Annotated in this window: 37 protein-coding genes (1 of these 37 running past the window's edge); 23 read left to right on the forward strand and 14 right to left on the reverse strand. The window is 39.3% G+C overall.

The features are described from left to right. Together B3P23_RS04000 and B3P23_RS04005 are read left to right on the forward strand one after the other, a co-directional pair. Positions 1 to 249: hypothetical protein (locus B3P23_RS04000; RefSeq protein WP_293924640.1), on the forward strand; the 249-nt coding region annotated here is incomplete at its 5' end. 148 nt (positions 250 to 397) lie between these two features. Further along, positions 398 to 805, forward strand: a complete 408-nt coding sequence (locus tag B3P23_RS04005; RefSeq protein ID WP_293924641.1) for a hypothetical protein — start codon at positions 398 to 400, stop codon at positions 803 to 805. Positions 806 to 1,139: 334 nt separating this feature from the next. On the opposite strand, the gene B3P23_RS04010 is transcribed toward B3P23_RS04005, so the two are convergent. Genes B3P23_RS04010 through B3P23_RS04020 form a run of 3 tightly spaced genes read right to left on the reverse strand, consistent with a single transcriptional unit; the run spans position 1,140 to position 7,834 of the window. Further along, the gene (locus B3P23_RS04010; protein ID WP_293924642.1) at positions 1,140 to 3,200 is read right to left on the reverse strand and encodes a family 16 glycosylhydrolase; all 2,061 of its coding nucleotides are present in this window, start codon (positions 3,198 to 3,200) and stop codon (positions 1,140 to 1,142) included. Positions 3,201 to 3,203: 3 nt separating this feature from the next. Continuing rightward, positions 3,204 to 4,754, reverse strand: coding sequence for a RagB/SusD family nutrient uptake outer membrane protein (locus B3P23_RS04015; RefSeq protein WP_045756040.1), 1,551 nt, complete (start codon positions 4,752 to 4,754; stop codon positions 3,204 to 3,206). Between the two features lie 26 nt (positions 4,755 to 4,780). Beyond that, complete coding sequence (locus B3P23_RS04020; RefSeq protein WP_293924646.1) at positions 4,781 to 7,834, reverse strand: SusC/RagA family TonB-linked outer membrane protein; 3,054 nt, start codon at positions 7,832 to 7,834, stop codon at positions 4,781 to 4,783. Positions 7,835 to 8,006: 172 nt separating this feature from the next. Here B3P23_RS04020 and B3P23_RS04025 point away from each other — a divergent pair, with 172 nt between their 5' ends. Further along, on the forward strand, positions 8,007 to 10,901 hold the full coding sequence (locus tag B3P23_RS04025; protein WP_293924648.1) for a triple tyrosine motif-containing protein: 2,895 nt from the start codon (positions 8,007 to 8,009) through the stop codon (positions 10,899 to 10,901). A 165-nt stretch (positions 10,902 to 11,066) separates the two neighbouring features. Here the strand turns inward: B3P23_RS04025 and B3P23_RS04030 are convergent, their stop codons facing one another. Further along, positions 11,067 to 11,543, reverse strand: coding sequence for a hypothetical protein (locus B3P23_RS04030; RefSeq protein ID WP_045753028.1), 477 nt, complete (start codon positions 11,541 to 11,543; stop codon positions 11,067 to 11,069). Between the two features lie 164 nt (positions 11,544 to 11,707). On the opposite strand from B3P23_RS04030, the gene B3P23_RS04035 reads away from it, so the two are divergent. The 19 genes from B3P23_RS04035 to B3P23_RS04125 all read left to right on the forward strand — a co-directional run bounded on the left by B3P23_RS04035 (position 11,708) and on the right by B3P23_RS04125 (position 40,366). Next, positions 11,708 to 13,684, forward strand: coding sequence for a tetratricopeptide repeat-containing sensor histidine kinase (locus tag B3P23_RS04035; protein ID WP_293924650.1), 1,977 nt, complete (start codon positions 11,708 to 11,710; stop codon positions 13,682 to 13,684). Then, entirely contained in the window at positions 13,677 to 14,309 is a 633-nt protein-coding gene (locus B3P23_RS04040; protein WP_293924651.1) for a response regulator, read from the forward strand. The genes B3P23_RS04035 and B3P23_RS04040 overlap by 8 nt, the downstream gene beginning before the upstream one ends. Positions 14,310 to 14,497: 188 nt before the next feature. After that, the gene (locus B3P23_RS04045; RefSeq protein WP_293924653.1) at positions 14,498 to 15,448 is read left to right on the forward strand and encodes a hypothetical protein; all 951 of its coding nucleotides are present in this window, start codon (positions 14,498 to 14,500) and stop codon (positions 15,446 to 15,448) included. Positions 15,449 to 15,845: 397 nt separating this feature from the next. After that, entirely contained in the window at positions 15,846 to 16,511 is a 666-nt protein-coding gene (gene fsa, locus B3P23_RS04050) for a fructose-6-phosphate aldolase (protein WP_045753032.1), read from the forward strand. A gap of 5 nt (positions 16,512 to 16,516) precedes the next feature. Beyond that, positions 16,517 to 17,374, forward strand: a complete 858-nt coding sequence (locus tag B3P23_RS04055) for a transketolase (protein WP_293924655.1) — start codon at positions 16,517 to 16,519, stop codon at positions 17,372 to 17,374. Positions 17,375 to 17,475: 101 nt separating this feature from the next. Beyond that, complete coding sequence (locus B3P23_RS04060) at positions 17,476 to 18,453, forward strand: transketolase family protein (protein ID WP_045753033.1); 978 nt, start codon at positions 17,476 to 17,478, stop codon at positions 18,451 to 18,453. 264 nt (positions 18,454 to 18,717) lie between these two features. Next, the gene (locus B3P23_RS04065; protein WP_248754080.1) at positions 18,718 to 19,563 is read left to right on the forward strand and encodes an alpha/beta hydrolase; all 846 of its coding nucleotides are present in this window, start codon (positions 18,718 to 18,720) and stop codon (positions 19,561 to 19,563) included. A gap of 135 nt (positions 19,564 to 19,698) precedes the next feature. Further along, positions 19,699 to 22,155, forward strand: a complete 2,457-nt coding sequence (locus tag B3P23_RS04070) for a glycoside hydrolase family 95 protein (RefSeq protein ID WP_293924659.1) — start codon at positions 19,699 to 19,701, stop codon at positions 22,153 to 22,155. Between the two features lie 90 nt (positions 22,156 to 22,245). Continuing rightward, a complete protein-coding gene (locus B3P23_RS04075; protein WP_045753035.1) occupies positions 22,246 to 23,727 on the forward strand; it encodes a xylulokinase in 1,482 nt (493 codons plus the stop codon). 6 nt (positions 23,728 to 23,733) lie between these two features. After that, a complete protein-coding gene (gene xylA / locus B3P23_RS04080; protein ID WP_248754078.1) occupies positions 23,734 to 25,062 on the forward strand; it encodes a xylose isomerase in 1,329 nt (442 codons plus the stop codon). Between the two features lie 276 nt (positions 25,063 to 25,338). Then, positions 25,339 to 27,192, forward strand: coding sequence for a sialate O-acetylesterase (locus tag B3P23_RS04085; RefSeq protein ID WP_293924662.1), 1,854 nt, complete (start codon positions 25,339 to 25,341; stop codon positions 27,190 to 27,192). Positions 27,193 to 27,238: 46 nt separating this feature from the next. Next, positions 27,239 to 29,344, forward strand: a complete 2,106-nt coding sequence (locus B3P23_RS04090; protein WP_293924664.1) for a hypothetical protein — start codon at positions 27,239 to 27,241, stop codon at positions 29,342 to 29,344. Positions 29,345 to 29,379: 35 nt separating this feature from the next. Then, positions 29,380 to 30,963 (forward strand): glycoside hydrolase 43 family protein, encoded by a 1,584-nt coding sequence (locus B3P23_RS04095; RefSeq protein WP_293924665.1) that lies wholly within the window; start codon positions 29,380 to 29,382, stop codon positions 30,961 to 30,963. Between the two features lie 67 nt (positions 30,964 to 31,030). After that, positions 31,031 to 32,440 (forward strand): glycoside hydrolase family 43 protein, encoded by a 1,410-nt coding sequence (locus B3P23_RS04100; RefSeq protein ID WP_293924666.1) that lies wholly within the window; start codon positions 31,031 to 31,033, stop codon positions 32,438 to 32,440. Between the two features lie 371 nt (positions 32,441 to 32,811). After that, positions 32,812 to 34,218: an MFS transporter gene (locus tag B3P23_RS04105; RefSeq protein ID WP_248754073.1), complete on the forward strand. Its 1,407-nt coding sequence runs from the start codon at positions 32,812 to 32,814 to the stop codon at positions 34,216 to 34,218. A gap of 10 nt (positions 34,219 to 34,228) precedes the next feature. Next, positions 34,229 to 35,383 (forward strand): endo-1,4-beta-xylanase, encoded by a 1,155-nt coding sequence (locus B3P23_RS04110; RefSeq protein WP_248754072.1) that lies wholly within the window; start codon positions 34,229 to 34,231, stop codon positions 35,381 to 35,383. Between the two features lie 11 nt (positions 35,384 to 35,394). After that, positions 35,395 to 36,360, forward strand: coding sequence for a glycoside hydrolase family 43 protein (locus tag B3P23_RS04115; protein ID WP_045752658.1), 966 nt, complete (start codon positions 35,395 to 35,397; stop codon positions 36,358 to 36,360). 96 nt (positions 36,361 to 36,456) lie between these two features. Continuing rightward, complete coding sequence (locus B3P23_RS04120) at positions 36,457 to 38,496, forward strand: alpha-glucuronidase (RefSeq protein WP_293924671.1); 2,040 nt, start codon at positions 36,457 to 36,459, stop codon at positions 38,494 to 38,496. Between the two features lie 121 nt (positions 38,497 to 38,617). Continuing rightward, positions 38,618 to 40,366 (forward strand): glycoside hydrolase family 43 protein, encoded by a 1,749-nt coding sequence (locus B3P23_RS04125; RefSeq protein ID WP_293924673.1) that lies wholly within the window; start codon positions 38,618 to 38,620, stop codon positions 40,364 to 40,366. A gap of 171 nt (positions 40,367 to 40,537) precedes the next feature. On the opposite strand, the gene B3P23_RS04130 is transcribed toward B3P23_RS04125, so the two are convergent. From B3P23_RS04130 to B3P23_RS04175, 10 genes are all read right to left on the reverse strand, one after another. After that, a complete protein-coding gene (locus tag B3P23_RS04130; RefSeq protein ID WP_293924675.1) occupies positions 40,538 to 41,374 on the reverse strand; it encodes a sialate O-acetylesterase in 837 nt (278 codons plus the stop codon). Between the two features lie 83 nt (positions 41,375 to 41,457). Continuing rightward, the gene (locus B3P23_RS04135; protein WP_260949838.1) at positions 41,458 to 41,826 is read right to left on the reverse strand and encodes a hypothetical protein; all 369 of its coding nucleotides are present in this window, start codon (positions 41,824 to 41,826) and stop codon (positions 41,458 to 41,460) included. A 23-nt stretch (positions 41,827 to 41,849) separates the two neighbouring features. Then, positions 41,850 to 42,209, reverse strand: coding sequence for a hypothetical protein (locus B3P23_RS04140; RefSeq protein ID WP_293924677.1), 360 nt, complete (start codon positions 42,207 to 42,209; stop codon positions 41,850 to 41,852). Between the two features lie 71 nt (positions 42,210 to 42,280). Beyond that, positions 42,281 to 43,582, reverse strand: a complete 1,302-nt coding sequence (locus tag B3P23_RS04145; protein WP_293924679.1) for a peptidylprolyl isomerase — start codon at positions 43,580 to 43,582, stop codon at positions 42,281 to 42,283. Between the two features lie 113 nt (positions 43,583 to 43,695). Then, on the reverse strand, positions 43,696 to 45,405 hold the full coding sequence (locus B3P23_RS04150; protein ID WP_293924680.1) for an endo-1,4-beta-xylanase: 1,710 nt from the start codon (positions 45,403 to 45,405) through the stop codon (positions 43,696 to 43,698). A gap of 29 nt (positions 45,406 to 45,434) precedes the next feature. Next, entirely contained in the window at positions 45,435 to 46,469 is a 1,035-nt protein-coding gene (locus tag B3P23_RS04155; RefSeq protein ID WP_293924681.1) for a DUF5627 domain-containing protein, read from the reverse strand. A 17-nt stretch (positions 46,470 to 46,486) separates the two neighbouring features. Further along, positions 46,487 to 48,256, reverse strand: coding sequence for a RagB/SusD family nutrient uptake outer membrane protein (locus B3P23_RS04160; protein ID WP_293924683.1), 1,770 nt, complete (start codon positions 48,254 to 48,256; stop codon positions 46,487 to 46,489). Positions 48,257 to 48,279: 23 nt separating this feature from the next. Further along, the gene (locus tag B3P23_RS04165; protein WP_293924684.1) at positions 48,280 to 51,147 is read right to left on the reverse strand and encodes a SusC/RagA family TonB-linked outer membrane protein; all 2,868 of its coding nucleotides are present in this window, start codon (positions 51,145 to 51,147) and stop codon (positions 48,280 to 48,282) included. Positions 51,148 to 51,182: 35 nt separating this feature from the next. Then, the gene (locus B3P23_RS04170) at positions 51,183 to 53,096 is read right to left on the reverse strand and encodes a RagB/SusD family nutrient uptake outer membrane protein (protein ID WP_293924685.1); all 1,914 of its coding nucleotides are present in this window, start codon (positions 53,094 to 53,096) and stop codon (positions 51,183 to 51,185) included. Positions 53,097 to 53,108: 12 nt separating this feature from the next. Continuing rightward, the gene (locus B3P23_RS04175) at positions 53,109 to 56,276 is read right to left on the reverse strand and encodes a SusC/RagA family TonB-linked outer membrane protein (protein WP_293924687.1); all 3,168 of its coding nucleotides are present in this window, start codon (positions 56,274 to 56,276) and stop codon (positions 53,109 to 53,111) included. A gap of 426 nt (positions 56,277 to 56,702) precedes the next feature. Here B3P23_RS04175 and B3P23_RS04180 point away from each other — a divergent pair, with 426 nt between their 5' ends. Continuing rightward, positions 56,703 to 57,671, forward strand: partial view of a hybrid sensor histidine kinase/response regulator transcription factor gene (locus B3P23_RS04180; protein ID WP_293924688.1) — the 5' end (the start) only. It continues 3,096 nt past the right edge of the window; the window shows 969 of its 4,065 coding nt (coding positions 1-969); its start codon is at positions 56,703 to 56,705; its stop codon lies off the right edge, out of view.

Here is a 57,671-nt window from a genome sequence, read left to right on the forward strand (position 1 = left end):
AAACCTTTTTCAGGAAGGGACACCAGCTTCATATCAGATTCGGACAGTGTTTTACCAAAAGCCGTCTGTACACCGCTTCTGCACCGCCTATTTCCCGTCCCTGATCCGGGAAATGGACGGTGCAGGGACTTTGCAACTGCGGTGCAGGGACAAGAAAGTTTAAAACAAGGTACGAACAAGGTTAAAACAACGTACGAATCAGATCCAAATAGCCTGGACATCCCTGCTTTTGTTTTTGAAGGAAAATAAGGCTTTCAAGTGGCCAAGAGTGTACCGTTAGTGTACGGGCTATTCACGGGGAGTGTACCAATCCTGTACCAAGAATGTACGGAGAAGCTACTAAGAAGGTACCAAAGAGCTACTAAAAAGGTACCGTATAGCGACTCAGGTCAGTAGCTTGGCTGAAGATCAGGAGGCCTCGCCTAGACCAGCGCGCGAACACGGTGGTTCATGTATCTCCCAAGCATGCGTAGTGCATATGCTAAGTAATGGTCAAGCATGGATAGTGCGTAAAACGGTACCTGTTGATACACTATCCATGCACTATCAACGCTCTATCTATGCTTCATCTATACTTGATCAATGCCTGAAGATTGCTTCATCTCAAATAAGCGCTTTTAAGCGATCTAATTTAATTTTTCGGGTATCTGAGTGGCTTTGGGTCAATAACCTATCTGATCGCCTAAAATGCTGCTTAAATAAAAAGCTTGGAGCTATTCAGGATATCTTGAAGAGGTGTCGCAAGGATTTTTTGTTAAAATCTAAATTTTCAGTGTCGATGATCTTCGTGTTGATGTTTGAATGAAGGGGTTGAGGTTAGATATCCATTTTAAAAATCTGTTTGTGGCTTATGTCCAGCGGTGAAATTGACCGATTGGATTAAAAAAGTAGGAGCTTTCGTGTCCGCTGGTTATATTATTGTGTATGCAACTATATTGAATTTGAAAACAATTTTATGGAGTTGATACGGTATGTTTAAATAAGAAAAAAGGAGGTGGCATCTCCATGCTAGAAAATTGAATACAAGAGAACCAAAGTGCATGCTATAAAAAAAATCTTTCCAGCTCCATACTGGAAAGATTTTTTTGTTAAAATTAGATGTTTTACTTCTTCAATTCCAGATGGATAATGGCAATGATTTAAGGTAGCAATTCATATACCCGGACATAGTCAATTTCAAAAACTGCGGGAAATGCTCTTTCATCAATCCCGTTTTTGCCACCCCAATTTCCGCCGATGGCTAAATTGAGCAACCAGTGGAATTTTTGATCAAAAGGCCATTCCGCAAAGGATTTGTGTTCGTTTTCAACAGAAAAAATTTCTTGATCATCGATAAATCCTTTGATGTATTCTGGGGTCCAATCTACGCGGTATAAATGGAACACATCGGAAACACCAGCTACCTTTTTTGTGGCCGTTTTTTGAGTATTGATATTGTGGTTATACGCTCGGGTATGCGTCGATATATGCAATACATCTTGATCATAACCCACGTGTTCGAGTATGTCTATTTCACCTGAATTGGGCCAATTTCCATACGTTGATTCTGTAGGCAACATCCAGATCGCTGGCCAAGTACCGCGTCCTTTGGGCAATTTTGCTCGGGCTTCAAATCGGCCATATAAGAAATCACCCTTACCTTTACTGACCAAACGGGCAGAAGTGTAGGGTTTTCCACCTTTACTTTCTTTTAAAGCTTTGATTTTTAAAACTCCTTTGCCTACAATCGAGTTTTTGGAAGAAGACGCGACATAATACTGATCCTCATTATTGCCCCAGCCGTTATATTTTGAACCTACATCGTACGACCATTTTGTCGTGTCTGGTAAGCCTTCGTAATTAAATTCATCTGCCCAAATGGGATCACTTGAAAAACGGTAGGTGTTTTTTGTGCCTGCGGCGCTAATGTTTGACTTATTAGCCGTTACGTAAAAAGGGATGTTGGCTGTAGCCACGTTGTTGTGACCATCGGAAACATAGACAAATAATCGATATGCGCCTTCTTCTGCGGGAGCTGTAAGCTGTGTGTGCTGTTCACCTTCAGCTGCAATACGTCCTGGAATAGCCTTTGGTCTTTCTTCACGGTCACCACCTTCTTTCAGGTCGGTGCTTTCGTGGAGAAGCTCCCAGCGAGTCGTTAATTTATCGCCATCCAGATCGTTTACAGACACAGCAACAGGATAAGTTTTCCCCGGTTCGACATAAACGAAGTCAGCTGCCTTTTTTCCATCTAACAGCAGGGACGATACCTGTGGGGATCGGTTTGCAGGCCATTTTTTTGACCAGAGATATTCCATGACATCTACGACTGCATTTTCTTCACCTGCTTCTGTGAACAAGCCATACCAGGTAGGGGTGCGCTCTTGTTTCTGACCCCACAAAAACACATAAGAACCCAAGCAATGATTATCTTTTCCGATCGAGGCCTCATAGCGACTTTTGTATACAGCAGCTTTTTCACTACTATTTTCTTCAATAGAAGCAGACCAAGGAGTCTGGGTGACTTCCCAGTGTCCTGTAGGTCCCCATTCGGTGACGATGTACGGTTTTTTCCAACCGACACGTTTTATCTGCTCAGGTACGGAGGCGAGACCGCCATATACTTGAACAGCAATGAGATCGATAGCTGGACATTTTTCTTGGATATAGTCAAACTCCTTTTGGTTGATACCTGCCAGCATAGTGGTCACCAAATGATTGGGATCCAGATCATGGATCATGGCCGCAATATCATTGACAGTGTCCCAAACTTTGGGATTGCTATAATGCAGATTGAGCTCATTGCCGATTCCCCAGGCTAAAAGTGCTGGATGGTTTCGGTATTGGAGTACGGTTTTTCGTATTCCTTCCAATTGCTGAGCGACCAGTTCAGGATTGTTATAGTCAAATCCATGCCTTTCAGCGCGGACATCCAATCCTAAGGTGACAGTCAGTCCCAAGCGTTGGGCCTCATCCAATATTTTGTCGGCATTTTGGGGACTCCAAGTGCGTATGGAGTTACCTCCATACGCTTTTAGACGATCCATATAATTGGTGCCGCCAGCTCCTTTGATAAAATACGGCTGACCGTCACGCTTGATAATATAACCACCGTTTTCTTTAGCAATGACGGTTTTGACGGGTTTGTTTTCTTGCGATACTGCTAGCTGTACGCTAAAAAGGAGTAGGGAACACCAGATCCCTATTTTAATATACTTCATGATTTATCTGAAATTAGGATTAGCATCTATTTGTGTTTGCGGTATTGGCAAAGATTCACTCATGCCAGGAATAAATTTAGCGCCAAATACATCTTTTGCTTTTCCTGTACGAACCAAGTCGTTGAAACGTTCGCCCCACCACTCACAAGCAAATTCTGCTCGACGCTCGTCCAGGATCTGGTTTAACGTGACATTCGAAATTGCTCCTAATTTAGCTCGTTCTCGTACTAATCGGAACGGTTCATCCCCGTTTTGTCCCTTTCTTACTTTTGCTTCCGCATTTAAAAGCAATACATCGGCGTAACGAAGTATCCGAACATTATTATTTGCGCCATATTCCATTCTTCCTGCGGTCATTTGTGCTTTTGGAAGATACGCTTTTCCATTAAAATATTTAACACCAAATGGATTACCATAGACAACGTCACCACTAGGCGTGGTTGCCGAGGTCGCTGGGTTGCCGTTGATTCCACAATAGAGAATAGTTGTTTTTAAACGTTCGTTGTCTCCACGATTTGTTAGAAAATCGACAATATCTTGCGACGGAGGAACCCATCCCGCACCTGAAATGGGACTTCCTTTTTGATCCCCAGATGGACCTTGCCATTTAAAAAATGTTCCCCAGTCTACTCCTGGACGTACAATATCTCCTGTGCTTAAGCCAAAATCGGAATATTGCAATTCAAATAACGACTCGTTCGCTAGTTTTCCAGGTATCTTAAACAGTTCGTAATAGTTTGGATATAAAGAAAATTTATTGCTCGCAATGATCTTATTGGTTGCATCTAAGACTTCTTCCCAATGGGGACTGCCATTATCATTTCCGGCAAGGTCTGCAGCAGCCTTAGCTTTTAGGAGCAGTGCGGTATATTTGGTAACGGCACCGATATGGATGGACTGATTGGGACGTGCATCTTCGAGATCTTCGATACATTCATTCATTTCAGCAATGATAAATTGTCTTACTTCGGCCGCAGTGCTCTTCTCGATGGTTGCTAGACGTCCTATGTTTTCACTGTCGATCAAAATGGGTACATTTCCAAAGAGGCGAGAAGCCATGAGATGGGCATAGGCTCTCAGAAATCTTACCTCAGCTTTATATTGCTTATTTAAGATCAGGTCTTTGGTATTGCTCGCGGGTATTTTTGCAGCAAAATTGTCCAGCTCAATCAACGCATTGTTGACTGCGATAACCAGACTGTAATAACTGATCCAAGACTGATTGAGTCCCCAATAGGACTGAACCGTTACATCATTTTGGAAATTTTTGATCGCCATTAACTCTGGATTATCATTTGGATTGGGTGCCGCCTGCAGGTAGTCATCATCTCGCATACAGCGTATGGAAAGATCGATCCAATGCACCAGATTGTCGTCTGCGGCTGATCGGTATACGCCAGAAACAGGGCCATACATGAGGGCAGTATTGCTGTAGTCGATTTCTTCCGAACGTTGTTGATTTTCAAGAGGCTTGTCTAAAAACTTTTTACAGCTACTCATGGAGAGGGGTACTGCGATACAACTTGCTATGAGGATATATTTAAATGTGTTCATAAGATTAAAAAAGTAAGGGTTAAAAATTAAAATGAAACTTTGACTCCTAGGCTGTATGTGGATGCAATTGGATATACATTGGCATCAAATCCCATTCCCGACACTTCTGGTGTAAAACCATTATATTTGGTAAACATAAAAGGCCGATCTGCTGTGACGAATATGCGGGTCGGTAGTTTTGGAAAGTCAAAATTATAGCCCAATTGAATGTTTTGAACGCGCAGGTAAGCACCGCTTTCGACAAAGAATGAACTTGCCTGTAGGTTCCATGATGCGACAGAGCCTGCTGCGGATGGATGGGTATTGCTAGTGCCTTCACCGGTCCATAGATTTTCAACAAACGCTGCATCAACATTCATTTGATTGTATTTTCTTCTCATCGCTCGGTTGAGATTATGGATTTTGTTGCCACTTACACCTTGGAAGGCGATACTCATATCAAATTTTTTGTAATCGAATGCTAGATTGAAACCGTAGGTGATCTTGGGAAGGTAGTTTCCTAAATTGATACGGTCGTTTTCATCCAGTTCTCCATTATTATTTTGGTCTTTGTATTGGAAATAACCTGGTACAATAGGGGAGTTTGGATTCTGTTTATTGTATGCACTTGCGATGGGGTCGGCATCGATCTGCGCCTGATTTTGATAGACTCCCGCGACTTCATATCCATAATAATAGTTGATCGGCTCGTTGATCTGGATTCTTGCCGGGAATTCCGCTGACCATTCTGGGTAGCCGTTCATGATATTTTCTAATCCTCCCAGATTTTTGACTGTATTTTTTAATGTGGTTACATTTCCGGCAATAGCATAGCCTAATGCTCCAATTTTATCTTTCCATTGAAGTCCGACTTCCCATCCACTGTTGGCTACACTGCCCCAGTTTCCATATACACGATCCCAAGAAAATGGAATTGGTCTGCTGAAAGCCAGATCATGAGTCGTTCTGTGGTAGTAATCAACAGTACCGCTCAAGCGATTGTTCAATAAAGCAAAATCTAGACCGCCATCCCATTCTTCCACGACCTCCCAGCGTACTGGAGAGAAGAATCTACCGATGCGATAACCAGGTATTCTTGTGCCGTTTGTTGTACCCTCACTACCAAATATTCCTGAAAAATTATTCCCTGAATATACGGTTGCATACCCTGCATTGGGTTGGATACCGTCATTTCCTAACTTACCCCAGCTTCCGCGTATTTTTAACTGATTGAAAAGCGTCTGATTTTCCATAAACTTTTCCTTGGTCAATACCCATCCTAATCCTACGGATGGAAAATATCCCCATTTCGTTTGATATTTAGAACTTCCATCGGCACGGAAAGTGGCGGTCAATAAATATTTGTTGTCATAGTCGTACGTTCCTCTTGTAAAATATGATATTCCTGCGTTACGAGAGCCCCTTTCACCATATCCCGTTGCCGAACCTATTCCCTGAGCACCCACGCCTACATACCAAAATTCTTCCGATTCGGGTACATCATTGGCCTGTACCCAAGTTTCGCGCCAGCGTTCTTCACGTGAAGATTGCCCCAAAAGCACTGTCCAGTGGTGTTTGCCAGCTTGATCTTTGTAAGTCAGTAAATTGTCTAAGATATAGTTGTTGTTACGCGCCTGTGCAGATCGTAGAAAAGATCGGTCGTTTCGCTGGTCATTATCGATATAATAAATGGGATTATAACCGATGTTATGAGTGGATTGGTACCGTTGGCTGAGCTGTGATTTGAACGTAATCTTGTCTTTCCACAATTCTGCTTCTACGTAAAAACTCGGTAGGATCTGGAATCCTTTTGTTTGATTGTTGTTATAGAAGGCGGTAGCGATAGGATTATTGTACCAAAATCCCGATTGCATACCGATCGCTGTGCTAGATCCAAATTTTTCCGGTTTTGAAAGTTCGAGGGAAGGATCATACACCGGGTATAGCGGAGTAGCAAAATAGGCCTGACGGAAAGCAGCATTATTGGGATGGTAAGATTTAAAGTTATTTAAATGTGCCATGAATCCAACTTTTAACCAATCTGTGACTTTGGCATCAGCCTGCATGCGCATGTTAAATTTTTGGTTATTGTTTTTAGCATCCATGATGCCTTCTTGTTTGACGTAGTTGAGTCCAAACGCATAGCTTATCTTTTCACTTCCGCCCATGACATCGACATTGTGATTGGTTATTAATGCTTTTGAGCGTAGCAGCTCATTGAACCAATCCGTATCCATCGCTGGATTGGTCTCTGTGCCACCAAATTTTTCAACTGAATTTTTTACAAATGCACCATTTCCTGTGGCTGTAGCATAATGAGCATACTGCTGAGCATTTGCCATTTTTAGAATGTTGGTTGGTGTCTGAAATCCGGCAAAACCATTGTAAGTTACTCGGGATTTCATATTTAAACTCCCTTTTTTGGTCGTGACTAGAATGACCCCATTTGCGGCACGAACCCCATATATCGCTGCTCCAGATGCATCTTTTAAAATAGAGATGTCGGCTATATCGTTGGGGTTTAGGAAGTCAATATTGTCCATAAACATACCATCGACCACATACAAAGGACTTTCATTATTAAATGATCCTACTCCGCGGACCCGTACTGATGGTGTAGATCCAGGCGCTCCCGAGCTGACAATCTGTACTCCTGTAACGGCACCTTGGAGGGCATCCATGGGATTAGAAACGGTACGTTTGGCCATATCTTGCATATTGACCGTTGAAATTGGTGCGGTGAGATCGCCTTTTCTTTGTGTACCGTACCCTACGACGACGACTTCATCGAGATTAAAATCGGTATTCGCTTTTAATTGGATGGTCACTGAATTGCCTGTAATGGCTACAGTTTTTGTTTCATAGCCCAGCGAAGAGACCATCAAATAACTTGATCTTTGAGGGATAACGATTGTGAAATCTCCATTTTCGTTGCTACTTGTTCCAATTTTGGAATCTCCGGATACGGTAATACTGGCCACAAGAGGAATCCCCAGTTCATTGGTGACTTTACCTGTAATCGTTCTGCTCTGCGCACTTACTGGATTGGTAAGGCAAGACAGAAGAGCAACACTTGCCATGATGCTAACATTATTTCTCATGCTTGATAAATTAAAAATTTAGGACTGTTTATAATTAGCCCAAAATTAGACTTAGATCGGCGTAAGTTAAATTTTTCCACTACTTCAACACTACATCATATTGGGTTTATGATATAAAATTCGGTATATTTGGGGTACGTCAAGTTTACGTCAACCCGATTATTAATCTTTTATGAAATACCTTTTTATACTGTATCTTATTGCTTCTTTTTTTTTACCGATTACCTCAGCTGGGCAACAGTTAATTGGGTTACCTCTCGTGAATAACTACAATAAAACTATATATCAAGGGGGAAGCCGTACTTGGGATATCAAACAAGATAGTAGGGGAATCCTATATTTTGGCAATAGTGAAGGGCTGATTACTTTTGACGGGAGATATTGGAAATCTTATGCTTTACCTAATCATACCATCATTCGGTCCTTATGGATTGATGACCATGACCGTATTTATGTAGGTGGTCAAGGAGAGTTCGGTTACTTTGAACCTGCTCAACAGGGAGGATTGACCTATACCTCATTAAAAGCACTGATACCTGAAGAATACCGTAATTTTGCCGATATCTGGAATACCATTTCATTTGGGCAGTCTGTTTTTTTTAGAGCGACCAATGTGATTTTTGAATTTAAAGGTCAAAAAATAACGGTGCACCCTGCAGCTGCTGAATGGTATTTTATGGGCAAGGTCGGGGAATCATTATTTGCACAAGATAAAAAAAATGGACTATTGGTCTACCGTAACCATCATTGGTCCCCACTGCTCGTGGCTTTACCTTATACCGATATGAAGATATCTGCCATGATACCACTAGGTAAAGATCGGATTGTTATCTCAACTTTAAATAATCAGAATTATGAGTTGAAAGACAGGGCTTTAATCCGATTAAATAAGGAGGGTTGGGAGGATAGTTATACACCATCCTCAGCTCGAATTGATGATTCAACCTTTGTGATTGGCAATGCAAAAGATGGTTGCCACATACGTCATATCAATGGCAAGACTATACAACGTATCGGTGTAAGAGAAGGATTACAGAACAAGAATATTTCCGCAGTATTTGTGGATCAACAGCAGCATATTTGGGTGGCGAGTGACAATTGCATTTCGGTGATTTCCTACGGATCTGCCTTACGGTATCTGAGACCAAATCTTGAAAATGATGTCACTGGTTTATCTTCCTTAATTTTTGATTATAAATTATATTTATCTTCTTCAAATGGAGTTTATGTGGCTCCTATTACCAAAGGAATGAAAGACCAAAGTCGTTCATTGAGCTCATTTTCGCTTTTTCCAAAAAGTGATGGTGGAGAGGCATGGCTCTTAAAAGAATTAAATGGTCACTTATTACTTGGACATAATAAGGGGCTTTTTCAGGTAAAAGATCAATCTTTAATCCCCATATCCAATCGGACCGGGATTTGGAATGTATTGCCTTTAAGCTCGGTATTTCCGGTAGATCACGCTCTCGTGGGGACTTATCAGGGTTTTGAGTTACTTCATTATGAACAAGGTAGCTTTCATTCTGGAGGACAGCTGCGTGGGATACTTGATTCTTATCGTTTTATAGAGCAGGATGATCGAAAAACAATCTGGGCATCACATCCCTATCGGGGTATTTACCGCATGCGACTCGCAGCAGATAGACAATCGTATCAAGCAGATCTATTTACTAAAAAAAATGGTTTGCCCTCTGATTATCAAAACTTCGTGTTTAAGATCAAAGATCAAGTTGTATTTGCAACAGAAAAGGGGCTTTACAGTTATGATTATGGTAAGCATGTTTTTGTACCTGCACTTGATTTTAAAGTATTTGATGGGCTTACGATTCGTTATTTAAAAGAAGATCAAGATGGAAATATCTGGTTTTGTACAAACAAATCTGTAGGAGTAGCACAATTTGATCCAAAGGGGAAAACGTATCAGCTGGTCAAATTTCCTGAAATGGAAGGAATGAATACCTCTGGCTTTGATCATATCAATACGTATGATAAAAATAATATCTATATCGTTGCGGAAAAAGGAATTATTCACCTTAACTATGAAAAGTATATCAAAGAAGCACGTAAACCAACGGTACTGTTATCACATGTAACTGTAAAATCCAGTCGTGATAGTATTATTTTTGCAGGATATTTTCCTAAAAATTTAAGCGGCAATGATAAGAAATTGAATGCTGAAGAGCCACAACTAGCTTCTAATTTGAATTCTTTTCAATTTGCTTTTTCATCGCCAAGTTATGGAATCCATGAACATGTGGAGTTTAGTTATCAACTGGTCGGGTATGACGAAAATTGGTCTCCATGGGCTCATGTTTCTGAAAAATCATACACCAATCTTCCGAGTGGTCACTACCGTTTTCAAGTGAAAGTTCGAAATAATCTCAATCAGATCTCCGAAGTATCGTCTTATGGTTTTACAATTTTACCGCCTTGGTATCTAAGTTTTTGGGCAAAGTTGATATATGTCATCTTAGGTGGGTTTGCTGTATATGGTTTTTTCACGATACAAAAACAAATATGGAAAAGACAGCGTGTCCAATATGAAAAGAAAATGGAACAGCTTCGGTACATCCATCAACTTGAAATCGAAAAAAGCGAAAAGGAAATCGTAAAACTCAATAATGAGAAACTAGAACAAGAAGTGTTGCTCAAAACCAAGGAGTTGGCAAGTGCAAGTATGAAATTATTAGAAAATTCTGGAACTCTAGTCAAAGTCCGTGACGAATTGGCAAAATTAGAAATCGGAGAGGAAGAGGCATCTGATTTAAAACGTGTCCATAGTTTATTGAAAGATGTGGAGAAAAATAGTGCAAATTGGGATCAATTCGCCTCTCATTTCGATGAGCTCAATGATGGTTTTTTGAATAAGCTAAAGTCCAACCACTCGGGACTATCACGTAATGATTTAAAAGTGTGTGCCTATTTAAAGCTGAATTTCACGACCAAGCAAATCGCGCAATTGCAAAATATTACGGTCAGGGGTGTCGAAATTCACCGTTATCGATTACGTAAAAAATTGCCGGTTGGAAAAGATCAATCATTAAGTGATTTCTTGAATGAAATCTGATCTACTAGGATATGAACTTCAGTCAGCTAGGAAATAGCTGTGGTTATGAATTTCATCTTTTGGGTGGTCTTTTATTGGAAAGGCTTAATTGAAATTTGACTATGGACCGTACGTCCATAGTCATTGTATTCATTAGAAAATATAGTTTTTTAACAGTGATCTTTTTTAAAACGAATATTGTTTCGTTAAGTTAGCACCGTCACCAGATAGAGTTGGATTTTCATTGACCTTAACGGTTCCGTCTACTTCAATTTTGTAGTTAACAGGTAGGTCTTCACCATAATTGATAATTTGTACACCACCAGAAAATGCCTGAATAGGCTGCGTTGTTTCAATAACGTAAGTTTTGGTTCCGCCAATGAAATCCGTCTTACTTAAACCTATCGCTGATTCTCCGGTTTTGACCACCCCGTTTACTTTCCATACATCATTTTTTCCAGCTGAAGTTCCACCTGCAACAACTACCGATACATAATCGCGATCTTGATTTACGTTGCTTAATGTTACTGTAATTTTATAATTACTTCCTTTAGGTACAACTTCACTATTATCGTTGTCTTTGCTACAACTCGTAGTCAGTGATCCAAATGTGAGTAGGGATAAAACTCCTAAAAGGGCTATTTTAGCATTTACTTTTTTCATAACTGTATTTTTTTGTATTTTGTATGAACAAATTTCAACAGATTGCCCTATTGGAACAATCATCCTAAACCCTGATTTAATTTCTAATGGTTTACCATGATTTTTTCGGGAGATGAAAATAGCCTTCTTTTTATTTTGATATTTGTTGTATAAATTGTAGATCGATGTTTAAGCGTTTTTTTTTAGTATTCTTTTTTTTAATTTTCATCCTTATCAATAACAGCAAAGCACAGCAACTCATTCCTTTAGATGAAGAGCTGTACTTAAAACAAATAAATAACCTCATCAAATCAGGTGATACGGATAGTATACGACTGAATAACTCTCTTTTGCTTTCCGAATATTGGGCTCCTACAGATAGTCTAAAAAGCAGGCAGTCGCTTGATGCTGTTTTGCATTCAAAAGGTAAACATATATTGAGTAGCGGTCTTCTAGATTATTATCAAGCTGTTTTCTATACGAATCAGGGGGATAAAACCAAAGCTAAAAATCTGTATGAAGAAGCTATCCGTATCTTGGAGAAAGAACCTCAAAATACAGAGATATTGATTAAATCTTGGTACAATTACGCTTACATTCAAGTGCCTGAAAAGGGATATGATTTCTTAGTAAAAACATTGACAGAGAAATGTATTCCTCTGAGTGATAAAAGTGGAAATAAAGAACTTTTGGCTTTTTGTTACACGCAGCTAGGCTTGACTTTTATGTCTGTTGGAGATTTTAATAAAGCCGACGAATACCATCAAAAAGCACTGGAAAAAATCCATCAGATTGGACCACAGAACACGGTTCACCTGCTTACTTATCTCAATATGGTGAGCAATTATTGCTACATGCCTGATAGTAAGACCGCGAAGCGCTACCTGGATAAAGCAACACTACTGATCCAGCAACATCCAAATACGCAACATGCTGCCAATTATTACTATCAGGTGGCCATGTACTATACGACAATACAGCAGTTTGAACCAGCACTGGAAAATCTGCGCAAAGGAATTAGATTCGCTAAGCATAAAAAGCAACTCAAAATGTTGCAGATGTTAAATTTCCGGATGTATAATATTTACCTTGTACAAAAGGATTACAAAAAAGCGAAGGCTTTGATGGAAGGAATTTTGAAAGAGGGAATTTTGACAAGGGAAGGAATAAACCGCAAAATTGTTCTGACGCAATTGGCATCTGTAAACGAATTATTGGGTGATTATAAACAAGCTTATCATTGGATGAAGGAATCCAGCGTATTGACTGATAGCATTCAGAAGCAGCAATTATTGGAAAAGATGAATGAGTATGAGATCTTGCATCAAACTTCTGTCAAACAACAAACGATCAATCGTTTGGAACAAGAAAAAAAAGAAAATCAACTTATTGCTCGTAATAAAAGCCTACGGACGACACTTTTAGGGATCGCACTTGGTTTAAGTTTGGTGATTGCGTTGCTGGCTTTTCTCAATTATACAAATCAACGAAAACTCAATGATCAAATCAGTGTAAGTCATCGGCAACAGTTAAGGCGTATCGAGGACGAAAGGAAATATGAGGCTACACAAGCTATTTTGAAGGGCGAAGAGCAGGAGCGGCAGCGCATTGCTCAGGATCTTCATGATTGTATGGGGGGCATGCTGGCGAATATCAGAATGACGATTTCAAAAGACCCCGTCGGAAGTATAGATCAATCAAATGATATTATTCAAAAGTTGGATCGTTCTATTTCCGAAATGCGCAGAATTTCGAGAAACCTGATGCCTGAAACATTGAAAAATCTAGGATTGGAGATCGCATTAACAGAATTGTGTGAGTCGATGAGCCACAAAAATCTTCCTATTCAATTTGAGGCTTTTGATTTAACTGAAAATATCCCCTTTCAAACACAGTTGGCGCTTTACCGTATTACCCAAGAAAGTATCGGTAATGCATTGAAATATGCCCAAGCCAGCAATATTATCGTGCAGATCAGTCAGAATAATAATCTGCTACAGCTCACGATCGAAGATGATGGAATTGGATTTGATAAAAAAGAGATTACGGAAGGTTTGGGATTAAGAAATATTGAAAATCGCGTCCGATTAGTTAACGGAAGGGTTGATATCATTTCATCAAAGGGTGAAGGAACGACTATAAATATCGAGTGTTATGTTTAATAAAAATAGCCTCAATCTGGCCATTGTTGATGATCATCCCATGATTTTGGAAGGATTGAAATCTCTCTTACAACATGAAGACAAATTTCAAATCTTTTCATTTACAAAGGGCACTGCTATCGTTGACTTTATTCAAGAGAATAAGGTGGATATTGTATTGTTGGATATTATTTTAAGTGATGGTAGCGGGCTTGATTTTTGTAAAATAATCAAACAAAGTTCGCCACATACTATTGTCCTGGGTATCAGCAACCAAGCAGAGCGCAGTATGATTTTTCGCTTTTTAGAAAATGGCGGAAATGGCTATATTTTAAAAAATGCGGATTCAGAAGAGATTATTGCATGTATCGAAAAAGCACTGCATGGGGATTTAGCTTTAAGTAAAGAGGTGCAGCAGATCTTGTTGCGTCCGACTAAAAATACGGTTGAAATCCCTAGATTGACCAAGCGGGAACAACAGATTTTACAAGCTATTGCCAATGGGCATACCTCAGCAGTAATCGCTGAAAATCTGTTTATTTCAATTATCACGGTAGAGACACACCGTCGAAATTTATTAAAAAAATTTCAGGCGAAAAACATGATTGAATTGGTCAAAATCGCTACAGAAAACAAATTGATTTAGAAATATACAAGCTATTATAATTATTTCAGTATCTCATTTTTGTTCATTTCTTGTATTTAATCTGCTCTTTAATTGCGATCGAGTGTGGTTAAGGAAGATGACTTGCTATAAAGCTTTGATTTATTCTATTTTTATTTAACTTTGACAATACTAGTAATCAATTTTAATCATCATAAGTTTCATCGGAAATGAATCAGATCTCTATCAGTCGACTTTTAGCCCTATCTTTAATTTTATTTTTAATTGTTTCTTGTAAAAAATCTGAAGACAATCAGGAGCGGTTTAGTAATGGATTGTCCATTATCGTTCATGAAGGACATGTTGCCATCAGTGGTTATCGATCTTTAGGGGGAGAGCGTGGTACTGTTTACTGGTTGGATGGAGTGAAGACAAGTCAAACTCAGTTTGATCAACATCTTGCGAAAGGAACCTTATATCGTAAAGCGATTGATGATCTGGGTAAAATAAATTATGAATATAAAAATCAGATAGGGGGCAAGGATTCCTATCAGCTGGATCAGGGAAGTTATCTGTTGGATACCGTCATGTACTTTTATCAAAATAGTGTTCGGTTAAAAATGGAGAGTGATAGTGTGGGGGTATTGAGGACGATCGGGATCTATAAGGATAAACCTATTTTTGCAGGCATGTTTGGCAAAGTTTCAAAAGTTAATGGAAGCGGTTCTTTAGCGATTAGCAAACCCTTCTTTTGGGACGGAGTGTCGGAACCTCTTGCATTGCCTCTACCGAATAAAGGAATCTTTAAAGAAGTTACCGCTATTTTTCAAAGTAATGAAAATACGGTTTATGTAGGGGGTAACTGTGGTTTTCCGGTTTATTGGAAAAATCAGGAACTGGTTATATTGGATGATCGATATGGGGAAGTTTTGCAAATCACACAATCTAAAAATGATATTTATGCGGTCGGTTTGATTAATAAATATCAATCCAATAGTACACGACATACTGCCTGCTATTGGAAAAATGGTACTCTGTATGAACTGGAAGATAATGCGCAGGCTTCTGGGATTTATATTGATGGAGAAGACGTTTATGTAACGGGTTCTACTGGTGACGTTCCTGTCAATTATAAACCCTGTTACTGGAAGAATGGTGTCCGTGTGGATTTGCCCATATAAAGAAGAAAAACTGATCTAGCACACTGTATTTTTCAGTACTTTTCAATTTATCATAGTATTCGATGAGATTAAAAAGTGACGTCAACCGACGTCACTTTTTCTATTTGTAGCGTATAGTTTTCACTCCAATTCTTAGTTGTCTCTAAACCTGTTTGAAAGAAAATTTGATGTAGGAGCCTATATTGTAATTTAGGAGGTATAGATGCTATTTGTAGACACAGTACTTGATTAAGTGCTGTTTTAAAGGATTTGGGAGGATGTTTTAAACATTTTTACCCTTATTTTTAAGATCTGTTTCATTGTATAAGCGCCCAATCATATAGTTTTGTTATACAATTAGAGATTTTTCATCTGCTAATTGTTGACCAACAATAAACAACTAAACTTAAATTGATAAATGAAATTTTTTATTGACACAGCTAACTTGAAGGATATTCAAGAAGCCCAAGACTTCGGGGTATTGGATGGTGTGACGACCAACCCTACATTAATGGCAAAAGAGGGGATTAGTGGAGATGACCATGTTCAGAAACATTACCTTGATATATGTGCCATAGTGGATGGGGATGTAAGTGCCGAAGTGATTGCGACGGACTATGCAGGTATGATTTACGAAGGGGAGGAGTTGGCTTCTTTAAATACTAAAATAGTGGTTAAAGTACCGATGACCAAAGATGGGATAAGGGCTATTAAATATTTCAGTAAAAAGGGTATCAAAACGAACTGTACATTAGTGTTTTCTGCAGGACAAGCCTTGTTGGCAGCAAAGGCGGGTGCAACTTATGTGTCTCCATTTATTGGCCGCTTAGATGACATCTCTGTCGATGGCCTCGGTCTTATCAATGAAATTCGTGAAATATATGATAACTATGGATTTTCAACGCAAATATTAGCCGCTTCTGTACGCAACAGTGCGCATATATTAGGCTGTGCTAAAATTGGTGCTGATGTCATTACATCTCCTTTGTCAGCGATTCTTTCTCTTTTAAAACATCCTTTAACGGACAGCGGACTTGCTCAATTCTTAGCTGATCATAAGCGAGTGGCTGATCAAAATAATTAATAGTTATGGAAATGAATAAAAAAAGTGTTTCCGAACTAGAAGAAATTGTTTCTCAGGTTCGAAGAGATATTGTTCGGATGGTTCACTCCTGTCAATCTGGACATCCTGGAGGATCTTTGGGTTGTACAGAGCTTTTGGTTGCTTTATATTTTGAAGTGATGAATAGAAAGGAGGGATTTGATCTCGATGGAAAAGGGGAAGATTTATTTTTCCTTTCTAATGGTCATATTTCACCTGTCTTCTATAGCGTATTGGCAAGAGCAGGTTATTTTGATGTAGCGGAGTTGGCATCGTTTCGTAAGATTGGATCCCGATTGCAAGGTCATCCCACTACCCATGAGGGATTGCCAGGTATTCGTATCGCATCAGGTTCCTTGGGACAAGGGTTGTCTGTATCGATTGGTGCAGCTCAAGCTAAGAAATTGAATCACGATAAAGGCTTGATTTATGTGCTGATGGGTGATGGCGAATTGCAAGAAGGTCAAGTATGGGAAGCTGCTATGTATGCCCCCCACAATAAAGTGGATAACCTTATCGCTATTATTGATTATAATGGGGCACAAATTGATGGAGCAACTCAAGATGTTTTGTCACTAGGAAATCTTTCCGACAAGTGGTTGGCTTTTGGCTGGCATGTCATCGAAATAAAAAATGGAAATGATATTGCTTCTATACTGGAGGGGCTTTCCGAAGCAAAATCACAAGCTAATAAAGGTGTGCCTGTTATTATTTTATTGCATACTGAAATGGGGAATGGTGTCGATTTTATGATGGGTTCGCATAAATGGCATGGTGTAGCTCCAAATAACGATCAATTGGCTATCGCTTTAGCTCAGAATCAAGAAACATTAGGTGATTATTAATTATTATTAGTATGTAAAGTATTGGTATTTAAAGTTTAGTGACGTTTTGCTTAAACCTAAATACCAATTAATCCATACAAACTATTCTATACGGGTAAAAAATGAAAAAATATACATATACAGAGTCTAAAGATACACGATCTGGTTTTGGAGCTGGTTTATTGGAAGCTGGAAGAAAAGATCCAAATGTCGTTGCGCTTTGTGCTGATCTGATCGGGTCATTAAAAATGAATGATTTCATTAAAGAATTTCCTGAAAGATTCTTTCAGATCGGTATTGCTGAGGCCAATATGATGGGGATCGCTGCAGGGTTAACGATCGGAAATAAGATTCCGTTTACGGGAACTTTTGCGAACTTCTCAACGGGAAGAGTTTATGATCAAATCCGTCAATCTATAGCCTATTCTGATAAAAATGTTAAGATCGCGGCGTCGCATGCAGGCCTGACGCTTGGCGAAGACGGTGCTACACACCAAATTTTGGAAGATATCGGATTGATGAAGATGTTACCGGGCATGACGGTGATCAACCCTTGTGATTATAACCAGACGAAGGCAGCTACAATTGCTGCTGCGAAATATTATGGACCAGTTTATCTCCGTTTTGGAAGACCAATAGTCCCTGTTTTTACACCAGAAGATCAAGAATTTGAGATCGGTAAGGCAGTTATGCTTAATGAGGGTAAAGATGTAACCATCATTGCAACTGGACATCTGGTATGGGAAGCAATTCAAGCTGGTGAGGAACTTGAAAAAATAGGTATAGATGCAGAAATTATTAATATTCACACGATTAAACCATTGGATGAAGAGGCTGTATTGAATTCTGTCAGAAAAACACGTTGTGTCGTTACAGCTGAAGAACATAATCGTCTGGGAGGTTTGGGCGATAGTATCGCACAATTACTGGCAAAAAAACAGCCTACCCCTCAAGAGTATGTTGCTGTAGATGATAGCTTTGGTGAATCGGGGACTCCTGCTCAATTGATGGAAAAATACGGTTTAAATGCAGCTAGTATTGTATTAGCGACTAAAAAAGTGCTTTCTAGAAAAGTATATCAAGATGCAACAGTAGCATAACATAACCACTTATATTTCCTTAATATTTATTTGAAAAGGAAATTATTTGCATAATTAATGAAAATAATTTTAGCTAAATAAAACCAATATTATTAAATTACAATATATATCTGTTTTACTATTTGATTTATGATTTTTTGGAATGCATAAATGCAGCAAGTATCGTCAAGATAGGATCTTTGGAAGTGTGCTTCTCTAAAATTTAAACCGAATAAAAGCCTATTGAAATTAAATAGTCAAAACCTAATTATAAACTACATGATCATGAAGAACGTATGGATTATACTACTTTTAGTTCTATCAATTTCCTTAGTGAGAGCGCAACAGAAGCATGCTCCTGCAGGATTTGATTTATATCAATCGGATATTTCACATGGTAAGATCGATACGATTTTTTATTTTTCATCAACTGTAGAGGCGAAACGAAGTGCTTTAGTATATCTGCCTCCGGGTTTTTCTCCGAAAAAATCTTATCCCGTACTTTATCTGTTACATGGAATCGGAGGTGATGAATATGAATGGTTGAAAAATGGTACACCTCAAATCATCTTGGACAATCTGTATGCCCAAGGTAAATTAGAACCCATGTTAGTGGTACTGCCAAATGGACGTGCCATGAAAGATGATCGTGCAAACGGCAACATCATGGCTGCTGATAAAATTGAAGCTTTTGCTACATTTCAACGGGATTTATTACAGGACTTGATTCCATATGTTGAAAAAAATTATCCTGCAAAGTCTGGTCAGATCAATCGTGCGCTGTTTGGATTATCTATGGGGGGAGGACAGGCTTTAAATTTTGGACTCGGGAACTTGGATACATTCGCTTGGGTAGGTGGTTTTTCTTCAGCACCAAATACACGTATGCCGGAGGAGCTTATTCCTAATCCACAGGAAGTTAAGGATAAACTCCAGTTACTTTGGATTTCATGTGGAGATCAAGATGGTTTAATTCAAATCACGAACAGAACGCACGATTATTTGGAAAAACACCAGGTGCCTCATGTATTTTACATCGAACCTGGAGGTCATGATTTTAATGTCTGGAAGAATGATCTGTATCTAGTTTCGCAATTATTGTTTAAAAATAGCGATCAAGATCATCAATAATTCTTTCAAACTACTTTAAATGGAGGACATCAATATCGTTGATGAGTCTCCCAGCGATAATTGGGATGATGGATAGGAAATAAGTTTAATGCATGGATGAAATAAGGGTAAATCCGATGTAGTCAAAATAAAATTATGAGATTAATACTAGCTGTTTTTTTTAATGTGATTTTTATAGGGATTATATCCGTGTTTAATTGCATGTTATTTGCTCAAAATAAGAATGCTCTTAAATTATGGTATGATAAACCGGTATTAGATCATATTTGGGAGCAGGCGCTGCCTATAGGAAATGGCCGCTTGGGTGCTATGGTTTATGGTATTCCGCAACGGGAAGAATTACAGCTAAATGAGGAAACGATTTATGCAGGAGGACCTTATCGAAATGACAATCATCATGCTTTGGCGGCACTTCCTGAAGTTCGACAATTAATCTTTGATGGAAAACCTGAAAAAGCGGATCAATTAATAAATCAATCATTTTTTACCAAAACCCATGGCATGCCCTATCAAACTGGGGGCAGTGTCATTTTAAATTTTCCAGACCACCAAGAATACCAAAATTATTACCGTGAATTGGATATTGAAAGCGCTGTTGCTCGATCTCGTTATACGGTAGGTGACGTGACATACACCCGTCAGGTGTTTTCGTCATTTGCGGATGATGTGATTATGATGCAGATTACAGCAAGTAAAAAGGGGGCGCTTAATTTTGAGATGGAATATGCAAACCCTTCCGATCATCAAGTTTTCAAATCAGGTGAAAGTTTAATTTTGGAAGGTAGAGGATCAACGCATGAGGGGATTAAAGGTCAAATTATCTATCAAGAGCAGACGGTTGTAAAAAATAAAGATGGTATAGTCGAGGTAACAAATAATAAAATAACCGTATCGGGTGCAACTTCTGTCGTGCTGTATATTTCGATTGCTACAAATTTTGTGAATTACAAAACAGTCGATAACGATCATGGAAGCAGAGCTGCACGTAAATTGTCATCAGCACAAAAAAAGAGCTTTCAAGAAGCACTTAAGCAGCATATTGCAATTTATAATAAACAATTTGCACGATTCAAATTAGATCTTGGTGAAAAAGCTGATGCTAAAAACATGACTATCACGGAGCGGATTGACAATTTCAAGACCACGCAAGATCCATCTTTGGTGGCCTTATTGGTTCAATTTGGACGTTATTTATTGATCTGTTCTTCACAACCCGGTGGCCAGCCGGCAAATTTGCAGGGCATCTGGAATAGATCGATGAATCCACCTTGGGACAGCAAATATACGGTCAATATTAATACCGAAATGAATTATTGGCCTGCCGAAGTAACGAATCTTTCTGAAACAAATGAGCCTTTGTTTCAGATGATTAAAGAGTTGAGTGAAAGTGGTCGTGAAACTGCTCGGATATTGTATGGCGCTGATGGTTGGGTGACGCATCACAATACCGATCTATGGCGCGTAACAAGCCCAATTGATTTTGCGGCAGCGGGTATGTGGCCGACAGGAGGGACATGGCTAACGCAACATGTATGGGAACATTATCTATACACGGGTGATAAAAAATTCTTAGCGGAGTTATATCCAGTGATGAAAGGGGCTTCGGACTTTATTTTATCCATATTAATTGCTCATCCAAAACATCCGGATTGGCTTGTTATTTCGCCATCTATATCCCCGGAGCATGGACCTATTTCTGCTGGAGTGACCATGGACAATCAACTGGCATTTGACATCCTGACGCGTACTGCCTTGGCGAGTAAAATTTTAGGTCAGGATCCGGATTATCAGACTAAATTGGTTTCTACTGCGCGACAAATACCTCCTATGCAAGTCGGAAGATATACACAATTGCAAGAATGGTTAGAAGATCTTGATGATCCGAAAAGTGATCATCGGCATGTATCACATTTGTATGGATTGTATCCTGGTCATCAAATATCCCCTTACCGCACAGCGGAGCTGTTTGAGGCTGCAAGAAATTCATTGCTGTACAGAGGGGATTTTGCAACAGGATGGTCTATCGGTTGGAAAATAAATCTTTGGGCACGTTTGCTCGATGGAAATAAGGCGTATCGGATCATTGACAATATGTTGACTTTAGCTGATAAAATGAGTCCAGAAGGACGTACGTATCCCAATATGTTTACCGCACACCCTCCATTTCAGATTGATGGCAATTTTGGTCTGAGCGTTGGAGTAGCCGAAATGCTCATGCAAAGTCATGATGGAGCTGTTCATGTATTGCCCGCTTTACCCGATTTATGGGGAGAAGGGTCTGTGGTGGGGATGATGGCAAGAGGTGGCTTTCATGTTGATATGAACTGGAAAGATGGGAGCATTGAGAACATGACAGTTACGTCCAAAATTGGCGGTAATTTACGCGTGCGATCGTATTGGCCACTGGCCGCAAAAGGCTTGAAGGAAGCAATGGGTGAAAATCCAAATGTATTGTTAAATCCTGTCACGGTAAAAGAGGCACTGGTATCAGCACAGGCCAATTTGAAGGGTAACCATTTGAGAAAAGTATATGAATATGATATTCCCACTCAGGCGGGCGAAAAATATGTTTTTGTACATGATCAGCAATAATGAGTAAAAAATTAATTAAGGAGATCAAGACGACTTTGGTCGCTGGTGGTTGATATAAATGTAAACGATAAATCATAAGGAAGATATTATATGTTATTATTAGGAATAGATCTAGGGACTTCCTCTATTAAAGTATCTGTGATCGATGCGCAGACCAATAGACGAATAGCATCTACACAGTACCCGGATAGTGAGGCGGCTATCATCTCGGAGCAGCAGGGATGGGCAGAGCAAGATCCACATGTCTGGTGGGATTATACGAAATTGGCGATCCAAAAACTGAACAGTACAGGCTTGTATAATCCGAAGCATATCGGTGCAATCGGTATTGCCTATCAAATGCATGGTTTAGTGATCGTGGATCATGACCAGCAACCGATACGCAATGCGATCATCTGGTGCGATAGTAGGGCGGTAGCAATAGGAGATGAGGCTATCTCCAATTTGTCTGCTACTGGTTTTTTAGGATCCCACCTCAATTCTCCAGGTAATTTTACGGCTTCAAAGTTGGCTTGGGTAAAGGAAAATGAACCTGAGCTGTATGCTAAGATTTATAAATTTATGCTTCCTGGTGATTATTTGAGTATGTGTCTAACGGGTGAGATCAATTCCAATATCAGTTCCATATCTGAAGGTATCCTATGGGATTTTAAGCAGAATAGTATTTCCGATACTTTACTTCATTATTATGGAATAGATCGCGATCTAGTACCCGAAATCTTACCTGTCTTTTCCAATTACGGTCAGATTAGGGCTGAAGTTGCCGATGAGCTGAATCTGTCTAGGGAAGCTTTTGTGAGCTACAAAGCGGGAGATCAGCCCAATAATGCATTGTCATTAAATGTATTTGAGCCTGGAGAAGTTGCTGCAACTGCTGGTACATCTGGTGTTATCTATGCGGTCACAGATCAACTGGTCTATGATCAAGAGTCGCGTGTGAACACTTTTGCTCATGTCAATCATGATCATGTCCAGACGAGCTTGGGCGTGTTGCTCTGTATCAACGGTACTGGTATTCAAAATAGCTGGATGAAAAAAATAACTGCTCGAGGGAATGATTATGTACAGATCAATCAATTAGCTTCCAATATTGCTATTGGTTCTGATGGTATTATCGTACTGCCATTTGGAAATGGAGCTGAACGCATGCTAAAAAATAAGATGGTGCATGCCCACATCGAAAATATAGATTTTGTACGACACGATGATGCCCATTTATGGCGTGCAGCACAAGAGGGAATAGCCTTCTCTTTTCGGTATGGTCTTGATATTTTGAGACAAAATGGTATCGAACCAAAGGTCATTCGAGCAGGACATGCCAATTTATTTTTGAGCCCTGTATTCCAGCAATCTTTTGCAGGAGTCACCAATGTGGAAGTCGAGCTATATGACAATGACGGCAGCGTGGGGGCTGCATTGGGTGCAGGACTGGGAGCGGAGATATTTGTTTCTCGTAAAGAAGCTTTTGCAGGATTGGAAAAACATGCCATCATTGAACCTTCGCATGTTGGTTTATATGATGAGTTATATGAAAAATGGAAAAATAGTTTAAATAGGAAATTGTTAAATTAATTAAAAATGGAAGTTTTATTAGGAAATCAAGAGTATTTTAAAAACATTGGCCAAGTTAAATATGAAGGAGTCGAATCGGATAATCCGTTAGCCTTTCGTTGGTATGATGCTAACCGTGTGGTAGCTGGAAAAACAATGGCAGAGCATTTTAAATTTGCATGCTCTTATTGGCATTCGTTTAATGGTAATGGATCTGATCCATTTGGTGGACCTACCCAGTTTTTTCCTTGGGATGCTAAATCTGGAATAATAGACAGAGCTAAAGATAAAATGGACGCTGCATTTGAATTTATGACGAAAATGCAATTGCCTTATTACTGTTTTCACGATGTTGATTTAGTGGACTATACCGATAATGTTGTTGAAAATGAGCAAAATCTGGAGCGTATTGTGAATTACGCTAAGGAGAAGCAAGCGCAAAGTGGTATTAAATTGCTTTGGGGTACAGCAAATTTATTTAGTCATCACCGCTATATGAATGGTGCATCGACTAATCCTGATTTTCATGTACTCGCTCATGGTGGAGCGCAGGTAAAGGCCGCGATTGATGCTACAATTGCACTTGGTGGCGAAAATTATGTTTTCTGGGGTGGTCGTGAAGGTTATATGTCGCTCTTGAATACTAATATGAAAAGAGAACAGGAGCATTTGGCTCGTTTTCTACATGTAGCAAAAGATTATGCGCGTAAAAATGGTTTTAAAGGTTCATTTTTCATTGAACCAAAACCATGTGAGCCTTCTAAACACCAGTATGATTTTGATGCGGCTACCGTGATTGGCTTTTTGAGAAAATATGATTTATTGGGTGATTTTCAATTGAATCTTGAAGTTAACCATGCTACATTGGCTGGACATACTTTCCAGCATGAATTGCAAGTGGCAGCTGATGCGGGACTTTTAGGTTCTATAGACGCTAACCGTGGAGATTATCAAAATGGTTGGGATACGGATCAATTTCCAAATGATTTGAATGAATTGACAGAATCTTTGCTCATTATTTTAGAAGCTGGTGGCCTAAATGGTGGAGGTGTTAATTTTGATGCTAAAATTAGAAGAAATTCAACAGATCCTGCTGATTTGTTTTATGCTCACGTGGGTGGTATGGACAATTTTGCAAGGGCTTTAGTGATCGCTGATAATATTCTTCAAAAATCTGATTATAAAAAAATTCGTTCACAACGTTATGCAAGCTTTGATACTGGGGCTGGGGCTGACTTTGAACAAGGTAAATTGACTCTAGAAGATTTAAGAAACTTTGCTGCTGAACATGGTGAACCAAAATTAATAAGCGGTAAGCAAGAATATTTAGAGAATTTAATCAACCGTTTTATTTAGTCGTTTAGTTTAATTGTTTTTTTTGCACTTTAAGTTATGGAGAGAGCAATCGCTCTTTTCATAGCTTATTTTAAACCGACTTCGACCTATTATGAGCATTTAATAAACCAATTTTACATTTCTACATTTACGATATAAAGATTAGAAATCTTCCATCTTTCTATCACAAGAACACTTAAATTCTTCCTCATAAAATAAAGGAAGAAAAGCATGCTATGTCATGGTGATAATTAATTGCGATATAATTTTAAATTAAAGAAAAATAATAGTTGTTTTATGAGAACTGTTGCTGTTTTGTTGAGTTTTATCATGTTCCAAACGGTCTTTGCAAAATTAAAGCTTCCTGCTTTAATTAGTGACCGTATGGTATTGCAGCGCGATATTGAACTTAAACTATGGGGCTGGGCAGATCGGGGCGAAAAGGTTACTATTCGTTTTCAAGGAAAAATTTATCAGACGCAACCAGGAGCTGACGGTAAGTGGTCGGTGATATTGCCTCCGCAGAAAGCAGGCGGTCCCTTTATTATGGAAGTTAATGAGATTATTATTCGCGATATTTTAATTGGTGATGTGTGGCTAGCTTCTGGACAGTCAAACATGGAAACTCCTATTTTGAGATTAGTGGATCGATACCCTGAGATCAATGTGTCCAATAACCATATGATTCGCTATTATAAAGTGCCCACACAGGAATCGATACATGAACAAGATGAAATCGCTTCTGGCGCCAAATGGTACTCCGCAATCGCTTCGGACGTAATCAACTGGACGGCTTTGGCTTATTTTTATGCACAAGAAGCTTACAGACATACAGGTATTCCTGTTGGTATGTTGGTGTCTAGCAAAGGTGGGAGCACGATCCAAAGTTGGGTGGATCAAGATCATCTGAAAGAATTTCCAGCATTGATTGTAAATAAAGAAGCATTACGGACAATGGAAACTGCTGCCATAGATCAAGGATCAAACAAATGGAATCGTACCGACTTTAACGATCGTGAATGGCAAACGGTATCGATACCAAGTCGTTGGAATGAGACTGGATTGAATATCAAGGGTACTGTTTACTATCGTAAGGATTTTGAATTACCTGCTGCTATGGAGGGAAAACATGCTAAGTTATACTTAGGCACTATGATCGATAGTGATTCTGTTTATGTGAATGGAAAATTTGTAGGTTCTACTTCATATTTCTATCCTCCGCGTAAGTATGATATTCCTGCGGGAATATTGATTGCGGGAAAAAATAATATCACCATTCGCTTAACCGCAAATGCAAATAACGGTGGATTTATTGAAGATAAACCGTATAAAATTGTAAATGATGAAATAGAAGTGGATCTGAAAGGATTATGGAAATATAAGGTTGGTCAAGATCTAGAGCTTTTGGAACAAACTAAAAAACAATTGGTAAACCTCCAATCCATGGGTTCAAGTTTATATCATGGTATGATTTACCCCCTGCGAGATTATCAAGTGAAAGGTGCGATCTGGTATCAGGGAGAAGGCAATGCTGGAGATCCAAATTACGAAAAATATTTAAAAGCACTGATCACAAACTGGCGAACGGTATTGAACCGACCTGAATTACCTTTTTTGCTGGTACAGCTCCCTAATTATTCGGCAAAATCTGTTCAACCTCCATTTCGGAGTGGATGGGCAAGTATTCGAGAAGCTCAATTGCACACGGCGTTGACCGTGCCGCAAACTGCAATGGCAGTGACTTATGATCTAGGCGAATGGAATGATATTCATCCGTTAAATAAAAAAGATCTTGCTCATCGTTTGTTTTTGCAAGCACGAAAATTGGTTTATGGAGAAAAGTTGGTTAGTGATGGTCCTCTTTATAAAAATATGAAGATCGATGGAAACAAGATTATTTTATTTTTCCATGCCGGTGCAGGCGGTTTAAAGAGCCGTGAAAATAGTTTAAAACATTTTGCAATAGCGGGTGAAGATCGGGTGTTCGTATGGGCAGATGCGATAATAAAAGATAATACCATTATCGTGAGCAGTCAGGAGGTCGCAAATCCCGTGGCTGTCCGTTATGCCTGGAGTGATAATCCTGAAGAGGCCAATCTTCAAAATAAAGAAAGATTACTCGCATCGCCCTTTCGGACTGATCAATGGTAGCAGGAGCTGCTGTTGGATGTATTTGATATGATAACATAAAAAAAATATGAATAAAATTAACTATATGTTTAAAAAAAAGACTGCTTTTTTATTATGTGCAGGTATGCTGATGCTATCGGCGCCCGCTGTGATGGCACAACAACAATCGTTGAAAAGCAATAAAATACAAAAGTTTGTTCACCAAGCTGCCGGCAATCCTTACTTACCGCTTTGGGAACATTTACCAGATGGAGAGCCTCGCGTTTTTGAAGATCCGGATCATCCGGGGAAATATCGTGCATATATTATTGGATCGCATGACCTGAGGTTTGATAGTTATTGTGGTCCTGATATTCGGATGTGGTCTGCACCTGTAGACGACTTGTCAAGCTGGAGAGATGATGGTCCGATATTTACTTACGAGATCGATGGACAGTGGGATGTGATGTATGCTCCAGATCTAGTGGAGGTGAAGAGAAAGGATGGGCGTAAAGAATACTATTTGTATCCGCACAGTAGGGGTGAAAACCGTGAAGCCATGGTCGCCAAAGCTAGTCGTCCTGATGGTCCTTTTATACCGATCAACATGACGGAAGACGGCAAGCGTACGCTACCTGGAAGTGTTATTGGATTTGATCCTGCAATATTTGTTGAGCAGATTACAGATCCAAAGGATCCTGATTTTCAGATTGGTTTTAGAGCATATGCCTATTGGGGATTTCAGCGTTCTTTAGCCGCTGAGTTGGACCAAAATACGATGTATTCGGTAAGACCTGGCAGAAAAATTATTGATCGTTTTATTCCTGCAAGTGCAAGTTATGGTGTACTGCGCGATCCTAAGGGGACAACTTATGCTCATATCTTACCCGGGGAAGATCTAGGTTCTTTCAACTTCTTCGAAGCATCTTCGATACGTAAAGTTGGGAATAAATTTGTATCGGTGTATAGTGGGTACTCAGGACCTGAGTATGGAGTGAACAGCTCTAATTCGACATTACGTTATCTGATCGGTGATTCGCCGTTAGGACCATGGAAGAGTGGCGGGGTACTGGTCGATTCGCGGGGACCTGTATTAAATTTAGATGGAACGGCTATTGTGACGAGTAATGCGGGGCATAATACGCATGGAAGTCTTGAAGAAATTAATGGACAATGGTATGTTTTTTATCATAGACCGCCAAGAGGATTTGGATTTGCGCGTCAAGCGGTCGTGGCTCCAGTTATTATAGATTGGGACGAGAAATCGGTTGCTCAAGGGGGATCTGTAAGAATTAGAGCTTTTGATCCTTATGGAGAAAATAAAATGGTGACTGTGAAGGACAGCCAAGGTAAAGAATATAAAGGAGCAGAAGTAACCTCTGAGGGCTTTCATATCTTTGGGCTTGATCCTTATCAATATTATTCAGCAGGATATGCAGCCTATCTTTCGGATATCAGCACGATGCAGGATTCATGGGATATATGGGACAATCATATGCCTGTGACCAATCTGCAAAACGGGAATATTACTGGTTTTAAATATTTTGGTTTTGGGGGGCTTAAAAAGGATCAATTTGGTTTGAAAGCTTTTCAAGGTACAAAAGAAGGTAACCATACGATGTTTAACCTATTTCTAACTCCAAAATCTAAAAAATCATTTAAAGTTAATGTATGGTTGGATGGTCCTTATGATAATGCGGTATGGAATGGTAAAAAAATAGGCGAAATCGTGGTGCCTGCTCAGTCGAAATTTGAGACTACACAGTTTAAAATCGATGTATCTAAATTTGTTGATCATCTTGATAAAAAGCATGCGATATACTTGGTGGCAGAGGGTGAAGATCATGAAATACTCTATGATTTGATCGGTCTGGGCTTTAGTTCGAAGAAACATAAAATTGATCGCCCAATCGTGCCTCAAGTGCGTATCGCTGTCAATGGCAAAGCACTGGAAATACCGGCTGTACCTGTTCGATCGACCAATGCGAATGGCATTGTTGATTATGATCAGTATGAGATCAAAAGCAAAATTTCTTCGCAAGCATCAACTGCACCTGTCGTGACGGCATCTGCAGATCATCCTGATGTCAAAGTGACGATTACACAGGCGGACTCTGCTTCGGGGACAAGCAGCGTCGTATTTAATTACAAAGGAGTATCCAAGATTTACAAGGTCATATTTACATCTGAATAAATCTATAAATCAATTTCAAAAAATAGATCAGCGTTATGAAAGTTCATTTTAAAGGTATGCGCATAGTATGTCATGTGGTCTGGGTCTGGGTGTTATTCATAAATCCAATTTATGGACAACAGATCGATCATCAGGCGCGTAATCCTATTATTTTTTCCGATGTACCGGATCTCTCCATGATACGAGTAGGTGAGACTTACTACATGAGCAGTACGACCATGCACATGAACCCCGGTTTACCGCTGATGAAGTCGAAAGATTTAGTGAATTGGGAAATGATCGGATACGGGCATAATGCTCTGGCGGATATGGACGAACTGAATCTCGATGATGGGAAAAATACATACGGTCGGGGATCATGGGCAAGTAGCTTACGCTATCATAATGGGACCTACTACGTCAGTACATTTGCACAAACAACGGGTAAGACGTATATCTATTCCACTCAAAATATCGAGAAGGGACCTTGGAAGCGCACAGAGTTTAAGCCTGCTTTGCACGATCATAGTTTATTTTTTGAAGGAGATCAGATTTATATGGTATGGGGGGGCGGTCAAATCAATATCATTGAATTGCTGCCTGATCTTTCGGGAGTGAAGCCGGAGACTCAACGTGTCTTGATTGAAAATGCCACTTTACCAACCACACCACTAGGCAAACAAGGGGGGCTTCCTGCTGAAGGCTCCCAATTGTTTAAAGTGAATGGAAAATATTATCTATTTAATATTTCCTGGCCTCCGGGCGGAATGCGGTCGGTGATCGTGCACCGTGCTGATCAACTTCATGGACCATATGAAGGACGTGTGGTGTTGCAAGATAAAGGGGTAGCACAAGGTGGATTGATTGATCAACCAAATGGTAAGTGGTATGCTTATCTCTTTCAGGATTATGGTGCCGTTGGGCGCATCCCGTATTTAGTACCTGTCCAATGGATCGATGACTGGCCGGTATTGGGTATTGATGGTCAAGTCCCGGATGTGCTGGATCTTCCTTCTAGTAAAGGATTGATTCCTCATCTGGTTAACTCGGATGATTTTGATCGTAAAGGTGGAGAACCTGCTTTACCACTGGTGTGGCAGTGGAACCATAATCCTGTGGCGGATCTTTGGTCCGTAAGTGCTAGAAAGGGACATTTGAGGTTGAAGACTGGGCGAGTAGATCAACAATTTTTACAGGCTAGAAACACATTGACACAGCGCACCTTTGGTCCAACATGCACAGGATCTACAGCTATAGATATTGCTAATATGAAGGACGGGGATTTTGCAGGTTTATCTTTATTGCAGAAAAACTATGGTTTGGTCGGTGTCCGTATGGACGGAGGAAAACATTTTTTAGTGATGGTCAATGCGATGACGGGAGCGGAAGAAGAGGTGGCCCATATTCCTTTACACCAAAAGAAAGTTTATTTAAAAGCCAACTGTGATTTTACCAACAAAAAGGATATGGCTACTTTTTTCTATAGCCTTAATGGAAAAGAGTGGGTTCCAATAGGTCCGCAGTTTAAAATGTCCTATACGATACCGCATTTTATGGGATATCGATTTGGCTTATTTTATTATGCGACCAAAACTGTCGGTGGATTTGTTGATTTTGATTATTTCCATATTAGTCCCTAACATTTGAATACATTTTTGAATTTCTCAATCGTATTTTTTGTAAAAAACACTTAATAATCTTTTAATCATGAAGAAAACAAAAATTGTATTGGGCATTTTAGCTTCTTGTGTGAGTACAGCTTTATATGCTCAGAATCCAATTATTCAAACTCATTTTACACCCGATCCTGCTCCTATGATTTATCAGGATAGGGTGTACGTGTATACGGGAGATGATCTACCGGGATATGACTTTTATTATATGACTAAATGGAGAGTGTACTCCTCTGCTGATATGGTCAATTGGACTGATCATGGTGTTCCGATTTCGCTAGAGTCTTTTAGTTGGGCACGGGATCGTGGTTGGGCAGCACAATGTGTGGAGCGGGATGGTAAATTTTACTGGTATATCTGTGCACAGACAATAAATAATGATATGGCTATTGGTGTTGCGGTTTCCGATAGTCCAACTGGGCCTTTTAAAGATGCATTGGGCAAGCCGTTGATTACCACTGGAAGCTGGTCTAATATTGATCCTACTGCTTATGTCGATGATGACGGTCAGGCTTATCTTTATTGGGGCAATGCCCATCTTTATTATGTCAAGCTCAATAAGGAGATGATTTCGTACGCCGGAGATATCACAGAGGTTCCGCAATCTGTTGCATCTTTTGGTGGACTCCGAAAACCGGGAAGAAGTGATGAGGCTTTAAAAAAGGGAGAGGAGTATGAGGATGTGTTTGTGGAGGGACCATGGTTTTATAAACGAAACAAAAAATACTATTTGATGTACGCCGGAATGACAAAGGGTGTCGAATGTTTGTCTTATTCTACGAGCAGTACACCTGTAGGGCCTTGGCAATATCAAGGAAAGATCATGACGGGACAGCCTACAAATAGTTTTACCAATCACGGAGGAGTCATTGACTTTAAAGGCAACTCCTATTTATTTTATCATACGGGTTTATTGCCTGGTGGTGGAAGTTATGGTCGATCTACGGCTGTGGAAGCATTCAACTATAACAAAGATGGCAGTATTCCTAATATTGCCATAAGTAAGGAGGGTGTAAACCCTGTAGGTACTGTCGATCCATACAAAAAAAATGAAGCCGAGATGATGGCCTGGTCCGAAAAATGTACGACAGCAGAAAATGAAGAGACTGGTGTATATGTCACTCAGATCCGCACGGGTGGATATATCAAGGTTCGAGCGGTAGATTTTGGCGATGGTGGTGCTGAATCATTTTCAGCTCGTTTGGCGGCAGGGCTCGATGGTGGAATTTTAGAAGTACGTTTGGATAGCGTGGCTGGTACTCAAGTGGCTGCTGTCCAAGTTCCCCGTACGGGCGGATGGAATACATGGCAAACCTTTCATGCTCCTCTATCGCAATCTGCTTTAGGGATTCGTGATGTATATTTTGTATTTAAAGGACAAAATATTACAGCAGGTCGTGAACTGTTCAATTTTGATCACTGGGTATTTCACGAAAAGCAATAGTGCCCTTATCTTCGTCATATGTTCATCTGTATAACCTTTTCAGATCTTACCTCAATAAAAGACCATCACAACTATCATCCTAAATTTATATTTTTTTCTTAAATAAGAACAGCAAGTGGTTTATTATGTAATAAACCGAGATGATCAGCAGTTTTTTGTTGTTATTTAAACATTTTTATCTGTTAATAAGACATATGTATCAGGTGCTAAATCGTCGTACTAGTAATTTTACAATGGTAATAGCGAACTCTTGACCGATAATAAATCAATTCTATTCAACATGATTGTGCATCAATCATGTTGAAATAGGAATTATACTATACCATTATGATAATCAATAACGACCAATTATTTACACTATATAAATGAAAATGAAAACGCAAACGATAGGCGAACAAAAAGGTTTCTATAAGCTTTCGCAATTGCAACGAATAGGGTTTGGATCTGGTGATTTGGCGCAAAACCTCATCTATCAGACTGTGTCGATGTATCTGCTTATTTTTTATACCAATGTATTTGGTATATCTGCTGCTGCGGCAGGAATTATGTTTTTAGTCGTGCGGATCGTTGACGTGATCTGGGATCCCATTGTGGGCGCTTTTGTAGATAAGAGAAATCCAAGAATGGGTAAATACCGATCCTATTTAATCTTGGGCGGGATTCCTTTGACCGGTCTGGCTATTCTCTGTTTTTGGAATGGATTTTCAGGTTCATTGGTCTATGCCTATATCACCTATGTTGGTCTATCGATGATTTATACTTTAATTAATGTTCCGTATGGTGCATTAAATGCCTCCTTGACTCGTGACACAGATGAGGTTACCAAGCTTACTTCAACGCGTATGTTTATGGCGAATATGGGGGGACTGGCTGTTGGTTATGGGGTACCGATCATGGTGCAATATTTTTCTCCTGATGGAAAGATTAATTCGCAGGAATCTGCTGAAGCGTGGTTTATTACGATGACGATCTATGCTATTGTTGGTTTGTTTTTACTGATATTCTGTTATACGCAAACTCAGGAGCGTGTTGTTATGGATGAAAAAGAGACCGAGAATGTAAAAGTTTCTGATTTATGGACTGAATTTAAGCATAATGGACCGTTGCGGGTGTTAGCTTTTTTCTTTATCACGGCATTTGCCATGATGGCAATAGGTAATTCAGCAGGGTCATATTATATGATTTATAATGTTCAAGCTCCAGAAATGCTTCCCTATTTTATGGCATTGGGGTCTATTCCGGCTTTTATTTTTATGCCTCTTGTACCTGCTATTAAACGTGCGATCGGTAAAAAACGCATGTTTTATGTGTTTTTAACTATTGCAGTATTAGGAATGGTCATGTTGTATAGTATTTCAGTTGTCCCAGCGCTAAAGACACAGGTGTGGTTGGTGTTAGTGGCACAATTTATCAAATCTACGGGAGTAATCGTTGCGACCGGATATATGTGGGCATTGGTTCCGGAGGTGATCTCCTACGGTGAACACGCGACTGGAAAACGCATATCTGGCATCGTGAATGCCTTAACGGGTATTTTCTATAAAGCGGGAATGGCTTTAGGTGGTGTTGTACCGGGACTTGTATTAGCTTATGTCGGTTTTGACAAAGATAATACCGTGTCGCAATCTGCATATGCCGAGCAAGGTATCCTTTGGCTGGTGGCAATTATCCCTGCCATTTTATTAATAGGCGCCATGTTTATCATCTCCAAATATGAATTGGATGATGCTGTTATTGACAAAATAAATCATGAAATAGAATCTAGACATAAGAATTAAATCATTAAAAATGAAGATAGCAAAGATATTTTTGTTAACGGGCATGGCTACATTAAGTTTAGCATGTAGTTCAACTAAATCACAGCAGATGCAGGTTGACAGTACTTATAATAACCAAGTCGTACTTAAGAACGCTTTTAAGGGTAAATTTTATATCGGTACGGCGTTAAATCTGGATCAGATATGGGGACGCAATAATGCTGCTCTTGCTGTTGTTAAAGAACAATTTAGTGCGATCGTTGCCGAGAATTGTATGAAAAGCATGTATATGCAACCGCGCGAAGGTGAGTTTAACTTTAAAGATTCAGATCGTTTTGTTGAATTTGGAGAAAAAAATGCTATGCATATTACTGGACATACCCTTATTTGGCATTCACAAGCACCCAATTGGTTTTTTGTGGATAAGAACGGGAAACAGGTTTCGCGCGAGGTCTTGATTGAAAGAATGCGCAATCATATACATACGGTTGTTGGTCGATATAAAGGGCGTATTCACGGTTGGGATGTTGTGAATGAAGCCGTTTTGGATAACGGTGAATTGCGTAAAAGTAAGTTTTATGAAATCATAGGTGAAGACTTTATCAGGCTTGCTTTTCAATTTGCTCAAGAGGCAGATCCCAATGCGGAGTTGTATTATAATGACTATTCTACAGCAATTCCTGCTAAAAGAGATGGGATCGTCAAGCTGGTGAAAAACGTGTTAGACTCGGGAGGTCGGGTTGATGCCATTGGGATGCAAGAACATCATGGCTTAGATAATCCTGCTATAGCTGAAGTTGAAAAGACAATCATTGACTTTGCAAGCTTGGGTACAAAAGTAATGGTGACCGAAATGGATATCTCGGTACTTCCTCATGCTCGACCGCACATGGGTGCAGAGATCAGTGAAACATATCAATATAAAAATGAATTAAATCCTTATGTGGATAGTTTGCCTACGGCAATTTCTGCTGCTTTGGCAAATCGTTATGAGGAATTTTTTGGACTATATCTCAAACATGATGACAAAATAACGCGCGTGACAGTATGGGGGGTCGGTGACGGTGACTCATGGAAAAATGGATGGCCTATTCCTGGGCGTACGGATTATCCTTTGTTATTTGATCGTCAATATAAGCCTAAAGCTTTTATAAAGGATATCGTTGAATTAGCAAAACAAAAATAAACATATACTGAATGAATAAGGGAAGATATTTAGCGCCACATGATTTTATGGCAGATCCGTCGGCTCATGTTTTTGAGGATAAAATTTATATTTATCCTTCTCATGATTGGGAAAGCGGAATTTTAGAAAATGATAATGGTGATCATTTTAATATGAGGGATTACCATGTTTTCTCCATGGATGATATCGATGGAGAGGTCGTGGATCATGGCAAAGTATTGGAAGTGGGCGATATTCCATGGGGTGGTAGACAGCTGTGGGATTCGGATGTAGCACACAAAAATGGTCAGTATTATCTTTATTTCTCTTTAAAGGATAAGACCGATATTTTTAGGTTAGGTGTAGCCGTAAGTAAGACGCCATATGGTCCTTTTATCCCACAAGAGCACCCGATTTTGGGTAGTTACAGTATTGATCCCTGTGCTTTCGAAGATGATGATGGAACGCATTATATTTACTTTGGAGGTATATGGGGTGGACAATTACAATATTATAGGGACAATAAAATCAATTATCCAATGGATTTGCCTCATTGGCATGAATCAGCTCTATGTCCAAAAATAGCCAAATTGTCGGATGATATGTTGCAGTTTGGGGAGGAACCAAAGGATGTTCTTATTGTAGATCAAGAGGGTAACCCGCTCAAGCAAGGTGATCTGGATCGTCGTTTTTTTGAGGCTTCTTGGATGCATAAATATGGCGATAAATATTATTTTTCATACTCTACCGGCGATACGCATTTATTGTGTTATGCTATCGGGGACAATCCATATGGTCCTTTTACTTATCAAGGCGTTATTTTGACACCAGTTGTAGGTTGGACGACGCATCATAGTATTTTAAAGTTTAAGGGTAAATGGTATTTATTTCATCATGACTGTGTTCCATCGGGTGGTAAAACATGGTTACGAAGTATGAAAGTAGTGGAACTAGAGTATGATGAACATGGGCTGATCAAGACTATTGAAGGACAATAAGATCAAAATTGTTTTTTTTAACAATGATTCTGCTGACCTACTTACTTAACTAAACTCTAACTGAGATATCTCATTATAAATACGATACTTACAACTATGATGAAAGTCATTATATTGCTTTTACTCTTTATTTTTCCTTACTCTATTGTTCGCGCAGAGGATGGAAGTAAGCTTTGGCTTCGATATGTTTCTGTTTCTAAAGATGTTGCTAATAATCGTTCGATCAGCGTTCATTCGAAGGATCCGATTGTTCTATTAGCAAAGCAAGAATTAGTTAACTTTTGGGGGAAACAGTCTATTGAATTAGCGGTGGATCGAAAATTAACGTATTTAAAAGATGGATTTAAAATAACGGGCAATTTAAATCGGATAAAAGTGGTTGCACCTGAGCCTGTAGGGCTGTTATATGCGGCTTATCATTTGTTGCAGCTTCAGGCTACCAATCAACCTGTTTCCAATTTAAATGTAGAAGAAATACCCTCATTTGATATCCGGATTCTTAATCATTGGGATAATCTGGATCGCACCGTTGAACGTGGTTATGCAGGATATTCGTTGTGGAAATGGGACGAATTGCCAGATGTCATATCTCCTCGATATGAGGAGTATGCACGAGCTAATGCTTCTATTGGTATCAATGCTGTAGTTATTAATAATGTAAATGCTTCTCCTCAAATTTTGAGTTCGGAATATTTGATTAAATTAAAAGGTCTGGCTGATATCTTTAGAAGATATGGCATCAAAGTTTATCTGTCTGTTAACTTTTCTTCTCCAAAAATATTAGGGGGTACGAAAGACTCAGATCCGCTTAATCCTGAGGTCATTTTATGGTGGAAGAATAAGGTGAAAGAGATTTATCAGGTAATTCCTGACTTTGGTGGCTTTTTGGTGAAAGCTAATTCTGAAGGGCAGCCAGGGCCCCAAGACTATGGGCGTACGCACGCTGATGGGGCAAATATGCTTGCAGATGCCGTAAAAGCATACCATGGTGTGATTATGTGGAGAGCTTTTGTTTATAATCCTTCTTCTGAAGATCGAGCCAAACAGGCCTATCAAGAATTTGTACCTCTCGATGGTGCATTCAGAGATAATGTGATCATTCAAATCAAAAATGGGCCGATCGATTTTCAGCCTCGTGAACCCTTTAATCCACTCTTCGGTGCACTTCGGAAAAGTAATGAGATGGTCGAATTCCAGATCACTCAAGAATATCTGGGGTTTGCGAACCACTTAGCCTATCTAGCACCACTATTCAAAGAGACACTGGATAGTGATACTTATGCCGATGGAAAGGGGAGTACAGTCGCAAAATTGACAGATGGTACATTAAGACCAGCACGGAAAACAGCGATTGCTGCAGTGGCTAATATTGGTGAAGATCGTAATTGGACAGGTCACCACTTTGGGCAGGCAAATTGGTTTGCGTTCGGAAGGCTGGCTTGGAATCATGAGCTATCTTCTGAACAAATTGCCGAGGAATGGATTAGCATGACTTTTTCGACGGATAAAAAGTTTATTGACCCTGTGAAGAAAATGATGATGGGTTCGCGAGAAACGGTGGTTAACTATATGATGCCTTTGGGGCTACATCATATATTTGCCTTTGACCATCACTATGGTCCTGAACCTTGGGGTGATCAGGAAGGAGGTCGTCCAGACTGGATGCCTTGGTATTATCATAATGCAGATACTGTAGGGTTGGGATTTGATCGCACTTCTAATGGCAGTAATGCTATATCTCAGTACCGTCCACCTATTCAAGAGGTTTTTGGAGATATCCAATTATGTCCAGATCAGTATTTACTTTGGTTTCACCATGTGCCATGGAGCTATACCATGAAAAGTGGACGTTCCATGTGGGATGAATTGTGTTACAAATATGATGCTGGGGTGCAACAGGTACGTACCATGCAACAGGCTTGGGATAGATTGGAGGGGCAAGTTGACCAGCAGCGATTTGTTGAGGTACAATCGAAATTGAAGATTCAATCTAGGGATGCGGTATGGTGGAAAGATGCCTGCCTTCTTTATTTCCAAACTTTTTCCAAAAAACCTATTCCTTATGTTTTGGAAAGGCCAGTGCATGAACTGGAAGATTTGAAAAAAATAAAATTGGATATGAAACATCATAATTGATCAGAACTCCATATCTGCGTACTTATCCAGTCAAATGCACTGCTAGCCTGTGCGGAAGATTAGGATTATATTTAGAAAAAAATAGGTTAAGATTAAGATTTAAAAAAATAAAATACAGATAATGCAGCAGTTAAAAAATAAAAAACTAGGATTACTGTCGGGTCTCGTTGCTTTTGTTTTGATGTCATCGAGTCCGGTGGTAAAGTCCGATAAGGACCATGTAAGGAACGCGGGACAGCCTGTCTACAGTAATTTTAAATACACGGGCAACGATCGGGTGTACAGTGAAAACCCGCTTGTCCCAGGAAAGTTTTACAATACGATATTGCAGGGCTGTTATCCAGATCCGAGTATCACGCGAAAGGGAGATGATTATTATCTGGTCGCGTCATCGTTTGTGATGTTCCCTGGTGTACCTATTTTTCATTCAAAGGATATGGTCAACTGGAAACAGATCGGGCATGTGCTCAATCGAGAGTCTCAACTCCAAGTAGGCGTCGCTGGTATCAGCGAGGGTGTCTATGCTCCAGATATTATGTACAACCCCAATAATGATACTTTTTACATGATCACGACGCAATTTGCTTCGGGAATCGGTAATATGGTTGTCAAAACGAAAGATCCTAAACAAAATAATTGGTCTGATCCGATTAAATTACAATTTGAGGGAATTGATCCTGCTTTGTTTTTTGATGACAATGGAAAGGCTTATGTAGTCCATAATGATGCTCCTGACCCAGGAAAAGAATTGTATACCGGGCATCGGGTCATTAAAATTTGGGAATATGATGTGGAGAAAGACCAAGTAGTAGCTGGCTCCAGTAAGATTATTGTTGATGGAGGGGTAGATCTGTCCAAAAAACCGATCTGGATCGAAGCGCCACATATTTACAAGAAAAATGGAAAGTACTATCTGATGTGTGCAGAAGGGGGAACCGGGGGCAATCACAGTGAAGTTATTTTTTCAAGTGATCATCCGATGGGACCTTATACTCCTGCAAAAAAGAATCCTATTCTGTCGCAGCGCCATCTCGCTGCTGATCGACAAAATAAGGTAGATTGGGCAGGTCATGCGGATCTGGTTCAGACCCCTAATGGTGAATGGTATGGTGTCTTCTTAGCGGTGAGGCCTAATGAGCAGTCTCGTGTCAACACGGGTAGAGAAACCTTTGTATTACCTGTTGATTGGTCTGGAGAATGGCCTGTTTTTGAGGGGGGGATGGAACCGCTAAATGCTTTGGTACGTGCACCCAAAGGAGTTAAAAAAAGTAAGGATCAATCCACGTACTTTCCAACTGGAAATTTTACTTACAGTGATAAATTGAATGGGAAGAAATTAGATGATCGATGGATTGCGTTGCGTGGACCGCGTGAGAAGTTTATCGTGCATGAAAATAATGGATTGGCCATTAAACCTTTTCATGTGGATATTAAAGAGAGAAAACCGATCTCTTCTTTATTCTATAGACAACAACATATTGCATTTACGGCAGAGGTAACCATGGATTATGTACCTAAATCTGAACAAGATCTTGCTGGTATTACTTGTTTGCAAAGTGAAAAGTTTAACTATGTATTTGGCTTGACTAAGTCAGGTAATGATCATTATCTGCTACTAGAACGTACTGAAAATGGTGTTAGCAAAGTGGTCGCTAAGCAAAAAATCAGTAAATTGGGTAAAATTAATCTCCGTGTCAGTGCTGTAGGTGATCAATATAAATTTTCATATACTATCCATGGAGATGCTTATGAGAATCTGGGCGGAACGGTATCGGGTGATATTCTTTCTACGGACGTTGCAGGTGGATTTACAGGATCTATGATCGGACTTTATAGCACTTCTGCCTATACCAATAACTTAGGGAAGTAGTCTTATTGTATCTCAAAAAAAGCTTATTAAAGAAATGATTGATATTAATTTCTTTAATGAGCTTTTTTTATTGAAGTAGCTTTCAATCGTGCGTATAGTTGAAGAATCGGACGCTATCTATTCTGTAGAATGGGATGGACCGTCTTATGGATAGGAAAAATCGAGATTCGTTCAATTATTCAGTTGTAGGATAACTTTAGCATAGTTTGTACCCAGTTTTCGGTATCCAGCAGCGCTAAAATGCAGGCCATCGGGTATGCCTTCACAATCTTTTGAAGATACAATGTGGGCGTTGCGAATGGTTTGAGGTAACGTTTGAATGATGGCATTCATACTTGCACATTTACCTCCCTGCTCTGCAGCTAATAATTCTCCAGCTAATAGCGGTGTTTCTTCACTTTTTAAAGCAAGATCTTTCAATAAATTTTGATAGACTTTGTTTACTTTATTTGGCCAATCTTGATCTCCCGTATTGGACTCACCTTGGTGTAGTAAAATTCCTTTGATTACACCCGTTTTTATGGCAATCTTGGCCATTTCTACTAATCTTGCATAGGGGTTGTTATCATATGCTGCTAGCATGCCTTTCATCCATTCTGGTGCTTTAGCTACATAATTGGATAAACTGTCTTGATTAAATAACTGAATATGGCAGCCTCCAACGGATACATTGATGACGCCTATACGGATGCTATCTGGTAAATTTTCAACAAGTGTTTTGCCAAAATAATCGGCAGGTGTCAATCCTGTATTGCAACGGGTAATTGGGGACTTTGCGAGATACCATTCGCCTTTTTTACGATCAAGATCTGGACAGTCTACAGCTTGTAGAGCATAGAAACGTTTATTCGTGACGGTGTCCTGATCTTCAAATTTACTATGGCCCTCCATATTGGACTGGCCGAAACAGAGGTAGATATGAAAGTTTTTGTCTTGGCAGTACCCTAAGGTGCAAAAAAAAGAAAACAAGAAAAGCAATTGATAGTTGATTATGTTTTTTTTCATCATATTATAGTTTTTTAAATTTTTATATAGAGGGGGATTGTCCCCCTCTATTTTTCCCAAAATAAGTTATCCTTTTTTTTATTGGTTTACCAGTTGAACATGACTAATCCAATGGAGTTGGAAGTACATACAATACCAACTTCGATTGCGTACCAAAATCCAGTAAAGGTTTGATTACCCCCAGATGAAGCTCCAAAGTTATAATTATGAAGGGGTATTCCGCCATGTTTTAAATAGGCCGATCCAGACGTAGGGATATAGGAAGGTTCACCTCCATTGCTATACGAACATTGAAATGCGACTTCACAATACTTATTGATCGATACGATCTGACTATTGCTGGGCGGATACATACCTGAGACTGTTGATGCCATAAGGCCTATGCCATTGGTATAGGCAAAGCTCATGGTGACACTCGTCATCAATAAGCTTATTATTAAAATGATCTTTTTCATACTGTTTAAAATTGAGAACATAATTAAAACCAACTTACTGTTGCTGTTCCTTGTGCTCCAAGTGGTCCACCAGCATAAATGTATACGGTTAGGGATGACCAATATCTACCTGAGCCTAAAACCGAGTATCTACTATCTCCATTTCCTTCTGACCAACCATACTCTCCAAGTAATCCATCACCAAAGGCTGTCGCAGTTCCAGATGTTGCATTACTCCATTCACAGCTAAATTGAAGATAAGTACAGTGACTATTGATATTTACCCCCATGGCAGCATGCTGATTTGGCGTACTGGCATAAGCCGTGACACTTTGTTGATTGAATGCATAAGTAGCTGCTGCGCTGCTTAATAGCAAAGTTAAGATTAAAACAATTTTTTTCATGATTTTTTTGATTTACAAAATGATTAAATATGGATAATTTATAATGGTTCTTGAGGTTGGTTTATGCTAAGCTAGGTGATCTTATCAAGGGCTAGGGGGTATCTTTTTTTTAATCTTTCTATTTCATTCTTTGATAGCTCTTTTTCCTTTTTTACATACAATTCTTGTCTCATCTTTTCTTTTTCCTGATCAAAAGGTTTTACTTCATCTTTTTTAGTATGATAATAATTGATGACATCTTGTTCAGTGATCTGAATATTGGGAAGTATGTGCTTTTCTTTAAAGTAATTGACATAAAAATGATTGCGTAGCCAACCTTTTGCTAAGGTATAGGCTTTATCATGTTCGGGTGAAAATTTTTGAGCTTCATGATATAGAAATTCACCAATTAGATAGGTCTCAATCATTTTTTTTACATCTTCTGTATTTTGGAGTGAACCAAAAAATAAAGGTTGATACTGAATAAATTCCTTAAAATCTTTTCCTTTAAATGACTTTGTTTTTCTGTGAAAGGAATATTGCATTAAAAGTAGGCTATCAAGCTGAACGGGCCATTGATTTTTGACAGGATCATAGGATTTACATAAATGAGTGAGTGCTATGTTGTTAAATCTTGGGTTTGTTTCTGCCTTGATCCGTTTGACACTTTCAAATACATATTTATTTGTCATCCTTGTTGTGAGATCTTGACGCAAGAAGGTTTCAATATCCTTAAAGGGGGGAATAGAAGATGGCGTAATGCGATTTACCCGCATGATGTATAGCCCTTGTTCTGTTTCAAATGGACCAATGACTTCCCCCATCTGCGCATGGTCAAGTCCTTCTGTATAGCTGCCGTATGGGAGAAATGGATAGGTTAAGGAGATCTGATGGAACTGTTCTTTTGGTGTTAACGTTTTTAAATGGTTAAATAGGCTTTGATCGGGTGTGCCTAGATGTGCAATAGTCTTGACGGTATCGGATAGTCTGATCAGATCAATATGGTAGGTAAATGCTCTCTTTTTATAGGCTATCTGGAGTAAACTGTCTGTTATTTGTAATTTAGGTTTTACTTCTTTGTTCCAAAGATAACCATCAACTTGTGAAACAAAAAACTTAAGCGCGTAATCCAGGTGTTTGTTGAGTGAACTGATGGTATCGTAATGGTGTTCCTGGGCATAGGCTAAAATGTAAGCTTGTTCGCGAATCTGTTGCTGCCGTTGAACCGAATCAATATGTTTACTTTTTAATTTATCATTCCAATAGCGATACTCATCTTCCATCAGTGAAAAAGAACCGATCTGCAATACGGGTTGAAGCTGTTCTTGGTGTGAGGGATGTGGTGCACAGCGGATACAAAGAAATAAAAACAATAAACAGGCAAGAATTTTCATAAAAAATGTCATAATGATTGCTTGAATGATCGATAAAAAAATAGCGCTGTATCGAATGAGGGGGGAAATGTTTTTCCTCCCCTCAATTGATCAGATCATTTGATGTGATAACCTTATTTTTGTTTTTGCAAAGCTTCTGCTACTGCTTTGTAAGCTGGTTTTCTGACAAAGGACTCTGTCCATATTCCGATAGGCTCTCCTCTGCGCCAATAAGAATTTTCACGATCAGGACTATCAAGAGGACTCCATATGGTGATACCATATTGTTGCGCTTTTGGTATAATCTCAAAATACTTTTCGATCACAAACTGGTACATTTCCGCTTGTTGCTTGTACATTTCGGCAGTCGCATTTACCGTTTTAACGTTTTCGCCAAGACCAATATCAAGCTCGGATACTTTGATAAGTTTTCCTGTTGCAGCAAGTAATTTGTACATGCTTACAATATGATCTTTATTGGTCGTGATATTCATGTGCATTTGCGTGCCAATACCATCGACCTTGACGCCTTTGCTTTCGACATAATTGACATATTCAATAAGACCTTTGCATTTGTTGCCACCTCCTTCAAGACCATAATCGTTGATAAACAGGATATCATTGGGATTGCCATATTTACGTGCAAATTGAATAGCTTTGACAGCATAATCTTTACCCAAGTAATCTTGCCAGTAAAACTCATCTGCTGCCAAATCAGTTTTACCTACACCTGTTTTTAAGGCGAATTGATCTGGCCAATCGGACATGGGTTCGTTTACAACGTCCCAGGCTTTGACATAATCTTTGGTGACTGAAAGCATGCCGGAAATAAATTTCTCCAAAGCTTCGGTTAGAATTTCTTTTTTCTGCTCAGCTGTCTTTACGATCCTGATCCCTCCAGGTCCACCGTAACCTTCTCCTTCGGCAGACTGTATGCGTGTAGAACTATTGCCCCATCCAAACCATCCACCAATTCCTTTTTCAAAATCTCCACCTGGAATGATCTCCGTATCATTGCCTACTTTTTTCAACGATATTTCGTCGACGTATACTGTTCCGGCGAATTGACCAAAATTGATTATGAATCGATTTCTTACTGCCGTTGTTTTTAGTTTTAGTACATATTCTTTATAATCTGTAGTAAAAGCGATGGAACCAAAACTATCTCCAGTATAGTTAGATGTTGCTTGTAGATCTAAGCCAATATTTCCTGCTTTGCTACCTCTTGCAGTTATCTTTAGGATATACTCTGTGTTGTTTTCTATACCTGTGATGTCATAAGCTGCTTGTGCTTCCCATGCATTGACAACGGATGGATTAGTCATCTTTAGTGCATAGCCCGAAAGTGCAGGTACATTGATCCCTCCTGGGACTGGCGCCGAACCAGGGGGCAATAGTACAGGAGCAATTAGGCTATTTAAGTAAGTTGCGTTTTGTCCCGAATGCCACGTCAGGGTATGCCCAAATAACTTCATGTTATTTTCTTTTGCCGCCTTAACCATTTGTTCAACTTTACTTAAATCTAACTCTCCCTCATCTTGAACAATGGAGGCATGTTTCATTTCATACCCTACAACCATTTCTTCGAAATTTCGATTTACTAAACGGTACATGACACCTTTATTGAGGTAGTCGTCCATATTTAAGGCTACACCCCATTTGAAATTGGGATGTGCACTTCGATCGATATATGTAAGCAATGGTGTATAAGAATCAATATCTTCCTGTGCGATTACGCTTTCAGGTTTTTCTACTGAATAGTTTAAAATTTCATGTTTTGCACAGGAATTTAAAAAGAGACCTGCTATGAGGCTCGATCCAATTACTCTATTTAATCTTTTCATGTTCATTTTTTGATTTATAGATTATAGAATTATGGTTTTAGCGCTACAGAAAATGTTTCCATTTTGACTCCTCTGTCACGCATGACCAATGTATCTTGCGTGCTCACAGTCATTTGTGGCATATCAATTTGGTATGTCAGGTACAAAACATCTCTGTCTGTATTTCCCCAGCTATTTTTATCTCCTCTTTTCACAAAAGTGCCTTTTCCAGAAGCTGTTGTGCCACTGGTTGCCGAAGTGATGGTACAGTTATTCTTATCATCAAATGAGAGGAGCAGATTGCAATTGATATTCTTGTCATCTGTTCCTTTAAATACCAATGGAAGGATGGTGTTTTTTAAGGATTTTGTAGAAAGAGTTTTTACTTCATCTTTTTCAACATAAGCCATTCTTCGTGTTTGAGTTTTACTTAGGGAAGTATTTCCATTTTTACCAATAATAACATCTTGACCGCGACGTAGGTAATTGCCGTGCCAAGTATTGATATATTTCAATCCGTAAAATATGTAATCTTTAGGACTGACATCCCAATCATCAGCGACGGCCTTCCGACGCAAACTTCCTGATTTTGGTGTTCCTGAAAGTAGGGAATCTGCATTGGTAACGGAGGTTAATCGAATCGGCAAAACATAATGGGTGGAAATCGCCTTTGGATCAGCAAAAAAATCATCTGTCAGCTGTATTTCTACACCTCCTGTCAAGCTGCCTTTTGGTATCATTATTTTGTTAGATAAGATAGAATAGTAGTTGCTTGGAAGGGGTTTTACCTCTCCGCCATCTGGACTGAAAATGATTTTGTCAGTCATGGCATTGTCAACGGTAAAATCAATACTGATGTCTTTTTCATTATTATAAACACCTCCTGTGGTAGCCATGACTTTAACTTTACCTTGATTATCTAATGAAGTGTCAAAAATGTCTTCCCCCATAGTGACGGTACGTACCGGATACTGATAGGCGAAATATACGGTCTGATACTTAAAATCTGGAAATTCCCAATCCTGATTTTTACAAGATGCAAATGCCAATAATAGGGTCGCGCAAAATATATTTAATTTTTTCATGTCGTTTTTTTAAGGTTTTACCATCCGTTATTTTGTGCCAGGTTGCTGTATTTTAATATTTCGCTATACGGGATAGGTCCATATTGCATATACGGTTCGTAAACACGATTTTCAACGTTGATTGTGGTATAGGTGTTATTTTGGATGCTCATTCCTTTTGCTGGATCTGTCAGATTTTTATTCCATCTCCTGATGTCCCAAAAACGGAATCCTTCAAAGCATAATTCTAAACGTCTTTCGTTTCGGATAAGCTGTCTCATGCGCTCTTTATCGTTTTTTACTTCATTTAGATAAGGATCTCCATTGCTTGTTCCCACTCCGGCTCTGTTTCGGATTGCTTTGATCACATCGTAAGCCGAAAATGACTGTGTGCCAGTTCCCGTAGGTCCCCATGCCTCGTTAGCTGCTTCGGCATACGCGAGGTATATTTCTGTCATGCGCAAGCGCGGCGTAATATGGTATTGACCGGATACGGAGGACGGGTTTAGGTTGACATCTTGGCGCAATAATTTGCGTAAGTAGTATCCTGTACGAGTCGATGTTTCGACTTTATTTAATCCATCATTTGTCGGACTGTTTACCGCTGTATTGATCGCGGTATTATTTACACCTGACGTCGTCCCATTAACTAAAATATAGTTTTTAAGCCTTGGATCTCTGTTATCATAAGGCGATTGCGCATTGAATCCACTGTTGGCAGTTTCTGTGATCGGATATCCATTGGCCATTGGAAAAGCATCCACCAGATTTTGGGTGGGATTGATGCGTCCACGACCAAACAATGTTGGTGGAAATTGATCGGCTTCTAAATCTGATGAAGGATCGCCACGATTTACGCGCCAGAGGATTTCTGAGGTATTGCGTCCTTCATTCATGCTATTCACGCTCTTGCTTTGATAAAATAATCCTCCATCTGGATCTAAACCAGACACGCCTCCTTTTTGTTGAATGACAAGGCCAGCATAGTTTGCCGCATCAGCCCAAGTTGTCGTATTGCCCGTTGCAAAGGCTGGACTAGCGGCCATAAGTGCGGCTTTTGCTTTAATTGCTTGTGCGATTCTTTTGCTTAAACGTAATCGGAAATGTGAACCGAATACCCGATTGTAATCATTCATTTTAATCGCTAAAGCTTTATATTTAGCTGGAATAGCACTTTCCGATGCAATATCTTCATAATCTAATGGTAAAAGATCTTCGGCCTTTTGAATATCAGCATAGATCTGTTGCATGCAAGCCTCAAAAGTAGCACGGCTTTTATTAAAATCAGATTCTAAGTCTTCATGGTCAAGGATAATCGGCACGCCCATTAATTCACCACTACTTGTTTTTCCGGCATGTGACTGCAACAGGTGAAACATAAATAAAGCGCGAAGACCATAGGCTTCACCTTTCATGCGATCATTGAACATCGCTGTGACATTTTCTGTAGCTGCCCAGTTGACTTTATCGGTTATTTTCAAAAAATTATTGATATACTGTATGGCTGATTTACTGTTGCGCCATTGATCCATTGGATTGTTCATCGCTGTCCACTGACCGGTGGCAATTTTTTGATAATCATTAGACCTTTGATTGGTTACTGCATCATCTGTTGCGGCATCGCTAAAAGTCCAGCTATTTGTTGGAACTCTATTGTAACCGTTTAATAACAATCCTTGTGCGTACAATGGTCTGTCGTATGATGTCTCGATATCTAAAATATTTTCGATAGCAGGCTTGAACATATCTTCACAGGAGGTGAGTGATAGGGCAGAGGCCATGCTTAATATGAATATTATTTTTTTCATGTCAATTAGTTTTCACTGATAATTTAGAATAAAGCTTTTACACCAAAATTGAAAAATCTTGTTTGTGGCGCAGCCCCAACCGTGAGCTGCATCGTTTCTTTTTCTTTTGCAAACGTCATCAAGTTAAAGCCATTGGTATAGATACCAAGTTCTTTGATGATACCTTTTCCTAATACACTTGCTGGAAAATCATAAGAGATCTGTACTTTGGAAAAATCAAGTCGATTGGTTTTGTACAGCCAGAAATCCGAATTGCGCAGATTGTTGTCACTGACGCCTGTTGTCAATCGCGGATACGTTGCCGTTTCTTTGTTTTCTTCTGTCCAACGATTGCGTGCTATGATGGAATATTTATCTTCGCCGTCCATCCAGAAGTAAGAACTGTTTTTCATGGCATAGGCGCCGTATCTTGCTGTCGCAATAGCAAAGAAAGTCACATTTTTCCATTTGGCTGTTAGATTAAATCCTAATGAGAAAGGCGATCCTCCCCAACCTGCTTTTCCTAAATAAACTTCGTCACGAGTATCAATGATGCCGTCGCCATTTTGATCTTTATATTTAATATCTCCAGGTTTAACTTCTCCAAAACTACTGGTAGGGGACTGATTTATATCGGCTTGGTCCTGGTAAAATCCTTCATTTTGAAGTCCCCATATTGCATCTAATGGTTTATTGGTGCGGTTTTGATAGCTATTTTCATAAAGTTCATCACGTTTTAAAGCTTTCGTGTCAAAATATAGACCCGTAACACCTAAAGAAAGAAAACTATTGTTAAACGTTTTGTTGATATTTACTCCAAAATCCAGACCTTGACGTTCATCTACATTAAAATTGACAAAAGGTAGATCAGAATAAACTGGCCAGTAAGACATAAAATACATGGGGTACATGGTACTAGGCTGTACGAGCAGACCATGCATCTGATTATAGAAATAAGAAGCATTAAAGGTTACTAAGTTGTTGTACATGGCTCCTTCAACACCCAAGGTGACCTCTCTTCGTTGCGGGTAGCGCATGTCTAGGTTTTCTCCTCTAAAGCGATCAAATGTGTGTACATTATCACCATCTCTCCAACCATTCCATGCAGCATTGTTAAAAGTATAGTATCCTTGATACAAATAAAAGTCTTCTATATCCAAATCGGTATTGATGATCCCGGCAGAAGCTTTTACCTTTAAGTTGTTAAAGACACTATTGTCTTTCATGAACGCTTCTTCGCTTAGGCGCCATGCCATCGATAGGGTAGGTGAAAAGGCTTTACGCTTAGCTTCTGGTAATTTGGCAGAATGAGGCATAGCAGCACTAAAATCTACATAGTACTTGTTTGCAAATTGATATCCAAGTTGTAAACCCAGGTTGGCATTGCTATGTTTATGATATTCTGCAGATTTCCCGATCTGAAAAGCATTGGCCAGTAGTATTGCGGACACGTGATGCTGCTCATTAAAAGTATGGGCGTAATTTAACTGGGCATTAAAACCTAATGTTTGCCTGTATGCACTTGAACCAATATTTTGTATCCCTGAAATCCGATCGTCACCATATTTGGTTAAGCTACTGATGAGGTCATTGCCCGCATAGTTGTTCCAGCTGGCTTGATAGACGGCATAGCTATTATTGTAAGATTGGTTATACTGGTTTTGATAATCAATGGCCATGGCTGTTTTAAAAGTTAAGCCTTCCAGTACACTGTTTAGATCAAAATTAAGTCCCGTATTAAACTGAAATTGTCTGTTCATGTGTCGATTGCTTCCACCTGCATAAATGTTGGCAAATGCATTTGTCTGATCCAATTGACTACCGCCTAATAAATATTTTCCATCGACAAGAAAGTTACTGTTGTTTACAAATATCATCGAATTCTGATCGCTTTCCTCAATCATACTGATCGGTATGAGGGGCGAAAAACGATGCGGCCTAACGGTTGCCGCAGCTCCCCAATAATCGGCATTCACACCTTTTGAGGAGTAAAAACTAGCAGCAGCATCTACATTTAAGGAAATGATTTTGTTTAGTTGTACATCAATATTGCCGCGCATATTAAAACGGTTTGACGTGTTGTTATCGACAGCTTCTCCAAAGTTTAATAATGATCCTGCTGACCAAAATCCGAAATTGGTATAATATTGGGTACGCTCATTACCGCCCGAAACTTCTGCTGTAGCGTCATAACGGTTGTAACTTTTCTTGATAAAATCTGATGCATAGTAATCCACATTGGGATAACGATAGGGATTTTTTCCTGCACTATGTTGATATATTGTTTCTGCTGAATATAAATTTGGAAGGCCGTCGTTGCGTCTGGCCTCATTATACAAAGTCATATATTCTGCTGATCCTAAATATTTGGGATAACTAATTGGAGTATTGATACCTGCATTGGCTCGTATATTAATACTTTGACCTCCACTTTTACCTCTTTTTGTTGTAATATAGATGACGCCTTTAGCAGCTCGACTACCATACAATGCAATTGCATTTGCATCTTTTAATACGGAGATCTGCTCAATCTCAGTAGGCATCACATTGTCGGCATCACGAGGAAATCCATCCACGAGCAATAGATAACCGCTAGCACCCCAGATGTCTCCATTGAAACCGGAAATAAGGGCGTTTAGGTTTTCTAGACTATAAGTTGTATAGTTTTTTTTCATTAACTGAGCTAAATTGACTGCTTGAATTTCGCCCATAACATTTTGTTTTTTTACTTTACGAAAAGCGACCTGTATCAGCTCGGTGCTGTCCATATGCACACTATCTTGTACTGTAAATCTGTTATTTGCATCTGGTGCTATGTTTTTATATTGAAATGAGCGAGATGCTGATGCGTCAAGTGTACTCAGACCGACCATACTTAAGCACAATGCTATTTTTAATTTTTTATACTTCATGTCTCATAATTTTATGAATTGATCGCTTATCCCAGTTACCAGCCAGGATTTTGTGAAAATTCAGGATACATACTTACATCTGAAACTTTCAAGGGTAGCCAATAGTGTTTGCTGGAGAATTTTCGCTCCAATAGTACACTTTCTCTCATGTTCACCACACGGTTTTGTGTAGGGTCATTTTCATTGAAAGTTCCTGATCTATCAAATTCAAGCGATGTTTTGAGTGTATAAGGTCTTTCAGTCAATAATAACCATCTTCTGAGATCGTTGAAACGATGACCTTCATAGGCCAGTTCAACGGCTCTTTCGCGTCTTAATTCTCCAATGAAAGCATCCGCTGATCCAAGAAATTTGGCATTTACACCAGCCACTCCTGCACGTTGACGAATGACATTGACGGCTTCCACGGCTGTTTTATGATAATTTGATGATTTTCCACTAGCTGTGTTATAGCCCATTGCAGCAGCTTCCGCATACATCAGATAAACATCTGCAAGGCGCATATAGGGAACATAGATATGCATATTGGATCCATAGTCAAATGCTCTATCGTAATTGTTTGCGCTGAGCGGAATAAATTTGCGTAATACATAACCCGTACGACTTCCATTCTGAATTTCGCGATAAGAACCTTTGGTATAAAGTTGGGCATATCGATATTCATTTTCTGTTAAATTAATATTAGGAGGTATAGTTCCTTTGATCACTTTAACTCCGTCAAATAGGATATCGTTGTAGAATCGAGGGTCGCGTCCTTTCCATGGATATTCTGGGTCATAGCCGGACTCAGCATCAGCTTGTGTGCTATTTTTAATAGGTAAACCATTGGCCATTCCATAATAATTCACATAATTGGCTGTTGGCACAAATTTAAGCGCGTCACCTTCGGTAATTAAGCTGGGCATGTATTGCTTACTGGTTCCATAATGGGTATTATTACCTGTATTATAAGGACCTCTAAAAATTGCTTCTGTACTACCTGGTAATGCCCAATTTTCACTTATGGTGTAGAAATTGAGGTGATAATTTGCAAAGTCTACCAGTTTATATTGCGTCTGTCCACTTTCCGTTAGCGATAACAATTCTCCAAATGCTTCCGCTGCTTTTTTACAGTATTCTGCATGGTAATTACGGTTTCCTGTTACCGTTTGATTCATTAAAGGACTACCAGCCCAAAGATAATTTTTACCTAAATAACCTAAGGCCATGATTTTGTTGATGCGTAAACCATTTTTACCAAGGGTTCTTTTTCCTGCATTGGTGTTGTCCCAATTGATCGGCAAAAGATTTGCGGCTTCACGGAAATCAGCGGCGGCTAGGTCGGCACACTCATGATAACTTAATCGAGCAAGTGTTAGTTTTTCGTCACTTGGCAATACCGTATTGATATAAGGAAGACCTCCAAAATATTCCATTAATCGATGGTGAAACCAGCCTCTGAAAAATAATAATTGTCCTTTGATGAGGTTGCGTTCTTCTTGTGTGGCTTCTGTCATTCTGTCTAAATTGGCAAGACCAATACTGATTTTTCTCAGACCAAACCAAGAGGCATTCCAAAGATCTTTATTGATATTGCGATCATTGCCACCAAAGAATGTTGTTGTAAAATCTCCTTGTTCCATCCATCCTGCACCCCATCCGTCATGCTGAGACTGCCATCCCCAAAAGTTGCCGTTGTCAATCTTATGTATAAAATGATAGTCTCCAGCGGTTGAGGTGATTTCATCCTCGCCCCAGTTCCAGGAGTTGGTCCAATAGAGGTTTGTGAAGTTGACGATACAATGGTACAGTTCTTCTGTATAGCCTTGAAAATTATTGAAGTTCTTGAAAGCCTCTTCTTCTGATATAATGGATTGTTCTTCTTTATCCAAATACTTTTTACAAGATAGCGTAATAGAAGTCGTAGATATGATGCCGAATGACAATATAATTTTTATATATTTTTTCATAATAATATCGAGTTAAAAAGTAATATTCGCACCTAGGTTAAACCGTTTGACAGTAGGGTAGGCACCTTGAGAGGCCCATCCGGTACCGGCATAATTGGATTCTCGATCATCAGGCATTTTGGACCAGAACAACAGGTTGTGACCATTGAGGAAAACGCGAATATTCTGAAATCCTAAACGACGTATAAACTTATTTTCGCTAGTCATATTATAAGCTATTTCTGCAGTCTTTAGTCGGATAAACGATCCATCATACATAAAGCGGTTGCCTGCAGTATAGTTACTCGGGGTCGCAAGCCAACGTGGTAATGGTACATCGGCATCAGTATGGTCTTTAGACCAATATGATCCTTCGTGATAAGCCAAATTGCGTTGTCTTTCAAAACTATTAAATACGACTTGTCGGGTTACGTTATTGACACCATACCATTGGGTCATGATGCTGAAATTTTTCCAGTCCAATCCAACAGTCAGGTTGTACGTATTCTGTGGAGTAGATGGATAGGCATAAGGAATATTATCTTTGGTATCAATCAAGCCATCCCCATTGTAATCCAAGATGTGGTAATTTCCTGGTAATTTGTTGGCATCATTATTATCATGCATGGTACTTGCATACAGCTCATCCCAGGTATTATAGTAGCCTCCACTGACAAACGAATAGGTTTGGCTGATCTGTTTGTTGTCTAGTTTTTGATAATCAGGTAATAAACCTGGGCTATCTCCTTCAATAACGCGATCTTTGGCATGTGTATAATTCATGTCTGCCCAGACACGCCAATTTTGATTGAAAGCTTTATTCACTTTTAATTCAAGTTCGTAACCTTTATTGGTTACAATACCTAAGTTGGCAGCAGGAGCATCTACTCCAAAATAATCTGGTATAGAGCGGGCATTGCCAGCAATAAGTACATCTTTACGTTTATCGCTAAAGATATTGACCTGTCCTGAAAGTAATCCTTTAAAAAAGGAGAAGTCAGTACCGAAGTTAAATTTTCTGACTTTTTCCCAACGTACATTTGGATTCCCTAATTCATTTTCTCTAAACCAAATGTAACTGCTGCGCTCTGGAGCATCTCCAACGGTACCCATGTGCGACTGACCGCCATAGATCCATTGTGTCAGGTATAAGTAACGGCCATTAACATTGTCATCACCAATGTCTCCATAAGATGCGCGTAGCTTTAACATATCCAAAAAGGAAACATTTTTCATAAAATTCTCTTCTGAAAGCAACCAGCCTATACCACCTGAATTGAAAAATCCAAAGCGGTAACCGCGGGCAAATTTTTCAGATCCTGTATAAGCTCCACTATAATCTAGCATGTATTTTCCTTTATAATTATAGGTGGTACGGAATACCCAATCTTCGCGGTAAAAGGGTTGAATACTTCCTGTTGCATATTGATTACGGTTGAATAAACCCATGGCCGTAATGTTGTGGTCATTGGCGATTTGGGTGGCATAATCAAATTGCAATTGATAGAAAAGTCGACGATAGGTAAAAGCGTTATCAACTGCGCCTGCTTGTTGCGCCCAATTGATCCCTTCCACAAAGTCGAAACGGCTATTATCTATATTTTGTCCGTAAACAGGGATTCCGGTTTCGGGATCAATCCATTTGCTTTGCACATTATTGTATAAATCGTTGACTCCTCTTCCAGATTCGACAAAAGTATTGTCCAAAGAAATACTTCCCCTAACTTTCAGACCGTTTAAAAACATTTTTAAATCTTGCTCCAAAATAAAATCGGAAGTGATTTTACTGGTAGTTGTCAATTCTATGCCCGAGGTGGCAAGGGCCTGTGCGGAGTTGATTCCGACTTGTGAATCTGGTTTGTAAAAACCCCATGTCCCATCTGAATATCTGGGATAAATAACATCTGGAGGTACCGTATAAGCGGCTATCCAATAGCTGTACGAATCACCTCTTCCTGCCCAAGGGCCTTTTTTTCTGCCATGAGAACCGGCAAGATTTGCTGAAAATTTAGTGGTCGGTGTCAATTGGAAATCCAGATTGGACCGCATGTTGAGTCGGTTAAATCCGTATCCTGCTTTATAACCGCGGTTATTGTCATTTTGACGAAACATGTCTCCTTCATAGAGGTAATCAGCACTGGCAAAATATTTGACAAAGTTTGTACCACCTGCAATATTGATATTGCTGTTTTGTGAGAAGGCTTGGCCTTTGAAAAGTTCTTCTGCCCAATTGGTATTGACATAGCGTTCTTTTTCTTCTATGCTGGCCGGGTAACGATATTTATTGATGATATCTTGGGTTTGATATGCTGCCCAACTGTTTGGAGATAGTGCGAGCTCATTCTCAATAACGCGGTTCCGTAACATCATGGCATCATATGAGTCCATTTTTCCGGGTAATTGGGATACCGTTTTGATGATATTATTAACTGTACCTCTTACAGATGCTTTTCCTTCGCGACCTCGTTTCGTGGTTATTAAAATCACCCCATTTGCTCCACGAACACCGTACACAGCGGTTGCGGTGGCGTCTTTTAAGACGGATACTGTTTCTATGGAACTGATATCAACGCTGCTCAATGGACGTTCGACACCATCGACCATGGTTAGTGGATCGGTATTGTTCCAGGTACTGCGTCCGCGAATCACGATACGGGGGTCTTCTTCACCTGGCATACCCGTACTTGCTGTGGTTACTACGCCGGGTACATTACCTGTTAAAGCAGCTCCAACACTCGCCACACCACCAGCACGTTCTAAAATCTTACCGCTTGTCTGTGTTACAGCTCCAACAACGGTTTCTTTTTTCTGTGTACCATAGCCTACTACAACGATTTCGTCGATATCAATATTGGAACTGTTGAGTACGATCTGTAATTCAGTTTTGTTGCCAATATTTACTTCTGTCGTCGTATATCCAATTTTGGATATGATTAGTGTATTACGGTTTTTAGGTACTTGAATAGAAAATGCACCATTGATATCTGTTGATATTCCAGTGTTTCCGTCTTTCACCCTAACAGATGCACTTTCAACAGCTTGTTTTTTCTGGTCAACAACCGTTCCTCGTATTTGTCTTAATTCTTGTGCAGATAACGGACTTGTTCCGAGCATTAGGATAAGAAGCGATGTAATATGAAGGAGGAGAATACCCCATAGTCTTTTCTCATACCAAATAAGTGTGATGGTATATTTCATCATAATATTTTAATTGATTAGATAAATTGGTTTAAAATCATTAATTGGCTTACCCTATCAGAAGGGTTCATTAGCGTTGATAGCTACTTCTCATCATGCATTGCTAAGTACTGTTTTTTGTGCTCATAATCTTGTTCATCTAAATGGTTTATAAATGCCAAGCATATTGTTTTCGATTGTTCATTAGGTTGGTTAGATCTAATAACAAATAGTGAAAATTATCCTTGGTGGTTGGTTTATAATTATTAATCCAAAACTAGTTGATGTAACATTCTTGTGGAGGTAAGAATGTTCAAATGATGAGTAAGTATGTTAAAATTGTACTTAAATGATCAAATAATCTATTTTTTTTGATAGTTTAGGAGTATGGTGATATTTATAAAAAGTGTTGCTGTAAACCTTTAACCAGTTAACTTATTAAACATAAATATGTTGAATTTATTCAAGTGCAAATTTTTAATAATCATTACATTTATTTTTTGCACTGTTTCTAATGCGCAAGAGTTACCTCATTCATTTGAACATTATACAATAAAAGACGGCTTATCTTCTAATACCGTGTTTAGTACCTATAGAGATAGTTATGGTTTTTTATGGATTGGAACTGAAGATGGGTTAAATCGATTTGATGGTTATACGTTTAAAGCTTATCGTTATAACGCAGATGTTGAAGCTGGTTTAAAATCTAATCACATCACTGCATTATGTGAAGATGAGATGGGAAGGGTTTGGATAGGTACTAATGGCGGAAGCTTAAGCTATTATGATCGTAAATTGGACAAAATAGTAAGTTATGATCGAAATGCTAAAGGTGACTGGTTAAGTACGGCAATAACAGCAATTCATACGGATGTCGCAGGTAATATCTGGGTGACCTCATATGGTGGGCTCTTTATCATTAATGTTAAAGATATTCATAAATCACTAGGTGCTCCGTATGGAGCTATCGAAAAGAAGTTTACAAAGTTGACATCCCGCTATGTTTTTAGGGACAGTCAGGGACGGATGTGGGTAGCGGCTGAAAATAAAATCTATCAGTTTAGCGCTAATCTGAAAGATAGTAAAAGTTATGCTGTGCAACACCTCCTCGCATCTCATGGTCAACTACTGGAATTGACTTGTATTGAGGAGGATGAGCATAAGCGTATTTGGGTTTCTTCTCTGGAAGGCATTGTGTATAAAGGTAATCATGAAGATCTATTTTCTGTATTTCAGCCAACATTAGGTGCTAAATTAGGCAGTAAGCGCATTTATAGTATTGCCAAAGATTTAAAAGGGGGACTGTGGATCGGAACTGATAATGGTTTAGGCGTATTAAATACCACCAATTTTGAACTTAAATTTTTTAATCGAGATGTTAGAAATGCCAGAAGTATCAGTCATAAATCGATTCGTTCT

The sequence above is a fragment of the Sphingobacterium sp. UBA6320 genome (genome assembly GCF_002440335.1).
In the GTDB taxonomy this organism is placed as follows: Bacteria; Bacteroidota; Bacteroidia; order Sphingobacteriales; family Sphingobacteriaceae; genus Sphingobacterium.

What these genes read in the sequence shown, in the direction of transcription:
- B3P23_RS04010 (WP_293924642.1), bottom strand. Translation starts at nt 3,200, where the DNA reads ATGAAGTATATTAAAATAGGGATCTGGTGTTCCCTACTCCTTTTTAGC.
- B3P23_RS04015 (WP_045756040.1), bottom strand. Translation starts at nt 4,754, where the DNA reads ATGAACACATTTAAATATATCCTCATAGCAAGTTGTATCGCAGTACCC.
- B3P23_RS04020 (WP_293924646.1), bottom strand. Translation starts at nt 7,834, where the DNA reads ATGAGAAATAATGTTAGCATCATGGCAAGTGTTGCTCTTCTGTCTTGC.
- B3P23_RS04025 (WP_293924648.1), top strand. Translation starts at nt 8,007, where the DNA reads ATGAAATACCTTTTTATACTGTATCTTATTGCTTCTTTTTTTTTACCG.
- B3P23_RS04030 (WP_045753028.1), bottom strand. Translation starts at nt 11,543, where the DNA reads ATGAAAAAAGTAAATGCTAAAATAGCCCTTTTAGGAGTTTTATCCCTA.
- B3P23_RS04035 (WP_293924650.1), top strand. Translation starts at nt 11,708, where the DNA reads ATGTTTAAGCGTTTTTTTTTAGTATTCTTTTTTTTAATTTTCATCCTT.
- B3P23_RS04040 (WP_293924651.1), top strand. Translation starts at nt 13,677, where the DNA reads ATGTTTAATAAAAATAGCCTCAATCTGGCCATTGTTGATGATCATCCC.
- B3P23_RS04045 (WP_293924653.1), top strand. Translation starts at nt 14,498, where the DNA reads ATGAATCAGATCTCTATCAGTCGACTTTTAGCCCTATCTTTAATTTTA.
- fsa (WP_045753032.1), top strand. Translation starts at nt 15,846, where the DNA reads ATGAAATTTTTTATTGACACAGCTAACTTGAAGGATATTCAAGAAGCC.
- B3P23_RS04055 (WP_293924655.1), top strand. Translation starts at nt 16,517, where the DNA reads ATGGAAATGAATAAAAAAAGTGTTTCCGAACTAGAAGAAATTGTTTCT.
- B3P23_RS04060 (WP_045753033.1), top strand. Translation starts at nt 17,476, where the DNA reads ATGAAAAAATATACATATACAGAGTCTAAAGATACACGATCTGGTTTT.
- B3P23_RS04065 (WP_248754080.1), top strand. Translation starts at nt 18,718, where the DNA reads ATGAAGAACGTATGGATTATACTACTTTTAGTTCTATCAATTTCCTTA.
- B3P23_RS04070 (WP_293924659.1), top strand. Translation starts at nt 19,699, where the DNA reads ATGAGATTAATACTAGCTGTTTTTTTTAATGTGATTTTTATAGGGATT.
- B3P23_RS04075 (WP_045753035.1), top strand. Translation starts at nt 22,246, where the DNA reads ATGTTATTATTAGGAATAGATCTAGGGACTTCCTCTATTAAAGTATCT.
- xylA (WP_248754078.1), top strand. Translation starts at nt 23,734, where the DNA reads ATGGAAGTTTTATTAGGAAATCAAGAGTATTTTAAAAACATTGGCCAA.
- B3P23_RS04085 (WP_293924662.1), top strand. Translation starts at nt 25,339, where the DNA reads ATGAGAACTGTTGCTGTTTTGTTGAGTTTTATCATGTTCCAAACGGTC.
- B3P23_RS04090 (WP_293924664.1), top strand. Translation starts at nt 27,239, where the DNA reads ATGAATAAAATTAACTATATGTTTAAAAAAAAGACTGCTTTTTTATTA.
- B3P23_RS04095 (WP_293924665.1), top strand. Translation starts at nt 29,380, where the DNA reads ATGAAAGTTCATTTTAAAGGTATGCGCATAGTATGTCATGTGGTCTGG.
- B3P23_RS04100 (WP_293924666.1), top strand. Translation starts at nt 31,031, where the DNA reads ATGAAGAAAACAAAAATTGTATTGGGCATTTTAGCTTCTTGTGTGAGT.
- B3P23_RS04105 (WP_248754073.1), top strand. Translation starts at nt 32,812, where the DNA reads ATGAAAACGCAAACGATAGGCGAACAAAAAGGTTTCTATAAGCTTTCG.
- B3P23_RS04110 (WP_248754072.1), top strand. Translation starts at nt 34,229, where the DNA reads ATGAAGATAGCAAAGATATTTTTGTTAACGGGCATGGCTACATTAAGT.
- B3P23_RS04115 (WP_045752658.1), top strand. Translation starts at nt 35,395, where the DNA reads ATGAATAAGGGAAGATATTTAGCGCCACATGATTTTATGGCAGATCCG.
- B3P23_RS04120 (WP_293924671.1), top strand. Translation starts at nt 36,457, where the DNA reads ATGATGAAAGTCATTATATTGCTTTTACTCTTTATTTTTCCTTACTCT.
- B3P23_RS04125 (WP_293924673.1), top strand. Translation starts at nt 38,618, where the DNA reads ATGCAGCAGTTAAAAAATAAAAAACTAGGATTACTGTCGGGTCTCGTT.
- B3P23_RS04130 (WP_293924675.1), bottom strand. Translation starts at nt 41,374, where the DNA reads ATGATGAAAAAAAACATAATCAACTATCAATTGCTTTTCTTGTTTTCT.
- B3P23_RS04135 (WP_260949838.1), bottom strand. Translation starts at nt 41,826, where the DNA reads ATGAAAAAGATCATTTTAATAATAAGCTTATTGATGACGAGTGTCACC.
- B3P23_RS04140 (WP_293924677.1), bottom strand. Translation starts at nt 42,209, where the DNA reads ATGAAAAAAATTGTTTTAATCTTAACTTTGCTATTAAGCAGCGCAGCA.
- B3P23_RS04145 (WP_293924679.1), bottom strand. Translation starts at nt 43,582, where the DNA reads ATGAAAATTCTTGCCTGTTTATTGTTTTTATTTCTTTGTATCCGCTGT.
- B3P23_RS04150 (WP_293924680.1), bottom strand. Translation starts at nt 45,405, where the DNA reads ATGAAAAGATTAAATAGAGTAATTGGATCGAGCCTCATAGCAGGTCTC.
- B3P23_RS04155 (WP_293924681.1), bottom strand. Translation starts at nt 46,469, where the DNA reads ATGAAAAAATTAAATATATTTTGCGCGACCCTATTATTGGCATTTGCA.
- B3P23_RS04160 (WP_293924683.1), bottom strand. Translation starts at nt 48,256, where the DNA reads ATGAAAAAAATAATATTCATATTAAGCATGGCCTCTGCCCTATCACTC.
- B3P23_RS04165 (WP_293924684.1), bottom strand. Translation starts at nt 51,147, where the DNA reads ATGAAGTATAAAAAATTAAAAATAGCATTGTGCTTAAGTATGGTCGGT.
- B3P23_RS04170 (WP_293924685.1), bottom strand. Translation starts at nt 53,096, where the DNA reads ATGAAAAAATATATAAAAATTATATTGTCATTCGGCATCATATCTACG.
- B3P23_RS04175 (WP_293924687.1), bottom strand. Translation starts at nt 56,276, where the DNA reads ATGATGAAATATACCATCACACTTATTTGGTATGAGAAAAGACTATGG.